We start from the raw sequence: 56,864 nt of genomic DNA, 5'->3' as shown, positions 1-56,864 counted from the left end.
CGCCGTCCTCCTCGTGGTGACTGATGGCTATCCTGCGCGCACGGTCTGACAGTTCCCTGGGCCTGACGTGCGAGTCCGCTGCCGCTCGCGTCACCCGCGCGGGGGAGGCCCGCTGGAGCCGCACCGCCGGGACGACGATGGAGGGGGCATGGGTTTCGCCGACTCGCTGCGTGCGCGGGAGCCACGCGCCTCGGCGCACTCGATCGTCCTGATCATGGGCGTCTCCACCGTCGTCCTGGCGCTGCTCACGACGTTCGGGCCGAACTCGGTCAGCAGCGCGACGCGGGCCGCCTCCTGGGCGGGGGTCGCCGCGCTCGCCGCGACGATCGTGCTGTGCGTCCTCGTCCCGGCCGAGCAGCTGGACCGCAGGGGCGCCTTCCCCCTCATCGGCGTGGGCGGCGTGCTGCTGACCTGCGTGCTGAACGTGCTGACCGTCGATCCCTCCGCCGGTGGCCAGGCGTTCCTCGCCTTCCCGGTGCTCTGGGCGGCGTCGCACCTGCGCTGGGCCGCTGTCGCCCTGGTGACGGGGGCGGCCGTGGTGGGCAACGCAGTCACCCAGCTGCTGCTCCAGCCCGTCGAGCCGGCCATGCACGACCAGCTCGTCATCGGGACCGTGCTCGTCGTGGCGTCGGTGATCCTGGTCCGGACCGCCTCGACGCAGGACCGCCTGGTCGCGGCGCTGCAGCAGCAGGCCGACGTCGACCCGCTCACCGGACTGGTCACCCGGCGGGTGCTGGACGACGCCCTGAGCGGAGCCCTCGAGCGGGACCCGACGGGCACCGGGACGGCGCTGGTGCTGCTGGACGTCGACTCGTTCAAGCAGATCAACGACGCGCACGGCCACCCCGTGGGGGACGACGCGCTGGTCCACCTCTCCGGCCTGGTCCGGCGCCAGGTGCGGGCCGGGGACGCCGTGGTCGGCCGCCTCGGCGGTGACGAGCTCGCGCTGCTGCTGCCCGGCTGTACCGCCGGGACCGCGGCCCGGCGCGCCCGGGAGCTGGTCGAGACGGTGCGGGCCTCGCCGTTGCCGCGCGCCGACGGCGACGCGCTGCCGCTGTCGATCAGCGTGGGGGTCGCCCACGCGCCGCTGCACGCCGCCTCCGTGCGCGAGCTCTACGCCGCCGCCGACGCGGCGCTGTACCAGGCCAAGCGGGCCGGCCGCGACCGCGTCGAGGTCGCCGTCAGTCCCGTCCCCGGACCAGCCGACGGGCTGCCGCGGCAACGGTCCGCCCCGTGAGCCGCCCCTCGGACAGGCCGAGGGCCACCACGTCGTCGAAGACCCGCTGATCGGCGCCGGCCGCGCGGACGGCGGCGTCCATCAGCCGCGGCCAGCGGGAGAGCTCGGAGGCGAGCCGGGTGGCGCGCAGGTGCGCGCCGAGCCGCCGCCGCAGCGCCTCCCGGTACCGGGCGCCCGCGCCGGCTCCCGCGGACCACGCCGCACCCGCCAGCGCGCCGGAGAGGACGGCGTAGAAGATGCCCTCCCCGGTCAGCGGGTTGACCAGCGACGCGGCGTCGCCGGCCAGCAGCACCCGGCCGTCGGGCAGCCGCGGCCGGCCGGTGGACAGCGGCAGCCGGTGCGCGCGCAGTCCCTCCGGTGCCACGCCCGGCAGCAGCCGGTGCAGCCCCTCGACCAGCGCCGCGCGGGTGGCGCCGCCGGACACCAGCTCGCCGTAACCGACGTTGGCCCGCCCGTCGCCGAGCGGGAAGGACCAGGCGTAGGCCGGCCACCGCTGCTCGGTGGTCACCAGCACCTGGGTGGCGTCCTGGCCGGGCAGCGCGGGCGCGTAGCCGCGGATGGCCACGGCCAGCCGGTCCGGGCGGTGGGACCCCAGCCCGAGCGCCCGGCGGACGACGGACTCCGCGCCGTCCGCCCCGACGAGCACGCCCGCCCGCACGGTGCCGTCGACGGTCACGCCGTCCGCGTCGGCCGCCAGGGTGCGCACGGTGGACCGGCGGAATGCCGCTCCGGCCGCCCGTGCCGCCGCCAGCAGCCGGGCGTCGAACACCTCCCGGGGGACGACGGACGACGGCCGGTGCGTGTCGCGCTCGACGACGGCCCCGCCCGGCGAGCGCAGCGAGAGCCGGGGGACCGGCGGGTACCCGGCGGTCACCGCGGCGGGGTCGACGCCCAGACCGGCCAGGACGTCGAGCGCCTCGGGGGCCACGCCGTCGCCGCACACCTTGTCGCGGGGGAAGTCGGCGCGGTCGAGCACCAGCACCGAGGCACCGCTGCGCCGGGCGGCCAGCGCCGCGGCCGACCCGGCCGGGCCGCCGCCCACGACGACGACGTCCCAGCGCTGCACCGGCCCGACGCTACGGCCCCCCGCGGGGGTCGACCCGGTCACGGCGGGGTCGGTGCCCACTTCCGGGCCGGGTGCTCGTAGCGTTCGACGAAGGCCAGCAGCTCCGGCACACCTGTGACCACGCCGAGCGCGTCCAGCCGGCGGCCGTCGAGGTAGCCGTCGTCCACCATGCGGCGGAGCTGGGCCAGCAGCGGCTGCCAGAAGCCGTCGACGTCCACCAGGACGGCCGGCTTGGCGTGCAGGCCGAGCATCCCCCAGGTCCAGGCCTCGAACAGCTCCTCCAGCGTGCCGGCCGCGCCGGGCAGGGCGACGAAGGCGTCGGCGAGCTCGGCCATGCGCGCCTTGCGCTCGTGCATGGAGACGACCACCTCCAGCTGCGGCAGCCCGGGGTGCGCGAGCTCGTCGTCCACCAGGTGCTGGGGGATGACGCCGACGACGTCGCCGCCGGCGGCCAGGGCGGCGTCGGCGACCACACCCATCAGCCCGGCGCGCCCGCCGCCGTAGACGATGCCGACGCCCGTGCGGGCGAGCCCGGCGGCGAACTCGGCAACGGCGGACCGGTGGGACGGCGGCCCGCTCTGGGACCCGGTGAAGACGGCGACGCGCACGACGCCGAGCCTGTCACGGCGGCGCCGGCACCCCGGACGGGGTTCACTGGGAGCGTGTTCTCTCCGACCGACGGCTGGGTGACCTGCGCGCTCGGCCACCGGCACTGGGGCCGGGTCGGTGCGGCCGGGCTGCTCGTGCACCGCGCCGGCGTCGACGGGCCGGAGCTGCTCCTGCAGCACCGGGCCGTCTGGTCGCACCACGGCGGCACGTGGGGGACGCCCGGCGGCGCGCTGCACGCCGGGGAGTCCCCGGAGCACGGCGCCCTCCGGGAGGTGCGCGAGGAGCTGGGTCTGCTGCCGGGCGACCTGGAGCTCGGTCCGTCCTCGGTCGACGACCACGGCGGCTGGTCGTACACGACCGTGCTGGCCCGCCCGCTGCGCGACATCGAGCCGCGCGACCTGGAGCTGGACGGCGAGAGCGACGGCGTGGCCTGGATCGCGCTCGGCGACCTGGTGTCGGTGCCGCTGCACCCGGGCTTCGAGGCGTCGCTGTACCGCCTGCACGACCTGCTCTCGGCCTGAACGAGGACCCCGTCCTCCCACGCCTCGCAGGCTCGGGGCGGTGCCCTGGACGGGGCCACCGCGCCGGCGGTCAGGCCGGGGTCACCGTCGCGGTGAGCGCGCGGTGGTCGCCGACCGGCAGCACGGTGGTCGCGCCGTCGCTCCCGCGCAGCCCGTCCCCGACGGCCAGCAGGTGGTCCAGCTGGGCCCGGGGAGCGGATGCCGGGTAGCTCGGCGCGCGCACGAGCGGGACCGCCCGCAGCAGCCGGGCCGGCAGCGTGCCGGGCAGGTTGAGGTCGCCGGCCAGCACCACCGGGCCGGGCATCCCGGCGATCCACCGGCGCAGCCGGAGCAGCTGCCGCACGGCGGTGTGCGGGGCGAACGACAGGTGCGTGGCGACGACGGTCAGCGAGCCCAGCCGGGCGGCCACGGCGGCCCGCGGTTCGTCGGGGAACCACCACCAGCGCACCCGACCGGTGCGCGGGTCGGGGCCCTGCACGGGCAGCCGAGCCCGGCCGGAGCCCAGGTCCAGCACCGACCACTCGAGCACCGGCAGCCGGCTGAGCAGCGCGATCCCGTAGAGCGGGCCGTCCGCCGGGGTGTGCGGGCCACGCAGCACCGGACCGGCCGGGGACCAGCTGCGGAAGGGGTCCGGGGTGCCGGTCACCGTGGCCGCGGCCCGCCAGTCCGCCGCGCCGAGCCCGGCGGCCAGGGCGGCGGCCTGGTCGACGCGCTGGGAGCGGGGCTGCCCGGCGTCGACCTCCTGCACGGCGAGCACGTCGACGTCCAGGCCGGCGACCGCCTTCTCCAGGCCCGCGGCGTCGAGGACCGGGCCGCCCGGGCTGCGGCCCGAGGCCACGTTCACGGTGCCGACTCGCACGGCGGGCTCCCCGGACACCCCGGCGACGCTACCCGCGGCAGGGTGCGGGGCCGGTGCCGTTCCCGTCGAGGTGCCGCTGCGTACAGAGGCACCTACCCCGTGCACGTCCCGTCCTCGACGCTGAGGGAGCCGGCCGGTGTCCTCCCGCCCGCGCCACCTCGCCGCCGGCACCCCCGGCTGCCGCCGCGACGCCGAGCCCGGTCGAGGTCGCTCCCGGCGGCGCACCGGCGGTGGGCGTGCCGGCGGCGGGCGACCCCGCACCCGGCGTCCCCGGGGCGGCCGACCCGGCGGCGTCAGGTGGGACCGTCCCCGTGGGCGACCGCCCGGCCGCCGTCCCGCCCGGTGGCGCGTCGGCCGGCGGCCCCGGCGAGCGGTGCCCCGGCGCCCCAGCCGCCGGCGCGGACGTGTGGTCGGGGCCTCCTGCCGTGACCGGCCGGGCCCGGGCTAGGTTCGGCCCATGACCGCGCGCGACGACGTCTCCGAGATCTTCGACAGCGCGGCGTGGCAGCCGGTCGAGGGCCTCGACCTCGCCGACATCACCTACCACCGGGCCGTGGACGCCGGGGTCGTGCGCATCGCCTTCGACCGGCCCGAGGTCCGCAACGCGTTCCGTCCGCAGACCGTCGACGAGCTGATCACCGCGCTCGAGCACGCCCGGCTGTCCACCGACGTGGGCTGCGTGCTCCTCACCGGCAACGGGCCGAGCCCCAAGGACGGCGGCTGGGCGTTCTGCTCCGGCGGCGACCAGCGCGTCCGCGGCAGGTACGGCTACGAGCACGACAAGGGCCGCTCGAGCGGCCGGCTGCACGTCCTCGAGGCGCAGCGGCTGATCCGGTTCATGCCCAAGGTCGTCATCTGCGTCGTCCCCGGGTGGGCCGCCGGCGGCGGGCACAGCCTGCACGTCGTCTCGGACCTGACGCTGGCCAGCGCCGAGCACGCCCGGTTCAAGCAGACCGACGCCGACGTCGGCAGCTTCGACGGCGGCTTCGGCTCAGCCTACCTCGCCCGGCAGGTCGGCCAGAAGTACGCCCGCGAGATCTTCTTCCTCGGCGACGAGTACTCCGCCGAGGACGCGCACCGCATGGGCATGGTCAACCGCGTCGTCCCGCACGCCGAGCTGGAGCGGACCGCGCTGGACTGGGGACGGCGGATCGTCGCCAAGAGCCCGACCGCGCAGCGGATGCTGAAGTACTCGTTCAACCTCATCGACGACGGGCTGGTCGGCCAGCAGCTGTTCGCCGGCGAGACGACGCGGCTGGCCTACATGGCCGAGGAGGCCGTCGAGGGGCGGGACGCGTTCCTCGAGAAGCGGGACCCGGACTTCAGCCGCTTCCCCTGGCATGTGTGAGCATCGCGCTGTGCGCCAACGGTTCCGCCGTCGCGGCCCCCTTCCGGGCCGGCCCCGTCCAGAGGCTCGCCGCGAGCCTGCGAGCGGTGAGGAGGGCGGGGTCCTTCTACGAGGGCTGGGGAGAAGGGGGTCCTTCTGGTGATCGTCGAGGTGGTGGGCGGCGCCGACGAGCGGCCCGAGGTGCGGGTGGTCGACGTCGACGACCTGACCGCGGTGTACCTGGCCCTCGGCGCGGTGACCGACGAGGAGGCCGACCAGGCGCTGCGGGACGCCGGCCTCGGCCGGCTGGAGGACGCGCAGACCGGCGTGCTGGAGGTCGCGGCGCTGCGGGCGACGGCCGAGTCGCAGGCGGGCGGCGGCGACTGGGCGCAGCGGTGGGACGGCGTGGTCGCGGAGGCGGCGGACGCGGGTCGCCTGGTGGACGACGGGGCCGGTCTGCAGGTCCGGGTCGAGAGCGCCGCGGGCGCCTGACGCGCAGGGCGACGGGGTCGGGGACCCGGGTCCTTTCCGGAACGTGGATCGCCGAAAAAGTCCGAAACTCTCCGGTGTCCTCGTTGTGACGGTTCCAATTGCGCGCCACCATGACCCCGTGAACCGGATCCCCCTGGTCCCGGCATGAGCGGCACCCCGGGGCGCCCGCTGAGCGCCGAGCTGTCCGAGCAGCTGCTCTCCGTCGCGGTCGACATCCTGGCCGACGAGGGCTGGGGCAAGCTCAACAGCGACCGCGTCGCTGCCCGCGCCCATGCCGGCAAGGCAGGCATCTACCGGCGCTGGCCCACCATGGCCGCGATGGCACGCTCGGCGGTGGGGCGCTTCACGCTCGTCCGGGTGCCGCCGGACCAGGGCTCGCTCCGCGACGACCTCGCCGCGCTCGTCGACCGGTGGCGCCGGCCCCTGGACCGCGAGGAGCGGGCGGCGGCCAGCCTGGTGGGCGCGGCCCGTCACGAGGAGGACCTGCGCGCCGGGCTGGAAGCCGCGCTGGTCCGCCCGCTCGCCGCGGCCGTGCAGGTCATCGGTGCCCGGGAGGCCGAGCGGGGGCAGGAGGTCCCCGCCGCGCGGCTGGCGCTGCTGTCCTCGGTGATCGAGGCGTTCTGGTGGCAGCGCTACACCTCCGCCCACGGCCCCATGAGCCGCGAGGAGGTGCAGCACGTGCTGGACGACGTGCTGCTGCCGGTGGTGGCCCCCGACGAGGAGCGGGCTCCCGTCTGAGGTCAGCCGGTGGGCCGCAGTCCCTTGCTCGCCGGTGGGGACATCGCCGTGCCCAGCCCGCTGAACACCTGGTCGGCGATCGAGCAGGCCCGGGTGACGCCCTGCTCGGTGTCACCGAGCAGGGCACCCGCCGGGCCGCTGAGCAGCTGGCGGTGCTGGACGATCAGCGTGCGGACGGCGGCCAGCCAGACCGCGGCGGTCACCGAGGCGGCCGTGTGGACGTCCTCCGGGACCGCAGGGGCGCCGCCCTCGGTCGCCCAGACCTCGTGGAGCGCGTCACCGAGCCGGGCGGTCGCCTCGTGGTGCAGCTCGCGTTCGCGGGCACGCAGTGAGGGGGAGGCCTCCAGCGTGGCGTCGAACAGCCGGCCCTCGGAGGTCGTGAGCTGCCGGACGTGCAGGGCGACCCGGTCGACGAGGTAGGCGTGCAGGGCGTCGAGGGGGGCGGTGCCCACCGGACGGGACCGCACCGCCTCGGCCGCGCCGTCCACCCACGGCGTGTGCCCGTCGAAGAAGAGGTCCTCCTTCGTCGGGAAGTGGTTGAAGACGGTCTGGACGGCGACGTCCGCCGCGGCGGCGATGTCCGCGATGGTGACAGCCTCGAAGCCGCGCTCGGCGAACAGCCGCTGCGCGGTCTCCCGGATCAGTGTCCGGGTCTGCGCCTTCTTCCGGGCGCGCCGGTCCATGACCTCACTCACGGTGTCAGATTAACTCCGCCTCGTACATGCCTCGGTGTGCTCCCCTCACGGGCCATTGTGCGCTCGGACCGCCCGGCCAGCACGGCTCCTCCCTCCGCTGTCACCCGGATGGGCAGATCGACCACCTCGAGGGCGGCGGGACGTCGGCCACGGGAGTGTGCCGGCGGACCGACGTGTCGTCGTCCGCGGCCCCGAGCCGCGTGACCGGCGGGACCGGTGCGGACGACACCATGCTCCCACGGCGTCCCGGGCCGGCGCGTCGCACGCGGCGCGCACGTCGGTCGCGCGGCCGACCTGCGGTTGCGCGCTCGGCGGGAGGGGCAGGACCCCGCCATGGGCGCACCGAGCACCGGCACCCCCGTCCGCGTCGGACTCGTCGGAGCCGGGGGTGTCGGAGCCCGCCACGCGCGGACGCTGGCCGGCCTCCCCGACGTGGAGCTGGTCGGCGTGACCGACGCCGCCCCCGGTGCCGCCGGTGCGCTCGCCGGCGAGCTGGGCGTGCCGGTCGTCGAGGACGTCGACCGGCTGCTCGCCCAGCGGCTGGACGGCGTCTGGCTGTGCGTGCCGCCCTTCGCCCACGGCGAGCTGGAGCTGGCCGCCGTCGGTGCGGGCGTCCCCTTCTTCGTGGAGAAGCCGCTGGCCACGGGGATCGCCGTCGCCGAGGAGGTGGCGCGGGCCGTGGCCGGGGCCGGGCTGCCCACCGCGACCGGCTACCACTGGCGTCACCTGGACACGGTCGCCGCCGCCCGCGCGGTCTGCGCCGCGCACCGGCCCCGGCTGGTCGCCGCGACCTGGTGGGACGGGGTGCCGCCGCCGGCCTGGTGGTCGCGGCGGGAGCGCTCCGGCGGGCAGGTGGTCGAGCAGCTCACCCACGTGCTGGACCTGGCCCGCCTGCTGGCCGGTGAGGTGGCCGAGGTCCGCGCCACGGCCGCGCCGTCCACCGCGGAGGGTCGCGACGTCGACGACGCGACCGCCGCGCTGCTCGCGTTCGAGTCCGGCGCCGTCGGCACGGTGACCGCCGCCTGCTCGCTGCCGGGCAAGCTGGCCGCGGGCCTCGGCGTGGTGTGCGACGGCGCGGCGGTCGAGCTCACCGAGACCTCGCTGACCGTCACCACCGCCGACGGCGCGCAGCGCAGCGAGCCGCGGGTCGACGGGCGCACCGCGGTCGACCGGGCGTTCGTCGACGTGCTGGCCGGCGGTGCGGCGGCGCAGGGACTGGTCGACTACGCCGAGGCGCTGCGCACCCACCGGGTCGCGGTGGCGATCGCCGAGTCGGCCCGCACCGGGGAGGCCGTCCGGCCCTGACTCAGCGCAGCGCACGTTGCCGGCCGCGGGACAGGAGCCGGCCGCGGGACCGGGTGGAGGCCCGCGCGCGCTCCAGCGTCGTGGCGTAGAGCCGCTCGTAGCCGTCGGCCATCACGGCCGGCGCGAAGCGGCGGCGGGCCTCGGCGGCGCAGGTCTCCGGGTCGATCTCGTCGAGCCGCCCCAGCGCCGCGGTGAACCCCGCCTCGTCGGTGGCGAGGAAGCCGGTGCGGCCGTCGTCCACCAGGGAGGGCAGGCAGCCGCGGGCCATGGCGACCACCGGCGTCCCGGCGGCCAGGGCCTCGCAGACGGCGGTGCCGCCGGGCTCCTCCCAGCGGATCGGGAACAGCGCCGCGCGGGAGGTCCGCAGCAGCTCCTCCTTCGCCGCACCGCCGACGCTGCCGATCCAGCGCGCGGCTCCGCCGTCGAGGTGCGGGTCGACGTGCCGGAGGAACCACGTCACGTCGGGGTGCGAGCGGGCCGGGTGACCGGACGTGGCGAGCGCCCTCTCCAGTGCCTCGCGGTCGGGCAGCCCGCCGACCGGGCCGGCGAGCACCAGGGGGACCCCGGCCGCCCGGCAGGCGCGCAGGGCGGTGTCGATGCCCTTGGGCTCGCACAGCCGGGCCAGCACCAGGACGGAGTCGGAGCGGTCCGTCCGCGGCACGGGGGGTGGGCCGTCGACCGGCACCGACAGCGGGACGACGCCGACCACCTGCTCGCGCAGCGCGGCCGGCGCCTGCGCCACCTGGGTGTCGGAGACGCCGGCGAACCAGACCCGGCCCCCGCCGTCGAAGGAGGCCCAGAAGTCGGCGTTGCGGCCGGTGTCCCAGTGCAGCGTGGCCAGCGTCGGCGGGGCGGCGTCCCCCAGGCCGGCGAGCAGCGCCGGGCCGACCACCTCGACGTGGCTGTGCACGAGGTCGAAGGGCTCACCGGCCAGCGCGTGCTCGGCGAGGGTCGCCAGCACCACCTGCTCGTGCGCGTGCGCGGTGCCGACCACCTGCGGGTACGGCCCGCCGAGCTGCTCGAACCGGCCGCTGGGGAAGGCGCTGACCAGCCCGTCGACCGGCAGCGTCGAGTCGCCGACCGAGGCCAGGACGACGGTGTGCCCCCGTGCGCGCAGCTCGGCGGTCAGCGTGGCGACGACGTTCTCCAGGCCGCCGTAGCCCGGCGGCGGCACCGGCAGCCACGGGCCGGCGTCCATGAGGATCTTCACGTCCGGCCCCACGGTCGGGCGTCGGCGGCGCGGACCGACCGCATCGGCGGGCGCTCGACCACCCCGACGTCCCAGCTGACCCCCTCGAGGCCGTCGGCGGTGCGCAGGAACTGCAGCAGCTCGCGCTCGGGCCGCCCCGTGTCGGGCCGGCGGGCCAGCGCGGTCTGCAGGATCTGTCCGGCCATCCGGCCGAGGGCCGCATCGGCCTGGTGGGTGTGCTGCCGGGTGCCGACGTCGACCTGGGCCAGCGCGTCCAGGCCGGCGAGGGCCACCAGGTCGACGAGCAGGCCGAGCTCGACGCCGTAGCCGGAGACGAACGGCACCTGCTCGAGCAGCTCGCGGCGGCCGGCGTACTCCCCGGACAGCGGCTGGACGAAGCCGGCCAGCTCGGGCCAGAAGGCGTTGAGCAGTGGCCGGGCGACGAGCTCGGTGACCCGGCCGCCGCCCGAGGGGACGATGCCGTCGGTGGTGGTCAGCGGCCGGTCGTAGAGGGCCTTGACGTAGCCGACGGTGGGGTCGGTGAGCAGCGGGCCGAGCAGGCCGACGACGAACTGCGGGTCGAAGGCGATGAGGTCGGAGTCGACGAAGACCAGCAGGTCGCCGCTGGTCGCGGCCAGTCCCTTCCACAGTGCCTCGCCCTTGCCCGGCCGGCTGCCGTGCCGGGGGAGCACCGTGTCGACGGAGACGACGCGGGCGCCGGCCGCCGACGCGATCTCCGCCGTCCGGTCGCGGGAGCCGCTGTCGACGACGACCACCTCGTCGACCAGGGGGCAGCGCTCGATCAGCTCCTGGCGGATCGTCGCCACGATGCTGCCGACGGTGCGCTCCTCGTCGAGGGCCGGGAGCACGACGCTCACGGTGGCGCCGTGGGTTCCCTTGGCGGTGACGAGGTCGGCCGCCTGCCACGTGTCGGCGGTGAAGGTGCGGTCATGGAGCCAGCGACGGACGTCAGGGCGCACGCGTCTCCTCCAGGCCGGGTGCCGACGTCGTCGTCGGCACGGAGGTCCCCCGCGGGCGACAGGATGCAGGAGAAACGGCAGTTCCGGGATGCCGTCCGCGTCCCGTCTCCGGTCCGCGGGTGTGCTCCTCCGGACGCTCACCCCCTGCCCCGCAGGGTGGGCAGCGGGTGATCCCCCAGGGGGTGGTGGAGCCGGCGTCAGCCGACGACGACGTCGCCCAGCGGCGCCCGGTACTCGGACACCGTCGCCAGAGGCGGCCGCTCGTCGACCGCCACCGCCGTGCTGTGCGGCACGAAGCCGGCGCCGTCGTGCCGGAACTGGGTGAGCAGCCCGCCGGCCTGTCCCCGCCCGGCCCGGGCGAGCACCGTCGACACGACCTGCCCCGCCATCCGGCCCAGCGCCTCCTGCCCCTGCGAGATGTGCCGGCGCACGCCGAGGTCCACCTGCGCCAGCCCGCCCAGCCCGACCAGTTGCAGCAGGTCGACCAGGAGCCCGACCTCCACGCCGTAGCCCGACACGAACGGCACCCGCTCCAGCGCCGACCGTCGTCCGGCGTACTCACCGCCCAGCGGCTGCACGAACCCGGTCAGCTCCGGCCACAGCGCGTTGAGCAGCGGCCGCGCGGTCAGCTCGGTGACCCGCCCGCCGCCGGCCGGGACACTGGCGCCCGCCACGTCGAGGGGGCGGGTGTAGCAGCCCTTGACGTACTCGACCTGCGGGTCGGTGAGCAGCGGCCCGAGCAGGCCGGGCACGAAGTGCCGGACGTCGCCGAGCAGGTCGGCGTCGAGGAAGACGACGAGGTCGCCGGTGGTGGCGGCCAGCCCCTTCCACAGCGCCTCGCCCTTGCCCGGGCGGCTGCCGTGGCCCGGCAGCACGTCCGCCGCGGCGACGACGTCGCCCCCGGCCGCGCGGGCCACCGCGGCGGTGGCATCGGTCGAGTCGGAGTCGACGACGAGCAGCTCGTCGACCAGCGGCACCCGCTGGACCCACTGCTCGTACAGGTCGGCGACGAGTCCGCCGACGGTCGCCTCCTCGTCCCGGGCGGGGAGGACGACGCTGACCCGGTGCTGCCCGCGGCGCTTGGCACGCAACAGCGCGTCGAGGTCGAGCGCATCGAGGGAGGGGGCCGAGCTGGTGCGGGACTCGAACCAGGCGCGCGCGTCGGGTCGCATCAGCCCACTCTCGGTGAGGTGATCACCGCGGCGCCACGAGGCGCGACGGAGTTCACGCGGACGTCACCGCCTGTGCGGCGGCCGGTCACACCGGCACGTCGGAGGAGCGCTGCGCCGTCGCGCTGAGTGCTCCGACGGCGCCGCCCCCGGTCGGTTCGGGGTGGCCCAGATCGGTGAGCCAACCGCGCAGGACCCGGTGCAGCGCCTCGGCGCCGACGACCTCGCCCGGCGCCCGGAACGAGCGCGGGTGCAGCAGGAAGGCGTGCTGTTGCGGGCCGCCGAGCCCGCCGTGCGAGCCGACGTGCGGCTCGAACGCCGAGGCCTCGTCGGTGGCCGGGTCGTAGCGGCTGTTGATGACGACGTCCGGGCAGTGCGGGAACGTGGAGCCGCGGGCCACCAGGCCGGCGGCGTGCGGGCCGTAGGGGAGCAGCGGGTCCTCGCCGACCACCTCGCCCGTCGCCAGGCGGTGCAGCCCGTCGCGGCCGAGCACCACCGGGCCGTGCTCCTCGGAGTGCACGAGCAGGAACCCGACGCCGTCGTGGTCGACCAGGCCGGGCAGCAGCGCCGGCCAGTGGCGCTCGATCTCCTCCAGCGACACCCGGCCGGGGATGTCGGCGAAGGACACCATCGCGGTGTGCCCGGAGACGGCGACGACCACCCCCGGTGCCACCCGCGGCACCCGGCCCTCGCGGTCGATGGGCAGCTCGTGCGCGTGCGGCACGCCCTCGGCACGCTCCACCCGCTCGCGCAGCCGGCGGGCGATCGGCCCGCCGCCCTCGGCCAGCGCCGCGCCGACCTGCCAGCCCTCGGTGAGCCGCCGGCTGTCCCGCGGACCGGTGAGGTGCCCGGCCGGCAGCTCGCCGCGCCCGCCGCAGAGCCGGCCGACCAGCTGCTCGACGGTCTCGCCGAACCGGGTGGCGAAGGACTCGCCCTGCGTCTGGCCGTGGTCGGAGAGGCAGACCAGGTGGTACTCGCGCGGCGCGAGCTGGGCGGCGCGGTGCAGCCGGCCGATCTGCTGGTCGATGCTGCGCAGCACGGCCAGGCTGTCGGCCCGCTCCAGCCCGCCGTGGTGGGCGGCCTCGTCGTAGCCGAGGAAGTCCGCGTAGGCGACCGGCCGGCCGGCGATCATGTCCTCCAGCAGCGCGAAGACCACGACGTCGCGGGAGATGACCGTCGTCCCCGGGCGGGCCAGCGGGTAGACGCCACCGCGCGACACCCGCGGCCGGACGTCGTCCCGGCGCTCGCGGGCGGCGGCGACGAGCTCGCGGTACACGTCGACGAGGGAGCCCGCGAGGGTGCGCAGCGCGTTGCCCGGGTTGGCGAAGTAGGCGTAGTAGCCGGTGCCGGCGCGCTGCCGCCGCTGCCGCGCCCGCCGGCTGGTCGCGGGGACGACGTGCGCCAGCGAGCTCATCGTGAGGCTGACGTGCTCGGCGTCCCCCGTGAACAGGTTGCCGTGGCTGGCCCCGCCGCCGGAGAGCAGCCCGCGGCCGTCGGAGTGCGCCCGCTCGATCTCGGCGGCGTCGGTCGGCGAGGAGACCCGGACGATCCGGTCGCGGTCCTTGTCGTACCAGCGGAAACCCGGGATGTCGGCGTTGGAGCCGTGCAGGATGCCGCAGACCGAGGCGCCGGTCTGCGAGCTCCAGTCGGTGTGCCAGGTGGTCAGCACGTGGCCGCCCGAGCGCAGCCAGGCGGCCAGGTTCGGCATCGAGCCGTCGCGGACGGCGCGGCGGGCGGTGTCGTACGACAGCGCGTCGATCTGCAGGAACAGCACGCCGGGCGGGCACGGTTCGCCCTCCGCCGCCCCCCGGGCCCGGCGGCGCGCGCGACGGAAGAACAGCTCGTCCTCGTCCAGGGCGAGCACGCTGCTGACCAGCCCCGACACCCCGGCCATGGCGACGCCCACGACGACCGCGGTGCGCAGGTCGGCGATGACGACGCCGGGCACGAGGAAGGACAGGCCGAGCACCGCGGCACCCAGCAGCAGGAAGCTGCCCAGGCCGAGGGTGAAGAAGACCAGCGGCAGGGCGACCCGCATGACCAGCGGCCACACGACGCCGGTGAGCAGGCCGAGCAGCAGCGCGATCAGCGGCGGCTGCCACCACGACGGCATGGTGAACGCGCCGAGCCAGCGGTCGAGGACGACGAGCGCGGCGGTGCTGGCCGCCCAGGTGAGGACGACGCGCGCCGGCGTGCGGCCCCGCTGCAGGACCCGCCCGGAGGGTGCGGTCATGCCGGGCCGCAGCTCGAGGGGTCGGGCTCGGGGTCGGGGGTGCGCCGGCGGTGCGAGCCGACCACGTTGAGCACCGCACCCACGAGGAGCACCAGCACGGTGGCCAGCAGGACGGCGACCAGCGGCGAGTCGAAGATGCCGCCGCTGACCACGCCGAGGGCGGCGTAGGCGACCGCCCAGAGGAACGCGGCGAGCAGCGACGCCGGCAGCAGCCGCCGCCACGGGTAGGCCAGCGCGCCGGCGGCCAGCAGCACCGGGATGCGGCCTGCGGGCAGCAGCCGGCCCACGACGACGATCTGCCAGCCGTGCCGGCGGAACTGCTCGCGGACCTCCTCGATGCGCTCGGCGTGCTGGCCGCGGGCGACCCAGCGGACCGCCGCGGGCCCGCCGAACCGGCAGATCGCGAAGGTGACCAGGTCGCCGGCCCAGGCGCCGAGCGTGGCCACCAGCACGACCAGCACGAGGTTGAGCTCGTGGGCGGTCACGGCGAAGGCCGCGCCCGCGCCGACCACCGCACCGGTGGGGACGACGGGCACCACTGAGCCGAGCAGCACGCCGCCGAAGAGGACGGGGTAGCCGATCGAGCCGTCGGTCCAGCCGGCCGCGAGCGCGCTCACGACGTCGTCCCGACGGGGTCCGGCAGCGGCACCGGGCGGCCCGGCTGGGTGACGACCACGGCGGTGTCGGGGCCGCGGGCGGCGACCGCGGCGGCGAAGTCGCGGGGCGGGTCGGTCAGCAGCCGGCGCATCCTCGGCAGGTGCGTGGTGCCGGAGAGCGCGAGGGTGCCCCAGTGCACGGGGACGGCGACCCGCGGCCGCAGCCGCGCCACCGCCTCGGCCGCGCCCGCCGGGTCGAGGTGGCCGGGCCCCAGGGTGAGGCCCCACCCCCACACCGGCAGCAGGGCGACGTCGACCCCGCGCTCACCGAGCAGGGTCATCGCATCGGTCAGGTCGGTGTCGCCCGCGACGTACAGGCGGTGTCCACCGCCCTCGACCAGGTGGCCGACCGCGGGGGTGTCCGGACCGTGCGTCAGTCGCGGACCCCAGCGGTGTCCGGCGTGCTCGGCCGGGACGGCGGTGACCCGCAGCGCGCCGTGGGTGATCGTCTCGCCGGGCAGCACCTCGACCACGTGCCGGAAGCCCCGCGCCCGCAGCCACCCCCCGGCACCCCGGGGGACGACGACCCGCACGTCCGGGCCGAGCAGCCGCAGCGAGGGCAGGTGCAGGTGGTCGCCGTGCAGGTGGCTGATGAGCACCAGGTCGACGTCGGCGTACGTCTCCGGCGCGGGGGCCGGCACCACGCGGCGCAGCGGCCCGACGCGCCCGGTGAGCAGGGGATCGGTCAGCACCGTGTGCCCGGCCGACTCGACGCGCACCGTCGAGTGGCCGAGGAAGTGCAGGTGCAGGCCGCCCACCGGTCCAGTATCGACCGCGCCTCCGACGATCCGGCACCGGTTCGACCCGTGAGGGGTGGCGCCTCCCGTCCACGCCTCCGACCACCCCGCCCGCCCGACGTCCGCCCCACTCCACGTTGATCATGGGGCTGTTCCGGGAGGCACGCGGCGACACGCCGTCCGGACCCGTGACGACCCCATGATCACGGCCGGGTAGGGGTCGGCCGGAACAGGCGGCGGCAGCGGCGAGGACGGCGTCCACAGCGGGGGACGGCGTCCACAGATGTCTGCCGCGGACGCCGAGCGGGCCGCGAGGCCCCGACGGTCGCCGGCATGAGCGACATCGACCTCGGCACGGCCTACACCTGGGACGACGCCCGGTCCCGAGGCGCGACCCGCGGGGAGATCGCCCAGGACGGCGTCCGCATCGGCCGCGGCCTCTACCTCTCCTCCGCCGTCGAGCCCGACCTCGCCACCCGGTGTCGCGCCTGGCGGCTGGTGCTCCCGGGCGACGCCGCCTTCGGCCTGGGGACGGCGGCCCGGCTGCACGGGGCGCCGGTCGCGGAAGCGCCCACGGTGCACGTCGTCGTCCCCTCACGGCGGCAGTTGCCCAGACGCACGGGGTTGACCGTCCACGAGCGGCTCCTCACCGAGGAGGACGTCGTCGTGGTCGGCGGGCTGCCGCTGACGTCGGGCCCGCAGACGTTCCTCGACCTCGCCGCTCAGCTGCTGGCCGCGGAGCTGGTGGCGGTCGGTGACGCGCTGCTGCGCTCCGGGGAGATGGACGCCGCGTCGTTGGCCCGGCGCCTCGAGCGGGCCGACCGCGTGCGGGGCGTCGTCCGTGCCCGTGCGTGCGCCCCGCGGCTGGACGGGCGGGCGGCGTCGCGGCCGGAGAGCCTCGTCCGCTACTGGCTGGCGACCAGCGACCTGCCCGACCCGCAGCTGCAGGTGCCGGTGCACGACCGGTGGGGTCGCGAGGTGACGCACGCCGACCTGGGCTACCCGGAGTGGAGGGTGGCGCTGGAGTACGAGGGGCGCCAGCACGCCGACCCCGACCAGTTCGGGCGGGACGTCGACCGCTACTCGCTGATGGCGGCCGACGGGTGGCTCGTCCTGCGCTTCGCCGCCCGCCACCTGGGCGGCCCGGTCGTCGTCGTGGACCGCACCCGGCGGGCGCTGCTCAACCGCGGCTGGCGTCCCTGACGCGTGGGCGCCACCGGCCGATCGCCTCGGCCCGCGACGCCTGCCCTCAAGTTGATCATGGGGTTGTTGCAGGAGACACGCGGCGACACGCCGTCCGGACCCGCGACAACCCCATGATCAACGCGGAACAGGGCGGAGCGAGAGACCGCGGAGGGGGAGCGGGGGGACGGCGGGAGGCGGGACAGGCGGACGGACGGCGGAGGGGCAGGTCGGACGGCGGAGGGGCAGGTCGGACGGCGGAACGGCAACGGCCGGTTGTCGTCGACGACCGCGGGTCCCGGAGCGCCGAGTGGGCGCAGGAGTGGCAGAGTTGCGCACGTGAAGACCTGGCTCGACGCGTGGCCGGTGTTCCGGCAGCTGACCGGGCCGGACCCCCTCGGACGCGGGGCGGCCGCACGCAGCAAGGCGACGGAGAACGTGGTGAGCCGCACGGCCACCGCCGACCGCGTCGTGCAGAGCGTGTGCCCGTACTGCGCGGTGGGGTGCGGCCAGCGGATCTACGTCAAGGACGAGCAGATCGTCCAGATCGAGGGCGACCCCGACTCGCCGATCAGCCGCGGCCGGCTGTGCCCCAAGGGCAGCGCCAGCAAGCAGCTGGTCACCAGCCCGACCCGCGTGACGACGGTGAAGTACCGCCGTCCGTTCGGGACGGAGTGGGAGGACCTCGACCTCGACACCGCGATGCACATGATCGCCGACCGCGTCCTCGAGGCCCGCCGCAAGGGCTGGCAGGATGAGAACGACGGCAAGCGCGTCAACCGCACCATGGGGATAGCGAGCCTCGGAGGGGCGACCCTCGACAACGAGGAGAACTACCTCATGAAGAAGCTCTACAGCGCCATGGGCGCGATCCAGATCGAGAACCAGGCGCGCATATAGCACTCCGCGACGGTGCCCGGTCTGGGTGCCTCGTTCGGTCGTGGCGGTGCCACGAACTTCCAGGAAGACCTCGCGAACTCCGACTGCATCGTCATCGAGGGTTCGAACATGGCCGAGTGCCACCCGGTGGGTTTCCAGTGGGTGGGTGAGGCCAAGGCGCGCGGCGCGAAGGTCGTGCACATCGACCCGCGGTTCACGCGCACCAGCGCGATCGCCGACCTGCACGTGCCGCTGCGGGTCGGCACGGACATCGCGTTCCTCGGCGGCCTGATCAAGTACGTGCTCGACAACGAGCTGTACTTCAAGGAGTACGTCGTCGCCTACACCAACGCCGCGGCGCTGGTGAGTGAGGACTTCGTCGACTCCGAGGACCTCGACGGCCTGTTCTCCGGCTTCGATCCCGAGCGCAACCAGTACGACGAGGCCAGCTGGCAGTACGAGCCGGAGGAGCCGCCGCACTCGGGTTCGGACCACCCGGCCGAGGCCGCGGAGCAGAAGGCGATCGAGCAGCACTCCGACGTCAGGAAGGCCGACCGCGCGCAGGCGGCCGGCAGCGGCGGTCCGCCGATCGCGTCGAAGCCCAAGCGCGACGAGACGCTGCAGCACCCGCGCTCGGTGTTCCAGATCCTCAAGCGGCACTTCGCCCGCTACACCCCGGAGATGGTGGCCGAGGTCTGCGGCATCGAGCCGGAGGTGTTCCTGCAGGTCGCCCGCTGGGTGACCGAGAACAGCGGCCGCGACCGGACGACGGCGTGGGTGTACTCGGTGGGCTGGACGCAGCACAGCGTCGGCGCGCAGTACATCCGCACCTGCTCGATCCTGCAGACGCTGCTGGGCAACATCGGCCGTCCCGGCGGCGGGATCCTGGCGCTGCGCGGGCACGCGAGCATCCAGGGCTCGACCGACGTCCCGACGCTGTTCAACATCCTCCCCGGCTACCTGCCGATGCCGCACGCCCTGCAGCACGGGAACCTCGAGGAGTACTGCGCCGACGCGGCCGGCAAGGCCGGCTTCTGGGGCAACAAGCGCGCCTACATGGTCAGCCTGCTCAAGGCCTGGTGGGGCGACGCGGCGACGCCGGAGAACGACTTCGCGTTCGACTACCTCCCGAAGATCGACGGCGACCACAGCTCCTACCGCACGATCGCCGACATGATCCAGGGCAAGGTCTCCGGCTACTTCCTGGTCGGCGAGAACCCGACGGTCGGGCACCCCAACGGGCGCATGAACCGCTTCGGGCTGGCCAACCTCGACTGGCTGGTCGTCCGCGACCTGCAGATGATCGAGTCGGCGACGTTCTGGAAGGAGTCCCCCGAGATCGAGACGGGGGAGCTGGCCCCGGACACGATCGGCACCGAGGTCTTCTTCATGCCCGCGGCGACGCACGCGGAGAAGGAGGGGACCTTCACCCAGACGCAGCGGCTGCTGCAGTGGCGGCACAAGGCGGTCGAGCCGCCGAACGACGCCCGGAGCGACCTGTGGTTCTACTTCCACCTCGGTCGCATCCTGCGCGAGCGGCTGGCCGACTCCACCGACCCCCGGGACCGCCCGCTGCTCGACCTCACCTGGGACTACCCGACGCACGGTCCCGAGGTGGAACCGAGCGCCGAGGCCGTCCTGCGGGAGATCAACGGCACCGGCCCGGACGGGCGTGCGGTGTCGGGCTACCTGGAGCTCGAGGACGACGGCTCGACGACGTGCGGCTGCTGGATCTACTCCGGCGTCTACGCCGACGAGGTCAACCAGTCCGCCCGCCGCCGGCCCGGCCGCGAGCAGGGGTCGGTGGCCTCCGAGTGGGGCTGGGCCTGGCCGTACAACCGGCGGATCCTCTACAACCGCGCCTCGGCCGACCCCGACGGCAAGCCGTGGAGCGAGCGCAAGGCCTACGTCTGGTGGGACGAGGAGGCCGGTCGCTGGACGGGTGTCGACAACCCGGACTTCGAGGCGACCAAGCGGCCGGACTACGTGCCGCCGGACGGGGCCAGGGCGCAGGACGCGATCGCCGGGACCGACCCGTTCGTCATGCAGGGCGACGGCAAGGCGTGGCTGTTCGCACCCGCGGGGTTGGTCGACGGCCCGCTGCCGACGCACTACGAGCCGGCCGAGTCCGTCGTCGAGAACGCCCTGTACAAGCAGCAGGCGAACCCGACGCTGGAGCACATCGAGGGACCGTGGAACCGGGAGAACCCGCCGCGCAGCGAGGTCTTCCCGTTCCAGGTGACCACCTACCGGCTGACCGAGCACCACACCGCCGGTGGGATGAGCCGCACGCTGCCCTACCTCTCCGAGCTGCAGCCGGAGTTCTTCGTCGAGGTCAGCCCGGAGCTCGCCGAGCTGCGCGGCCTGACCAACGGCGAGTACGCCACGCTGGTCAGCTCGCGGACGGCGATCGAGGCGAAGGTGCTGGTCACCGAGCGCATACGGCCGATCCGGCTGCGGGACGGCCAGGTCGTGCACCAGATCGGGATGCCCTACCACTGGTCCTACAGCGGCATCTCGACCGGCGACGGGGCCAACGACCTGCTCGGGATCGTGCTCGACCCGAACACGCACATCCAGGAGGACAAGGTCAGCACCGCCGACATCCGGCCGGGACGGCGTCCGCGCGGCCCGGAGCTCATCGAGTTCGTGGAGGGCTACCGCCGGCGCGCCGGGGTCGAGTCCGGGCGGGTCGGGGTCAACGGCCGCGACCCGGTCGAGGCGAACGCCGGCGAGGGGTCGACGCTGTGAGCCCGCGAGGGACCGGAGCTGTGAGCGGATCAGGAGAGAGGAGGCCGGCGTGACCTCGATCAGTTCGGCGAGCCCGGCCTTCACCGGGCGCGACCCCGACAACCGGCTGTTTGGGCCGCTGCCCGACGTGCAGGGCGAGGCCGGCTACGACGGCGACCACCCGGCGCGGGTGGGCTTCTTCACCGACACCTCGGTGTGCATCGGCTGCAAGGCCTGCGAGGTGGCGTGCAAGGAGTGGAACACCCTGCCGATGGACGACGCGCACGGCGTGCGTGACGTCATGGGGCTGTCCGGGATGTCCTACGACAACACGGGGCAGCTGGGCGCCAACTCCTGGCGGCACGTGGCGTTCATCGAGCAGACCCGAACCGTGGACCTGCCGATGCCGACGTTCGGCCGGCCCGGCGACGACCGCCAGGACAGCGGCCGCTCGGTCACCGACGGCCCGAACGACGAGAGCCTGGCGACGGCGCAGCAGAGCGTGCTCAACGCCGAGGCCCTGTCGGAGTTCGACCCGCAGACCGGGCAGTCGGGGACGGACAAGCAGATCCGCTGGCTGATGAGCTCGGACGTGTGCAAGCACTGCACGCACGCCGGGTGCCTGGACGTCTGCCCGACCGGCGCGCTGTTCCGCACCGAGTTCGGCACCGTCGTCGTCCAGGGCGACATCTGCAACGGCTGCGGCTACTGCGTGCCGTCCTGCCCGTACGGCGTCATCGAGCAGCGCAAGGGCGACGGCCGGGTCTTCAAGTGCACGATGTGCTACGACCGGCTGACCGACGGCCTGCAGCCGGCGTGCGCGACGGCGTGCCCGACGCAGTCCATCCAGTTCGGCAACCTCGACGAGCTGCAGGCCCGCGCCGACGCGCGGCTGGCCACGCTCAAGTCGCAGGGCGTCGAGACGGCCCGGCTCTACGGGCGGGACGAGCACGACGGCGTCGGCGGCGCGGGGGCGTTCTTCCTGCTGCTCGACGAGCCGGAGGTCTACGGCCTGCCGCCGGACCCGGTGGTGACCACGCGCGACCTGCCCGCGATGTGGAAGTCCGCCGGAGCGGCCGCGGCGATGATCGTCGGGGTGGCGCTGTCCGCCGTCCTCGGCTCGCGGAGGAAGTAGACGTGACCGACCGTGCGAGGTCACGCATGGGCAGAGCGACGTCTGGCACGGCTCCGACGAGCGCCGGCGAGGAGGAGCTGTGACCGAGGGCATCACCACGCCCGGCGCCGGCTGGCGTCGCGCGGACGGGCCGCCGGCGCAGCGGCGGCAGAAGCGGCGCCGCCGCGGCGGGGGCCGCCCCGGCGGCGAGGTGGCGATGGTCGAGGAGGCCGAGTTCACCTCGTACTACGGCCGGCCGATCATCAAGCCGCCGGTGTGGAAGACGCCGGACGTGCCGCTGTACCTCTTCCTCGGTGGCGCGGCCGGCTCGTCGTCGATCATGGCGGCGATGGTCGATCTCACCGACCGGCCGACGCTCACCCGCAACGCCCGGTACGTCTCCGGGGGCGCGGCGATCGCCTCGGTCGTGTTCCTCATCCACGACCTGGGCCGGCCCGAGCGGTTCCTGCACATGTTGCGGGTGGTCAAGCCGACGTCCCCGCTGTCGATCGGCTCGTACATCCTGGCGCCGTTCAGCGCGGCGGCCGGGGCGACGGCGGCGGTGGAGCTGCTGGGCTGGTTCCCGCGGCTCAAGCGCTTCGGCGGGGTGGTCGCGGCGCTGTTCGGCGGGCCGCTGGCGACCTACACCGGGGTGCTGTTCGCCAACACCGCCGTCCCCTCGTGGCACGCCGCGCACAAGGAGCTGCCGTTCGTCTTCGGCGCCTCCGGCATGGCTGCCGGCGGGGGCCTGACGATGGCGCTCAGCCCGGTCGAGGAGGCCGGCCCGTCGCGCACGATGGCGGTGGCCGGCGCGGCGATCGAGCTGGTCGCGATGCACCGGGTCGAGAACGAGCACGGCATCGTCAGCGAGCCGTACCACGAGGGCAAGGCCGGCCGGCTGCTGCGGGCGGCCAAGTCCTGCACCGCGGCCGGTGCGGCGCTCACCGTCATCGCCGGACGGCGGCGTGCGGGTGCGGTCGCCGCGGGCGCGCTGCTCGCGGCCGGGTCGCTGCTCACCCGCTTCGGCGTCTTCGAGGCGGGCATGGCCAGCGCCAAGGACCCCAAGTACACCGTCGTCCCGCAGCGCGAGCGGCTCGCCGCCCGCGAGGCCGGTCAGCAGGTCGCCTCGAACGGGCACGCCTCGACGATCACCCGCTGACGCGCCGACCCGGACGCCCGTCCGCCGCCTCCTCGCCGGGGGCAGCGGGCGGGCGCCGTCGTCGGCGGGCGCCGGGCCGGTCAGCCGGCGACGAGTTCGACCTCGACGTCCAGGGCGGCGTACGTGGACATCGCCCGGGCGTCGCGGGTGAGGAGCGGCGCGGCGGCCGCCCGTGCGGCGAGGCCGACCAGCGCGTCGTAGACGGCCCCACCGGCGATCCCGCGGGCAGCCAGGACCCGGGGGAGGGCGCTGAGCTCCTCCGGTGGGACGGTCAGCGGGGTGGTGAAGTCCGCCTCGAGCAGTCGGACGGCGTCGTGGGGAGCGACACGGGCATCTGCGGGCAGCCGGGTCAGGACGGAGTACGTCTCGGCTTGTGAGTGGGTGGTGAGCACGAGAGCACGGCCCGACGCGTGCCGGCGGACCGCGGAGTGCGCCGTGTGTGAGCGCAACAGGAGCGCGACGGCGGCGCTGGTGTCGAGGACGAGGGGCGTCACCGACGGCCGGCGTCGAGCAGGTCGAAGACCATCTCGTCGGTCACCTCGGTCGAGGACTCGGCGACCAGGCCGTCGCCCTCCGCGACGATGCGTGCGGTCCGCCCCGCCGGGACCAGCTGTAGGCCGTTCCCGTAGCGACTCAGATCGACAACCGTGCCGGGCGTCAGGCCGAGAGCATCGCGCAGGGGCTTGGGGACGACGAGACGGCCGAGGCCGTCGATGGTGGCCTTCACTGGTAGAACGCTACCAGTGGACTGCCAACGCTGACTCGACAGCTCGCACCCCCGTCCATCCTTCGTCGAGGGCACGCGGGAGCCGTCAGCGGGCGGCCGAAGGCGGCGGCAGCAGGCCGTCCTCGATCGCGCGCACGTACAGGTCGCGGCGGGTCGGGGCGGGCCGGCCGGCGTCGGCGTACTTGGCGCGGATCCGCCGCAGGTGCGTCTTCAGCGTCTCGGTGTCCATGCCGAGCGAGCGGGCGACCGCCGACTGGACGTCGTTGGTGGACACGTAGGCCAGCAGCACCTCGAGCTGCCGGGGTGCCAGGCGCGGCCGGACCGGCGTCGTCCCCGGCCGGTGGCCGGCGCGAACCCGCCGGAGCGTGCCGACGGGGTCGGTGCCGGGCTCCAGGACGACGACCTGGCAGCCGCGGTCGGCGAGCAGGGCGGTCTGCCCGGCGGTCGGGGCGCGGTCGCAGAGGCAGACGTCGGCGCGGGTCCCGAGGACGACCAGCGCCCCGGCGGAGTCGGCCCACGCCACCACCTCGAGACCGGGCACGCCCTCGAGCGCGGCGGCCAGCGCGGTGCGGTCCGGCGGGGCGGCGGCGACGACGGCAACGCGGAGCGTGGTGTCGTCGTCCCTCTGTGGCACCGGGCACCCCCTCCCACCTGCGGGTACGTTCCCATCCACAGCGGGACGCCGCAGGTCCGCCCCGCCCGGCCGACGGAGGGGACACGCGTGAGCCAGGCAGGACCGCCGCACCGCACGGTGTCCCTGCACGAGCTGCACGTCGTCGGCCCGCACGGACTGCCGGTCCGGCACCGCACGGTGCAGGTCGTGCGCGCCCTGCAGCCCGGGCTGGCCTCGTACACCTTCCGCTTGGACCGGCGCGAGGCGTCGGTGCGGGTGCTGCGCGGCGCGACGGCGGACGAACCGCGGCCCGACGGCGAGGGGTTCACGGCGGTGGAGCTGCGCTTCCCGCGGCCGCTGCGCCTGGGGGAGACCGCGTCGCTGGAGTACGAGACGGTCTTCGACTGGCAGTCGGTGCCGCCGCCGCAGCTGCGCCGGGCGGCGCGGCAGCCGGTGGAGCGGCTGGAGATGCGGGTGGCGTTCACCCCCGGGCGGCTGCCGGCCGAGCTGCACTGGGCCCTGTGGGACGGCTACGGCCCCGACGCCGGGCTGCGGGCGGCCGAGCGGGTGCCGCTGGACGACGAGTTCTCGGCGCACCGGTTCATGGACGAGATCGAGGGCGTCACGGTGGGCTTCACGTGGACGTGGCCGCCCGGTGAGGAGCCGCGCCTCGGCGGACGCTGAGCGGGTGCGTCCGGCGGGGGCGGTGACGGCGTCTTCGGCATGGCCGCCGGTGGGGGCTGACGATGGAGCTCAGCCCCGTCGAGGAGGCCGACCCGTCGCGCAAGACGGCGGCGTGCGGTGCGGTCGCCGCGAGCGCGCTGCTGGCGGCCGGGTCGATGCTCACCCGCTTCGGCATGTTCCAGGCGGCATGGCCGGCGCCGGGGGCCCGAAGCGGACCGTCCTCCCGCAGCGGGAGCAGGTCAGGGTACGTGAGGACGCCGGCTTGATCGTGCGCTGAGCGATCACTGCTGCAGCAGCCGCTGGATCTCCTCGTACGCCGGGGTCGGCTCGCCGCCGTCGAAGAGCAGGTCGTGGCCTTGCCGCAGGCTTCCGTTGCCGTCGACGTACCAGTCATAGCGGTCGTCGACGCCCCAGGTCGTGTAGGAAGCACACCCAGGGTGCCGGAAGCAGGCAGCGAACACGGCGGCGTACTGGTCGGCCTGGGCGTCGGTCCCCTCGGCGTCGGTCACGTCGTTCTCCGAGATGCGCACCTGCAGGCCGTGCTCCGCGAACAGGTCGATGCTCTGCGTCAGGTCGTCCGCTCCGATGGCGTCCCGGTCGATGTCGTAGACGTGCGCCTGGAGTCCGACCCCGGAGATGTGCCCGCCGCGGGCGTTGGTCTCCAGCGCCAGCTCGAGCAGCGCGTCCTGCCGTGGGCCCGGGACATCGGCGCCGTTCTCGTTGAGGAACTGTGCGACGTCCGGGTCGGCGGCGTACACGGCCTGCGACACGACGGCCGGGTAGTCGGGCCCGAAGACCCGGTACCAGACGTTGTCTTGCAGCTCGGTGCCCTGGTCGACGTCGAACGGCTCGTTCACGACGTCCAGTGAGTCCAGTCGGCCCTTGAAGTGGGTGACGACCGCGGAGACGTAGTCGAGCAGGGCGACTGCGCTCGATTGCCGTTCGGACTCCGTGTCGGTGGGCAGGTCCTGCATCCACCGGGGTAGGGCTTCACTGAACGTGATGGTGTGGCCGTGCACCGTCAGCCCGTGTCGTCGGGCGATGTCGATGAGGGCGTCGGCCTCCGCGAACGTGTAGACCCCCCGGCTGGGCGAGAGGAACTGCGGCTTCATCGCGTTCTCCGGCGTGACGGAGCCGAAGTTGGACAGGGCCGCCCGTGCATAGTCCGGGTCCGAGGTGAGCGGGCCGAGCGCCATCGCGGCGCCGACGCGGAACTCCGGACGTACTCGCGCGGTTAACGCCTGCAGGCCGTCGGGTGCGGGCGGGACGAGGAGGTCCCGGGTGTCGATGACGCGCAGGTCGCCGTCGCCCCCCCGGGCCGTCAGCGAGCGGACCGCGAAGGAGCCGCGTTCGCTCGAGAGGCCGAGCCACAGCTCGCCGGAGGTGAAGACGTCACCCCCCGCGACCGAGGCGACGGTCCTCCCGTCGCTGGCTACTCGCAGCTCCTCACCGGACCGGCTGACCGTCAGCGGCGCGGCTGGGTCGCTCAGCACCACGTGCTCGTCGTGAGCAGGGCGTGGCCGCGTGACGTCCTCCTGCGGGGAGCCGTCCCAGACGGTGATCCCCAGGTCGCTTCCTCGGAGCGTCAGGCGGACCGCGGCCGGCTCGATGCGGAACTCGTCCGCGACGACGGGCGGGCGGTCGTAGAGGGTCAGTGACGCGTCAGCCGTGGAGTCCACGATCGTGACAGTGATCGAGAAGTGCCCGTGGACCGCCAGACGGGTGCCGTACAACTGCAGCGGTGGATTCGGCTGCCCGCCGCTCCCGTCCTGCTCGACGATGCGCCGGTCGGTCGCGCCGACCACCAACCCGCCCGCCCCGACCGTGACCCCTGGCAGGTAGGCCCAGTCCTGTTGGAGCAGGTCCACGGTGAGCTCGGGCTGAGGGACGTGCTCGGGAGTGGAGCAGCCGACGAGAGCGAGCACCAGGCCGGACGCCAGCACGATCAGGTTCGATCCGCGCGAACGCCCGGCCATGCGCTCCTCCTGCACTCGCCGTGGAGCTACCTCTCCCACCACCGCACGTCGTCGAAGTGGGCGCGGAGCCCGGAGTTGCCACCCACGATGACCTGCAGGCCCGCCGTGGCGACGTCCGACGAGGTCGGCGAGTACGTCAGGGTGACGTCGAGGCTTCCGGCCGTCCGGGTGCCGAGCTTCCACTGCCCCGAGGTCCAGGCGCCCTCGGCGTCGTACTCGTCGATGTAGAAGGCCACCTCGCCGCGTGGCAAGCTCTGGACGTCGAGGCGTGAGGTGATCGTGTAGTCGTTGGAGGAGTTCACGGCGACCCGCGGGGAGAAGAGGTGACTGTCGACGGCCGATGTCTGCAGCCGCACCGAGTCGACCGGGTCGGCGGCGCTGCCGTGGTCGCCGGTGTCGGCGACGATGGTGGCGGGTGCGTTCGTCGTCCAACCGTCACTGATGCCGCGCTCGAAGCCGCCGTTGGCGAGTAGGTCGGTCGTCGCCGGGGGCGGGACCTCCTCACCGAGCGGGAACATCTGCGAGTTGCCGAGGTAGGCGGTGATGCCGGTGCCCGCCACGATGACCTGCAGACTCGCCCGGGCGACGGCCGACGAGCTCGGTGTGTACGTGAAGTTCACGCTCTCGACGAACGGCGACGTCTCCGCCATGCGGTACTGCCCCGAGATCCAGTCGCCGTCCACGTGGTACTCGTCGACGTAGAACGCGACTTCACCGCTGGTGAGGCTCTGGACGTCCAAGAAGTTCTTGAACATGTACGTCGTTCCTGGGCTCGTGTCGACCACCGGTGAGAAGAGGTGGGTGTGCGCCCTGTCGGGGTTCGAGACCAGCTTGACCGCCCCCGTGGGGTCCGGGTAGCTGCCGTTGCTGCCGGTGTCCGCGGTGATGTTCGCCGGGTCATCGGTCGTCCAGCCCTTCCCCATGCGGTTGGCGGACGTGAGGCTGGGCAGCTCGTTCATGCTGCTGGTGACGAGGCCCTGGCTGACGTTGACGTCGCGGATCTCGCCGGCAGCCTTCCTGGCCTGCACGTAGCCGGCCAGCTGGTCCAACTCAGCGGTGCTGAACTGGTAGGCCGTGGGATCCGGGCTCGGCGTCGGGGCGATGTCGTGGAACGTGAAGATGACCCAGGCGTTGGTGGCGATGGCCTGGTCGACGACCGCCTGCAGGGACGCGACCGTGTCGACGGTCTCCTGCACGTTCACGACCCTCAGCAGGAAGTCGTTGGGCGGCCACGCGTTCGTGCCCTCGTCGTGGAAGCCGCGCATCGACGTGTAGTACTTGGCGGCCGTCGAGACGACCACGTTGTCGTAGTCGCCGTACGGTGGCGCGAAGGCGGTGGCGTCGATGCCGTGGGCTGCCAGGGCGGCCTTGCTGTCGGCCATCTGCGCCTCGACCTCGGCGGCCGTCAAGGTGTTCGCCTGGCACCCCGGCGAACCTGACGCGGCGCTGCTGGCGAGGCAGGGATGGTCGACCGTGTGCGACCCGATCTCCCAACCGTAGGTGCTCCGGAGATCGGTGATCTGCTCCCATGTCATGTACGGCAGGCGCGGGTTGGCGCGGCAGTCGTTCGGCACGGCGGTGACCCCGACGCAGTCGGTGACGATGTAGCTGGTAGCGGTCAGTCCGTGAGCGTTGAGCGTGGGTGCGGCCTGCGTGTAGGTGCTCAGCAGTCCGTCGTCGAACGTGAACGAGACCAGGGCCGCGGGCGCGGCGTTCTGGACCTCGGCGCGTGCGACGGCAGGGCTCAGACTCGCGGTGAGGACGACGAGGGCGACGGTGAGGCTGACCAGCCGGACGGCGGCCCGGAGACCTCCCAGGGGTGCCCGCATGACGATCAAGAGCCTTTCCGGTGGGATGCGGACGGGGCGCTTGTCTGCGCCCACGGGTCAGGACTTGGTCACCTCCGAGAAGGCCTCCGACACCGGCTCGACGCGGATGCCGCTGTCTCTGATCAGGTCGAGGTGGGTCGTCAGAGCGTCCGCGAAGACGGTGCGCCGGTCACCATCGTCGGACGAGGCAGGGCCGATCTGGTGGTAGACGAGGATCAGCCAGCCGTGTGAGCGCTGGGTCTCGGCCAGTGCCTCCGAGAGGGCCTCCGGCGTCGTCTCCTTGTCCAGGTAGAGCACCTTCAGGTCATAGGGATCGAGGTTCTGCCGGGTGTTGATGCCGGTCTCCGTGCCGCGCAGGGTCTGTACGTACTTGCGTGCGTACCACTCGACCTGGGCGTCGCTCCTGCCGTGGGGGGTGGCCAGGTGCTCCGTGGGCAGGCCGGCCTGCGCGAGTGACTCCTGCCCTCTGCGCAGTTGTTCGTCGATGCGACGGGCACTGATGGCCGTGAGGTCGACGTGCTCGTAGCCGTGGAGGGCCACGTCGTGGCCCTCACGGTCCAGCGCTTCCAGCTCGGCTGCCGTCATGAAGTCAGGCGTCTCGATGGTCGCGGGGTTCACGTAGAAGGTGCCCGCGTAACCGTACTGCTCGAGGCGTGGCACGGCTCGGGAGTAGGCCGACTGCCAGCCGTCGTCGAAGGTGATGGAGACCAGTGGGCGATCCCAGTGGGGAGCGCCGGGCCGACTCACGTCCACGAGAGCTTGATCGCGCACCGCAGTGGACCCATCACCATGCGACACGATGGTCGTCATCAGCGTCGCAGCCTCGGCAGGTACCTGGACGTATTCCTCGATCTGGGTCCACTCTCCGGCCGGTAAGACGGTGTCGAGGTAGATGAACCGGTGCCCCCCGTCCGCGTCCTGGAACTCCGCCACCACGTCGACCGGCTGGTCCGATCGGTAAGTGGCGGTGAACCGGAGGTGCTGATCCGGCCGGACGGCGATGGGCTCGTACTGCCACTTGGCCTCACCGCTCCGGTAGTCGGTGATGCGGGTCTCGAGGAAAGGGCCCTCGTCGTCGCGCCCCTGCTGGAAGTCCACGATGGACTCGCCCGAACGGTACGGCGACCATTGCCTGGGCGAGGTGCCGTTCTGCACCGCCAGCTCGGCATTCGGAATCAGGTTCGGCGCCGTAGGAGGAGCCGGGTCGACGTGGACGTCGTGGGCCGGCACCAGATAGGCGCCGTCCACGTCGAACGTGCCTGCCGAGGCGAGCCTGAAGACGTACTGGACGGCGACCACGTCGTCGTCACTGCTGAACGCACCGCTCACCGTCGACCAGGGCAGCCGGTGCTCCGGGTGGTCCTCAAGCGCGACGAGCCGATCGCTGCCGTCCTGGTAGGAGTAGTGGGCGAGGAGGGTGAACGCTGGCGGGCCACCTGATGTGTAGGCCTTGAACAGGTAGCTCTGATCCGGCGAGACGGGAACGCGCGGACTCGTCAGCGTCACGTCCCCCGAGGCATACCGGGGCACCTCGACCCGCAGGGCGTGGTCCGTGATGGAGCCCTGCACCGTCCGGAGCGAGACGTCCGCGTCGCGGCTGTGTCCGACCCGCCAGCCGCCGGTTGCCTCGGTCCCGACCGTGGTCACGGCCGGGAACAGGTTGGCGCCCGGGGCCGCCTCGCTCACTTCGTCCAGCCCCTGCGTGTACCGCAGCCAACCCAGGGTCAGGAGGGTCGCCGCCAGGGGCACCACGACCAGCGGATGGCGGAACAGGCCCCTAGCCCGCATTCGCCGTCACCACGAGTTTGCCGGCCCGCTTCGGAGATGACCAAGTGCTCCCCACGTCCGTCCCCCGGGTGAGCGAGCGTGCTCTGACCATGCAGCGGATGATCGCTGTCAGTTGGATCAGGTCCATGATGTAGAAGACGAAGTACGCGGTGGGCGCATACACGGACAACCGCAGACATGCCCGCCGGGACAGGGTCTCGTCCATCCATATGGTCAGCAGCGTGTAGGCGGTGATCGTTGCGTACGCACCCACGACGAGGGCCGGGCTGTGCTGTGACAGCGATATGTACACCGCGTACGTCCACGCCAGCGGGGAAACCAGGAGCGTGAACTCGCTCAGTACCGCCATCGGCATGCGGTACATGGTCAGAGTGCGGCTGTACCGGTGACCTCGGTTGCCGATCAGGTGGCGGTACTTGACCAGGTTCTGCATGCTGCCGTACTTCCACCGGTAACGCTGGCGCGCGAGGGCGCGAAAGGTGAGGACGCCTTCCGTCATGGCCACGACGTCGGCGCCGTACACCAATCTGAACCGCCGGTTCCCGAGGCTGGTTATCTTGGTGCTCAGACCGATGTCCTCGGTCAGTGTGTCGGTGTCGTAGAAGCCCACCTTCCGAAGGACCCGCATGCGGTAGGTGGAGGCGACCCCACCCACCACGAATTCGCAGTTGGTCACCGAGTAGAGCTTCTTGGAGCGGTATCCGATCATGTGTTCGAACTTCTGCAGCACACCGATGACGGTCGGCTCGTCGATGATCTGGACATTGGCGGCTACGCCGGCCACCCAGGGGTCCTCGAAATAGGAGAGGGCGTTCGACACCGCATTCGGTGAGATGAGCGAATCGGCGTCCAGCGTCATGACGTACTCGCCGCGGGCGTGGTGGCGTAGTACCGCATTCAGGGCGGCGCCCTTGCCGACGTTCTTCTCCATCCGGTGGAGGCGGAGGTCCATCTCCGGGTGCAGGGCCCGGTAGTCCTGGACCAGTTGCTCGGTCCGGTCGGTCGAGGCGTCGTCCGCGACGATCACCTCGTACATCGGGTAGCTGCTCATGCGGATGGATTCGAGGGAGCGGGTAATCACCTGCTCCTCGTTGTGGGCCGCGATGACGATGCTGACCAGGCCCGGTACCTCTGCGGGCCAGGCCTGCGTCGATGTGGCCGTGGCTGCACACTCAGCCCATGCCCGAGGAGGTGTGAAACGATCGAGTAGGTGCTTCCGCCGGTGCTGCCAGATGTCGTAGAAGTTGGCTCCGACGAGGTAGAGCCCGAAGTGCACCACGTACATCAGGCTGACGCCGGCGAACAGGTAGAACTGAACGCTCGAGAGATCCACGTTCAGGCCCCGTCCGCATCAGTTCGATTGAGGGAGCCTGATCGGAGCTCCCGACGTCGGTACAGCACGTGGCAGGCGACGAAGCGCACGATGAGCGTGACCACCACCAGCGCCCAGAGTGTCAGACTCACCGAGGTCATGAACGAGAGCAGGCTCTGGAACATGGCAGCGTCGCGTCCGAATGTCTCGGCGGCGACGACGTCGAGCTGAGCTGCCGAGAAGTGCATGGGTGGGCCTCGCTATCCATGTGCTGTTGCCCGGGTCCGGGCTGTCGGGAGGTGACGCGGCATGGGCGCGCGACACTGCTGTTCGTCGGGTGAACCGGAGACGACCGCGTCGGCGGCAGTGCGGAATGGAGGTCCGATATTCAGCGGGTCGGATCGCCGCGCGGGGTGGTCCTGCCGAGGTGGCGAGTCGGAATGGGGGGCGGGGATGCCGAGCGACGAGACGATGGCGCTCGGTCGGTGAGATCTGACTCGGCTGTGAGCCCTGCGTCTGCCACGAGGATGGACGCGCTTTCGGGCCAGCACGTGCTGGCCCGGGCTGCGCAGGAATTGATCACCAGAATCCCCCGTGCTTGCTCGCTGACGGTCCGCGACTGGTGACGACGATCGTTGAGGACGTGAGGATTCGGCCAGAGGGTCTAAACCCTTACCTGCCGAAATTCGGCCTGTCGTGACTCAGCGTCTTTGGCGGTAACCGTCATGTACGGCGTGATCTTCGCGGTTTGATCATCGGTGACCGACTGCCCTGTTTCGCGGCGCGTCCGTGACGGAGCTGTGTGCCGGGCAGCCACTCGGACCTCGGGCGACGCTGGCTCGCCGGGATGCAAGCCGTGGCCTGCTGATGCGTCCGACCTTCCCGTCGTGCTGTTCGTCCGAGCGGCTGGGCCAGCTCGGTCAGGACAGTGGGATCCCGGCGGCGGCAGGAGGGCGGCGAGGCGCGTTGGTGATCGGGTGCAGCCCGGTGATCGCGCACGCGGCGGTGACCCTGGCAGCGGGATCAGGTGCGGATGGAGGCGTGTTCTGTCGTCGCCGTGCCGGCGCTGCTGGCCCTGGCTCGCATGTGTGTCGTCGGGTACGGCTGCGGGGGCGGGTCGGCCGGGCGACGCCAGCCTGCAGAGATGGTCGGCTGGATCACTGGCCGCCACTGCTCGCGGTCGTGCTCGGCTGCTGGCGTCCCGGCCCGGTAGCCGCAGCGCGCCGTGGCGGCTCAGCAGTGCGGCCGTGGCGGATGACCACCGGGCCGTGATCGAGAGGTCGGCGCTCCGCAGGGAGACGGTGACCCCGCGGGTGGTCGCGCAGGTGATCAGGCCATGCTCTGAAGCGACGAGGCCGGCGCAGGGGCGTGAGCGGGGTGGAGTCTCCGCTCGCCGCGCGGAAGGACCTGCGTCCGGCGGGGGCGGCGACGCTGAAGGAGGGGGCGTGGGGGTCTTCGTCTTCGCGGTGCCGGTGCTGCTGGTCGTCGTCCTGGGCTACGCGGTCGGGTACACGGTGTGGGAGGCGGCCGGGCTCGGCGGCAACCCGGAGCCGGCCGGCTGGCTGACCGGGCTGGCCCTGCTGGCGGTGGTGTCGTGGCTGCTGCTGTCGCGGCGGGCGCGGTTGCGGCGGGCGCGCCGGCGGGCGCGGGCGCGGGGGGACGACGCGGAGTCCGCCCGGCTGGCGGGGGAGCTGGCCCGGCGGCGCCGGGGGCGGGGCTGAGACGGGGCGTCCGCGTCGTCGGGGACGCCCGTCGGCTCAGCGGGTGCCGCGGTAGCGGATGACGGAGCCGGCGCCCTGCGAGCGGGCGGTGTGCAGGGACAGGGTGGCGCGGCGCATCGTCTCGGCGGCGGGAGTGCCCCCCTCGAGCGCGACGACGCCGGCGCAGGCGCCCAGGCCGGGGATGCCCAGCTCGGTGATGGTGGCGGCCAGGCGGGTGGCGGCGACCTCGGCGTCCTGGGCGGTGCCGCTGAGCAAGACGGCGAACTCGTTGGGACCCGAGCGGCCGAGCCAGTCGTCGCCGCGCAGCGAGCGCGCCACGACCGAGGTGGCGGCGGCGAGGCTGCTGGTGGCGGTCGGCCAGGTGTCGTCGCGCCGGAGCAGGCCCAGGACGATCAGCGCCCCGGGGACGGCGGACACGGCGGCCAGGCGCTCGGCGAGGTGCGCCGAGACCGAGTTGGGGCCGGGCAGCAGGCTGGTGGCGTCGTCCTCCGGCGGGAGGAGCGAGGAGATCGGGAGCGAGACCGAGAACGGGTTGTGCGCGATGGACATGACCCCCAGATCGGTGCCGATCCCGGTCCGCTGGAGAGGGGCCCACCCCGAGGGGTGGTACGGCGTCCGGGACGTGACCACCGGCGGCGGAGCCGTCGCCGGGCCCGGGCCTCCGTCCCGTGCGGACGCCACGGCCGGGTCCCAGGGCGACACACCGGGTCAGCACACGCTGGAGCGACCGCACCCGCCGCGGACCGGACCGTTCCGTGGCACCACCGGCGCCCCTAGCCTCCGTCGGCCAACGGGCGCGGACGGCGCGCCGAGGGGGTGGCAGCGTGCGGGGAACCGACCCGGACGGGATGGACGACGGTCGGCTGCGCGACATGCCGGTGCTGGTCACCGGGGGCACGGGCTTCCTCGGGGCGGCGCTGGTGCCGCGGCTGCTGCGCGCCGGGTGCCGCGTCGCCGTCGTCGGGCCCGATCCGGGGTGGCGGGAGCCGGTGCGGCGGGCGATCCGCGAGGGCGTCGTCGAGCTGGTCCAGGAGCCGGAGTGGTGGCGGCCCGAGGCGGCCCGGCGGATAGCCCGCCGCATGGCGGGGACCGAGCAGCTGGTGCACCTGGACGCGGTGCCCGTGCCGCCGGGAGAGCGGACGGCGACCGGCACCGCGCGGCACCACGTGGCGGTGGAGGTGGCGGGCACCCTCGAGCTGCTGGCGGCGCTCGGGGACGGGCTGGGGCACGTCGTCCTGGGCAGCTCGGTGGAGGTCTACGGGCGGGCGCCGGCGACCCCGCTGGACGAGTCGGTGCGGCCGACCCCGGAGGACGCCGTGGCGGCGGCGCGGCTGGCGCTGGAGGACCAGCTGCGGGTGGTCGCCGCGGCGGGGGGGCCGGAGGCCACGGTGCTGCGCTTCACGACGCTCTACGGGCCCGGGGAGACCATGCCGTGGGCGGTGCCGACGTTCATCCAGGCCGGCCTGGCCGGGCACCCGGCGACCATCACCGGCGACGGGCAGGAGCTGCGCGACTACCTGCACGTGGAGGACGCCGCGGACCTGGTGCTGCGCGCGGTGGCCCGGCCGCCCGCGCTGTCGCCGGCCGGCGAGCGGTTCCGGCTGGTCAACGCCGGCAGCGGGACGGCGGAGCGCACGGTGGCGTTGGCGCAGCGGGTGCGGCGGGCGGTGGCCGCGCAGCGCGGCGAGCTGCCCCCGCCGCCGCGCCACGTGGGCGCGCGCCGGGCGGGGGACGTGGTGTGCCGCACCGAGCGGGCGCGCGAGCTGTTCGGGTTCCGACCGAGGGTCGACCTGGACCGGGGGCTGGCCGAGGAGGTCGCCTGGTTCGCCCGGCTGGCGGACTCCTGGTCCGACCTGGAGTCCGCCGGCTGACCTGCGCTCAGCCGCCCCGGCGACCGGCGGACCGCAGCAGGCCTGCCACGGCGAGGAGTGCGGCCGCCCAGCCGAGGACGACGAAGAGGTCGCCGACGTGGACCCCGTGGGTCTGGCTCAGTCGCACGAGGACGGGCCCCTCGTTGACGTACTGCCCGGTCAGCAGGAGGACGGCGAAGCCCGACAGGACCGCCGCGACGACGAGGGCGGACAGCCAGCGGAGCACCGCTCGACGGTAGCCGCGAGGCACCGTGGTGCGACGTCGACCCGCTGCTGATTCTGTCGGCCCTGTTCTGGCCATCCAGGTCCTCCTGACCGGCCACGGGGACGGACGGCAGGGCGCCGCCGGGTTCTGGTTCGTCGTCGGCTGCCTCCTGCTGTCGGTCGTCCACGTCCGGCGCAGCCGCCTGGCGCGCGGAGTGTGGTCGCCGTCCTGGCGCTCGCCGGCGCGGTGGTCCACGGACCGGGGGCGTTCTCCGATGCGGATGCGGCGGTGCTGGCGCTGTCCCCTCTCGGCCAGGCTGCGCCGCTGTTGACGGACCCGGTCCGCCGCCTCGTGGGCGCCACCCGCTGACGGCACGTCGGGATCGTCGCCGGCACCGTGCCGGCGTCCCTGGAGGACGTCCGTGCGGTGAGTCCTCTCACGGTCGGCCTCGTCGCCCGTCGCGGCGGAGGGCGGCTGGGTACCTTGAGTGAGGAACGGATGCCGCAGCGTTGTGACAAGCGTCTCCGTCGTAGTCGGCCGGAGGCTCCCTCGGTCCTGACCAGTGCATCGGCGCACCCCCCGCTCGAGCCGCCGGCGTGGTGGGCCTGCGCTGCGGTCGTTCGCCCCTCCGAAAGGACTCCTCCGTGCTGTACCTCGTCCTCACCCTGGGGATCGGCCTCGGCCTGGTCTTCACGGCGGTCTTCACCGCGATCGCCGCCGTGTACCTGTCGGACCCGCATGCCGGGGTGGCGGCCGCCCGGGCGCGCGCCGCCCGCCGCCGGGTGTGGGCCGATCCGAACGAGGCCGCGCGGGCCGTCGGCAGCTGGGGCTGAGGACCCTCCGCACCCTGGGCGTCCGCTCAGGCCTCCGGCAGCAACCCGGCGTCGGCCTTGGCGGTGAGCGCGGTCCGGACGGCGGCATCGACCGTGGCGGAGAACGCGGGATCGATCTCGGCGCGGGCCACGATGACGTCGATCATCTCCGTCACCAGGTCGGCGTCCATGGTGAGCAGGAGGGTGCCCCCGGCCTCGAGGTAGCGGACCACCCGCTCGTCGACCGGGAAGTCCTGCACGGCCTGGGCGGCGCCGATGTCGTCGGAGATGACCACCCCGTCGAAGCCGAGCTGCTCGCGGAGCAGGTCGCCGACGACGACGGGGGAGAAGAGGGCCGGCACGCTCGGGTCGATCTGCGTGTACGTGGCCGACGACATCATCACGAACGGCTCGGCCTCCGAGCCGGCGAGCGTGCCGAAGGCGGCGACCTGGTCGTCGTCGCGGGTGGTGACGTCGTCGGTGGCGTCCCGGCTCTTGTCGGGGTTCTCCGGCACCCGGCCGAGGCCGGGGAAGTGCTTGAGCGTGGGAGTGACCCCGTGCGCGGCCAGGCCGTCGGCGACGGAGCCGGCTGCGCGGACGACGTCCTCTGCGGTACTGCCGTACTGGCGGTCCCAGGCGCCGATGGGCGCGTTGGCGTCCTCGGTGCCCGCGGGGACGACGTCGACGACCGGCGCCAGGTTGAGGTTGATGCCCGCGCTGCTCAACGCTGCGCCCATGCCGTCGGCGAGGGCAGCCAGCTCCTCGGCCGGCATGCGGCCCTGGTGGGCGGCCGACGGGAGGTCGGCGAAGCCCGGGCCGGAGAGCGTCTGGACGGCGCCGCCCTCCTGGTCGACGCCGACCCAGGGGCGCGGCCCCGGAGCCGCCTCCGCCCACCGCGCGGTCTGCGTGGCCAGCTCCTCGGCGGGGATGCTGCTGCGGCCCTGGAGGAAGACGCCACCCAGACCCTCTGCGGCGAACTCGTCGGCGGGGGAGAGGTCGGATAGCGCGACCCCGACGACGATGAGCTGGGCGACCTGCTCGCGGCGGTCCAGGTCGGCGAGGGCTGCGTCCACCTGGTCGACCTCTGGGCTCGGGGTGGGCGAGGGTGTGGCGCTGGAGGTGCCGGGCGCCGTTCCGGTGCCGGTGGTCGGCTCAGTGCAGGCGGTGGCCAGCACGCAGAGGAGGGTGCCGACGACGGCCCGGAGGCGGGAAGAGCGCATCGCGACCCATTCTCCGTCGGGGCCGCGGTCGGCGGCGTGGGGTCGATGCCGGGGCGAGGGACGTGCGACCTGCCGGTGTGTCGCCGACCTTCTACGCTCAGCCCACCTCGTCTTCCCCACGGGGCGTCCTGTCGTCGATACCTGTTGTGGAGCGTGGATGCCGCCGGTCGAGCTGACGTGGGGAGCGGCGACCGCCGTGGGGCAGCGGGAGGACAACCAGGACAGGTACCTGGCTGCTCCGCCGGTGTTCGCGGTCGCCGACGGCATGGGGGGACACGTCGGTGGCGCTGCCGCTGCGGAGGCGGTCGTCGAGGCTTTGCGCTGGTTGACGGGGTCCGAGACGACGACCGTCGAGGCGATCCGGCTCGCGCTGCAGCGGGCCGACGGCGAGATCCGGGCGTTCGAGGGGCCTGACAAGGCCGGCGCCGGGACGACGGTCGCCGGCGTCGCGCTGGTGGACGAGGGCGAGGGGCCGCAGTGGGCGGTGTTCCACGTCGGTGACTCGCGCGTGTACCGCTGGCACGAGGGACAGTTGGAGCTCGTCACCAGGGACCACTCGGTGGTGCAGGAGCTCATCGACGCCGGGTACATCTCTGACCAGAGCGCTGCCACGCACCCTCAACGACACATCATCACCCGGGCGCTGGGTGTCGGTCCCCGACCTGAGACCGACGTCGTCCTGCTGCCCGTCGTCCCCGGTGAGCGCCTCCTCGCCTGCTCCGACGGGTTGACGGGTGAGCTGAACGACGACCGGATCGCAGCTCTCATGTCGATCGACGGCGCACCGGAAGAGGCCGCGACGTCGCTCGTGGACAACGCCGACACGAACGGAGCGCGCGACAACGCCACCGTTGTCGTGGTCTACGCAACAGGGTCGTGATCGAGGTCGGCGTCCTGGGCCGACTCCGGCGTGAATTCGCGGGACAGGAAGCCAGTCGGGTCGCCGCCCAGGTCGACGAGCGCGGCGGCGGAGTGCGGGTCGATCGGCCGGTTCGCGACCGCGCTCAGACCGGCACTCTCGTCTAAACCACGTCGGCCTCGGGGCTGTGCGCCAGCTTCTCCCGTGCCTACGTCCTGGCGAGCCGCTCGGCGACCGGCGAACGGCACACGTTGCCGGTGCAGACGAAGAGGATGCGCACGGCTCGACGCTAGGGCGGCTCGGTTCGCGGCAGAAGCAATCTCCGAGGGACCTCACCCGCGCTGGTGAGATGCATGCGGAACGTCTGACGCAGTCATCTTGAGCGGCCCACTATGCGATACCTCGGCGACATCCCTGGCATGTCGGGGATCTGCGGCACCCGTCATCTTCCCGCCATACGACGACGGCGGGTGGCGCTGCAATGGCTGGCACTCGCGTGGAAGCCTTCACCTCTGCACGGCATCGTCCGGCGAGGCGAGCAGGGAGCGCGCAGACACCCAGGTCCCAGGCGAGGATGGATCATCACCGCGGCGGTCCCGGATCGTCTGCGGCGGCTGCGTCTCCGAGGAGGGGATGGGCGGTCACGGCGACCTCAGTGAGGTACCGCGTGACCGGATGGTCCGGGCCGAGCACCCGGCGGCTGCGCTGCAGGGTGTCCTGGCCCAGGGCGCGGGCCGGCTCCGCCTCGCCCAGCCGAACCAGGGCGTCAGTCAGGGCGGCGGCCGCCCCCAGGGTGACGGGGTCATCTGGGCCGCGCACCCGGCGGCAGCGCGGCAGCGTGTCCTCGCCGAGCACGCGCGCCGGCTCCGCCTCGCCCAGCAGGACCAGGGCGAGGGTCAGACCGGTGGCCGCCGTCAGGGTGGTCACGTGGTCGGGGCCGAGCACCCGACGGCTGCGCTGCAGAGTGTCCTGCCCCAAGGCGCGGGCCGGCTCCGCCTCACCCGCCGAGATCAGGGCAAGGGTCAGGGCGGTCGCCGCCGTCAGGCTGGTGGTGTGATTCGGGCCGAGCACCCGGCGGCACCGCTGCAGGGTGTCTTCGCCCAGGGCGCGGGTCGGCTCCGCCTCGCCCAACCCGACCAGGGCGCCGGTCAGGATGGCCGCCGACCGCAGGGTGGTTGGGTGGTCGGGGCTGAGCAGCCGACGGCTGCGCTGCAGGGTGTCTTCGCCCAGGGCGCGGGCCGGCTCCACCTTGCCCAGCGCGCTCAGGGCGTCGGTCAGGGTGGCGGCCGTCCACAGCGTGGTGGGGTGGTCAGGGCCGAACACTCGGCGGCACCGCTGCAGGGTGTCCTCGCCCAGGACGTGGGCCGCCTGGGGCTCGCTTAACCGCATCAGGTCGAGGGTGAGCCTGCTTGCGGCGGTGAGGGTGTCGGGGTGGTCGGAGCCGACGACCTCGCGCCAGCGGTGGAGCAGCTGTGCGCTGACGGCCCGGCTGCCGGAGCTGTCGCCTCTGGCCTGCAGGTAGCGGATGGTGGCCAGGACCAGGTGCCGACCGTCGGAGGAGGAGTCCCCGAGAGGGGCGGTGGCGAGTACGTGCGGAGCGAGCTGGGCGTAGCTCGGCCATGTGGCCGGGTCTTCTGGGTCGCCGGTGCAGGCGGCGGTCAGCAGCGCGATCACCTGCTCGGCGGTGGCCTGCTGCCGGTTCAACGGTAGCCGGTGGCGGATCACCGCCTGCACCAGCCGGTGCACCTGGAAGCTGTCGGGGGAGCGGCGGGCCAAGGAGTAGCCGACCAGCGCGCCAAGAGTGTCGGCCAGGGCGTCGGGATCGGCGGCGATGCTGCGCAGCGGCTCGTCGAGCAGCTCCGGGTGGCCGGTGAAGGCTGTCAAGGGAATGGGCTCGCGGGCGAGGAAGGCGGCCAGCTCCAGCAGCTGCACCGCGGCCGGGTCCTCGCAGCTGAGGCGCTCCACGGACAGCGCCCAGGCGGTGTCGAGCCGCCCGGCATAGCCGACCACCTCGCCACGGGCCAGCAAGCCGGCCCGGCGGGTGCGAAACCGGCGCAGATAGTCCGCCGGCGGCAGGGCGGTCTGCTCCAGGTAGCCGGCGGCCTGCGCGGCGGCCAGCGGCAGATCACCCAACTCGGCGGCGAGCTTGTCGGCCAGCTCCTCACCCAGGCCTGTGATCCGGGCCCGCAGCAGGGCGATCGTCTCCCCCCGGGGCAGCACGTCGACTTCCAGCCGCCCGCCCAGTGCACCCCAGCCGGGATTGCGGGAGGTAATCAGCAGATGTCCTGGCCCGCCGGGCCGATAGTCGGCGACGTCGGTCGGCCGCTCGGCGTTGTCGAAGACCAGCAGCCAGCGGTCCCGACCGCGCAGCTCGCCCAGCAGCCGCTCGACGGTGTCGGCCACCGTGCGCCCGGCGGCCAGGCCCAGCCGAGCGGCGAGCCGCGCGACCTGGTCGGGGATCAGCACCGACTGCTCGGCGTCGATCCACCACACCAAGTCGTAGTCGGCGGCGAAGCGATGCGCGTACTCGATCGCCAACTGGGTCTTGCCCACCCCGCCCAACCCGTACAGCGCCTGGACCGCCAGCGTGCCCTCCCCGGCGTGCAGCCGCCGGCGTAGCTCGGCGAGCATGCCGTCCCGGCCGGTGAACCGGGGATTGCGCGGAGGCACCTTCCACACCGCCGGCAGCGCACCGGCGAACCCCGGCTTCCCCGACGGCGCCGGTCCGGCCCTCGGAAACGGCGGCGCTGCTGTGGGCCGCCCACCGGCCAGCCGGGCCCGCAGCCGCGCCGCCGCCGCGGCCTCGTCCAGCCCCGTCAGATCGACATGGATGAGCGGCGCGTACAACGGCGGCAGGGTGACCGGCTCGACCAGGACTGGCACGATCCGCCCCTGCGCGGCTGCGGATTGTGCGAACGCCGCGCGCAGCTCGACGCCCGCGAACGCGGAGGCAAAATAGGCCTCGGTGCACACGGCCAGCAGCTGGTCCGCGCGCTCCAGCGCGTGCTGCATGCGGGCCACGAAGTCCTCACCCGGCGCCCAGTCCCACACGTCCAGCTCGACGCTGTACCCGGCCTCCTGGAGCTGCCAGGCCAGCCATTCGGCCCAGGCGGTGTCCCGACCGGCGTGACTGATGAAGAATTCAACCCCCCGACCGCTCACGCACCACGCCTACACCCCTCACCCGCCGTGTGGGATACCTGGCGTCACCCGGAGCCGGCACCCGTTGGTCGGGCTCGCGGAGCCCCAGGTCTGCGCTGTCGGCGCGGCAAGGTATCGACATTCCCTGTCAAGTGGCCGACGGTCGTCTGTCGGAGTAGTTGAGCGGCTCATTGAGGGACAAGGGCCGAGACGTCAGGTCCAGGTGGTCCAGGCTCCCTGTCGGCCTCGCCAAATGACCTTCGACGATATGGGCAGGTAGGTAGCCGGGACGGGTGGTTGGCCATGCGGAGCATGCACTATTCGAAACGTCATGCGCATCCTCCCCAAAGGTCGAGAGGTGTCATCCTGTGTGCCGCCGCGGCACCTGGCTGGCCGTCCTGAACGCCATGTGCGCCGCCATGAGCGGCGTTCTGCTCCGCCGCGGGCGAGGGAGATCGCTCCCCGAGAACCAGGGTCTCAAGCCGTGCCAGTCTCTCCGCGAGTGCGACCTCGTCCCCTTCGGAGGTGTTCCGGGTCAGGAGGTTCGCGGGGAACTCCAGCCGCCGCGACGTGGGTGCGACCTCCCACAAGGCCTGCTCGCGGAAGTTGCTTATCATCTCCCAGGCGAGATGCGGGTTGATGGTGAGGTGCTGCCTGGCGCGAGCCAGGTAATCAAGGCTCATGCGCTCGGTTCCCGGCGCCTCCTCTGCCTTCCAGAGTCGGGCGAGACCCGCATCGCTGGTGATGTCGAAAAACTCGAGCAGGGTCCGGCAGAAGTAGGCGAACGCCAAGTACTCCCCAGTCAATCGCTGCAGGGCCCGAAGAGCCTCCACGTCTGAATTGGACATCCCGAGTGGGGAGAGGTGGACCCTCGAGATCTGGTTCAGCCAGTCGGGGCGCTGCAGACATTTGGTAGGGTCTTGCTGGGCGATGCCCGGTGAGCAGCGATCGAGGCGGTACAGTGCGGTGATCACCTCGGTGACCTGGGGTTCCAACGGTATTGGCCTGATAGCCGCCCGGGTTCCGAGGTACTTTGACTCCAGGTCCCGGTGCACGACACCGCTCGCCACGGATGGGAACTGGCGCCTTCCGGTGAACAGCGAGTGCTCCACCATGTGGTCGAGGGTGCGGATGAGATCGCGGGCGAGTCCGCCCGAGAGGCAGTGGGCCAAGGCGATGAACGGTGGAGCGGCGTCTTGCCCAGCCCGCCGCCTGATCAGTTCCTTCGACTCGGCATATGTGAAGTAGGACACCCGGACGACCTCGTCGAAAGCGCTGTCGAAGACGTCTCGGAAGGGTAGGCCCCGACGCTCAAAACTCGCGATGGCGTCCTCTGACATCGACACCAGGAATCGCGTGCTCTTGGCCGAGAAGAGCCCCTTGATGTCATGCAAGAAAGCGCGGGCCTTGTCCTCGGACTCCAGCTGGTCGAGCTCGTCGATCCCAATGATGGCGCCGTCCTGCCTGGCGAGTAGGTCCTCGATCCGGCGGATGATCTCCGGGGTGGTCCAGGCAACCTCCACCTCAGTCGTAGTAGCGGTGGCGGTGTTGTCGACACCTACGGGTACGTAGGTCGAAGCGCCCAACCTGACCGCGGATGTCCATCCCGTGGCCACAGTGCGCTGATACTCGAACCGTCGCAGGCCCTCTCGGGCCAGCTTCAGGAGCTCCTTCCGCTCGTGGCTCGACCGACTCCCGCCGTCCTGCATCTTGGCGTACTGCGAGACGTCATCGCTCGTGACCGCGGTCGGTGCTGAGGACAAGGCTGAGCGCCAGCTGCTGTCCTCCGCCAGCATCGTGCTGCCGAGGGCGACCAACACGCTTCCGGCGATGAGTCGAGCGTCCGGATCGAAGAGGGGAGTTGGCAGGAGGAGTCCGCAGCCGAACAGGGCGGCACAAAATGCAGCGCCGTCGAGGCCGCGGTTCAGGACATCGCTGGCGCGTCGATGAAGCAACTCGAAGCGGGCCAGGACAACTGCGATCCCCGTGGCCAGCAGGACGAAAGCGACGCTGCGTCGCACCGTCAACCAGGGAAGCGCTGGCAGCGTGCCGAGGATGAGTGTCGTGCCGACGAAGAAGGTGTACGCCACGACGGCGTACCAACGTCGTCCGTGGTGAGCGCGGCTCCGAGATCTCTGGGTCGCATGCGACCGCTGCGCCGCGGGAAGGCGGTCCACCACCTTCCCGATGAGGGGCCGACGTAGCGTGGCAATTCCACAGGAGATGCTGGTGGCCAATGCCGCCACCGCCACCGGGATTGCACGCGCCGTGTCGGTGACGCCGAACTGGGCGACGAACTGCAGTACCAGCACAAGTCCCACCATGCCGGCCAGCGCCGGAAGGGCGATGAACCGAAGGACCTCCATGATGCTGTGACGGGAAGGGGACAGGGAGTCGCTGTCGTCATCGACTGTCGTGAACCTCTCCCCTGCAGCGCTCAGCACCTCCTTGCACACGAGGGAGAACAACGACAGCAGGAACTCTCGTGGGTCGTAGTGGGCGGGGGCGTCCACCTTCACCCTCAAGAGGTCCGGTGTGGACCCCGAGCACTCGAGCTTCAGAATGGTGCTCTTGCCACTCCCTCGTGGTCCGGCCAAGCCGACGCTACCTTGCCGCAGGCGCTGCAGTGTGCGTTGCAAGCGCTCTCGTGAGGCGTTCTCTTCGTGCAGCGTCTCGACGTCCGGATCGCCGCGAAGCACCGCATTGTTCGGAATCGACAGGTCCTCGCGGTACGCGGCGCGAGTCTCCTGCTTCCGACAATCGGCCATCCAGGTCCTCAGTAGGGGGAGCATCCGCCGCCTCGCGAGGCCGACTTCGAGTCGTCTGACCTCCTCCTCGCGGCGACGCAGCAATTCACGCGAGTCCGGGTCGGCCTCTTGAGCCTCCTTGACCCGGGAGGCACGCCGGCCCCGGGTTCCGCGACCGACCGTCGGCTCCCCTTCGGTAATGGCCTCGGTCGCAGCCTCGACACCCCCAGACGTCACCAGCAGCGGGTCCTCCAAAGCCACCTCGCATACGAGGAGTTCGCGAATCGTCTCGAGGGCACGGTCGACGCGGTCTACCGGCTCTACGTACGCCTTCATGGAGTCCCACAGCTGCTCTCTGCGGTCATCCAGGAGCTTCTTCAGGTCCTGAGTGCTGCACCCTGCGTCGTGCTGTTGGCGCAGGACATCCGGGTCCTGGAGGACCCACTCCATGGCGCATTCGAAGAGCTGGTCCTTCTCGGCCTGTCTCATCCTCCGCCTCACGTGTCTCTGCATGTACCACCACCGCATGGTCGGCACTGACGCTCTGCCTTCAGGTGAGCGCGCCCGTGCATCCATGCGTCGGGGAAGTACCAGGTGTTCCCCACGGGCACCGCACCGGCGATCGGTGGAAGCGATGCCGTCCTCGGGCCGACGGCTGTGACTGACTCGCCACACAGGACTGCAGTCCAGCCATGACCTTCCCAACTTGACCTGCCAGGCGACGGGAGCACGGTTGTCATGACCCTTGCTTCCTCGACCGACAAGCATGTGGACGGGGTCGTCACGGCGCCGTTACCGCGGCATCACCGATCCGGGGATAGTCCAGGCGGAAGACGGGGCATCGCTCGTAGAACGTATGAGGGGCAGTTGTAGAGGGGGGTCTTCGCGCTCTGTCCTGTCATGAGGGTTCGGCGGAAGCTGGACGACTGCCAGCAACGGCCGTGCTCACACAGGTGGGCAAGAGTCGGCGATGTCCTGGAGGCCGCCCTCAGGGTCACCCAGCGACGTCGGCACGGGCCAGGTTCGGACGTTGTCTGGAGTTGATGGTCGCCCGGGTGATCTCAGGCCAGGTGCCCTTCGATGAGCGCCGCGCCGCGCTCCGCTCCGCCGGCATCGTGGATGGCCCGCCGCATGCGCTCGAGGTTGGCCCGGACCTGCTCATCCGTGGTGACCCGTGCGACGGCTTGCCGTAGGGCGTCCGGGGTCAGCGTGTCGCTGGCAAGGCGTTCCCCGAGACCCAGCTCGGCCACGCGGTCGGCGTTGGCGACCTGTTCGGGCATCTGCGGGAGGCACACGAGGGGGACGCCGTAGTAGAGGGCCTCCATCGTGGAGTTCATCCCGGCATGCGAGATGAACGCCCGCGCATGGCGCAGCACCGCGGGTTGCGGGAAGCGCGGCCGGACGTCGATCCCGGGTGGGATGGGCGCGATCGCGGCTCGGTCCAGGTCCCCGATGGTCATCGCCACCTGCCAGGGGCCGTCGCCGAAGGCCTCGATGCAGGTGCGGTAGAACGCGGGGTTGTCGGTGAAGATCGTGCCCAGCGAGATGTACAGCACGAGAGCATGCGGGTCCGGGGGGAACCATGGCTCCTGCTGCTCACGGCGACCGAGCAACGGGCCCAGGAAGTAGAAGCGGTCGTCGAACGAGTCGCCGGCCGGCTGGAACTCGCGGGGGATGAAGACGAGGTTCACCGCTTCGGGAACGTCCATCGTCCCAGCGACGTCCAGGTCGACCCCGTACTCGGCGGAGAAGCGTGCACAGTCCTCGGCCAGGGCCGCCATCTGCGGGTGGTCCGGGTCGAGCCCCTCGGTGAGCCGGTCGTCGAGCGAGTACCTGTCGTTCTCCGCCAGGTTGGGGATCAGCCGCACGGCGGGGATGCCCCGGTGGTGCGCCGCCAGACGGGCCGGCCAGTTGGTCACGTCGTAGCAGACCGCGTCCGGTCGAGCGGTACGGCAGTACTCGAGGAGCACCGGGTAGGTCGCGCGCATCGCGGCGAAGTAGTGCCGGAACCAGAAGGCGATCAGCTCCGGACCGACCTGCGCCGGGGGGCGGAACGGCGCCATCGGTGGCAGCTGCACCCACTGCGCACCCGCGCCGGCCACGGCGTCGGCGAAGTCGGCGGCGGTGGCGTAGGCGACCCGATGGCCTCGCTGCACGAGCTCCTCGACCAGCGGCAGCGTGGGGGTGACGTGCCCGTGCCCGGCGAGCGCCACGAACAGCACGTGTCGTGCCCTGCGCACGGGGATCCTCCCGACCGGGCTGTCTACGTGCGGTCGTCGTCCTCGATCGAACCCATCCGGTCGGCCTCCGCGTCGGCTCGGCCCACCGGGACGCCGCCGTCGGTCTCTCGGCCGGGGTCGACGTCCAGCTGAAACCCCTCGCCGACGTTGCTCGGTCGCTCGTCGTCACCGGCTCCGCTGTGCCGGGCGTCTGCTTCCGCGTCGGCGGCGCCGACCGGCATGCCGCCGACGGTCGAGCTGCTGCTCGTCTCGTTGTCGGGCGGGCCGCTCGCGGCGCTGGGTCGAGTCGTCATGGTGGCCTCCGGCCTCGCCGTCGTCTCATGACCCGGCATACCCGTCGGCGCGGTGGAGCACAAGCCGTGCCCGGCCCGTCGGCCGGAGGGTCGCCCGGCTCAGCGCGGGACGTCGGGCAGCGCCTGGGTGCTGAACACCTCGGCGTTCTGCGACAGCGAGTCGGTCTGCAGGTAGCCCCACATGCGCTCGCCCGCGACGTCGTCGAGGTACACGACGCTCGCCGCCCCCTCGGTGCCCGTGCCCAGCACCGGCGCGGTGAAGAAGTCGACGGTGTCCGGGGTGAGCCCGCGCAGCGAGTACGCCAGCGACAGCATCTCGGTGTTGCCCAACTGCTCGTCGACCGCGACCGCGCTCGTCACGGCCAGCAGCGCGGCGTCCAACCGGCCCGGGTCGGTGAAGGTGTCGGAGCTGAACAGCTTGCCGAACATCGCCTGCAGGTACTGCTGCTGCCTGCGCACCCGGTCGAAGTCGCCGCCGGGCAGGCCGTAGCGCTGTCCGAGGTACCAGCGCGCCTGGTCACCGTCGAGGTGGTTGACGCCGGCGGGGAAGGTGTACGGCCCGTTGCTGGTGGTCTCCGCGACGACGACGTCCACCCCGCCCAGGTCGTCGGTGACCTGGACGAGCCCCTCGAAGTCGATGGCGACGTAGTGGTCGATCCGGACGTCGGTCAGCTGCTCGACGGTCTGGATCAGCAGCGTCGGCCCACCATAGGCGTAGGCCGCGTTCACCTTGTCCATGCCGTGACCGGGGATGTCGACCCACGAGTCGCGCGGGACCGAGATGAGCTGCGCGTGCTGCCGGTCGGCCGAGAACCGGGCGATCATGATCGCGTCGGAGCGGCCGCCGGCGGCGATGCCCTCCTCGGCGGTGGCGCGGGTGTCCGACCCGACGAGCAGGAAGGTCACCGGCTCCTCGCCGGCCTGCTGCGCCGGCGTCGCCGGCGCGGGGCGGGCTCCTTCGTCGAGGCTCGCGAAGACGTCGGAGACGCGGTCGATGTTGCCGGCGTAGCGGTCGGTGAGGAACCAGAAGGCCCCGCCGACGACCAGCGCGAGCACCAGGCCCAGTGCGGCGATGCTGATGAGCACCCGGCGCAGCCCGCGGCGCCGCGGCGCCGTCTCGGCATCAGCCTCCGGTGCCGTGGTCTCGACACTGCTCACGTGAGCCCCCGTCCACCAGACGACCCGACCGAATGTACGGACGGCGCAGGGGCCCGTCAGGCGGCTGCTACCCCTGGGGGTGAGGTCACGTCCTGGCTGAACGCGCCTGTGTGGCGGTGACGGGTGCGTCGGGCCCGGGCGTCTCGAGCTCCCGGTGATCGGCGCTGCGGATGCTCCGGCCCAGCAGGACGGCGACGGGGACGGCGAGCAGCACCCAGACCACCACGGCAGTCCACACCCACCCCACGCGTGCCTCCTCGTCCGTGCGCTACCTCGATGCGCAGTAGAGCGCAGGTGGACGGACGTGCGGGACCCCCAGAGCGCGGGGCTGTGGGGCCCGTGACGGACCGGTACCTCCTGCTTTCAATGGGTGAGCGGCTCAGGCAGACTGCTGCACGTGTTCACGCTTCCGGTGGTCCGTCGCGCCCGATCGGGTGACGGGGCGACGACGTCCTCCAGCGGACGCGCCCACTGGCACCGGTTCCGCTGGACCGGCGACGACGCCTTCAGCGGCTCGAGCCTCTACACCTGCCGCTGCGGCGTCGTCCGTCCGGCTCCCTGACCGCGCGCTCGCCGGGCGCCGTGCCACCCGTCGTGGTGCACTTCAGTTCTTGAGTGGTTGAGGGGGCTCGAGAGGGAAGGCACGACGGTCATGCGGATCTCGGTCATCGGCTGCGGGTATCTCGGCGCCGTCCACGCGGCGTCGATGGCCGAGCTGGGCCACGAGGTGGTCGGCATCGACGTCGACCAGCGGAAGGTCGCTGCCCTGTGCGAGGGCCGGGCCCCGTTCTACGAGCCGGACTTCGGCGAGCTGCTCCAGCACTCCCTCGCGTCGGGCCGGCTGAGCTTCAGCGCCGACGTCCACGACGCCGCCGGCGCGCAGGTGCACTTCGTCTGCGTCGGGACCCCGCAGAAGCACGGCGAGTACGCCGCCGACCTGCGCTTCGTCCAGGCGGCCGCGGAGTCCCTGCTGCAGGTGCTCGAGCCCGGCGAGCTGGTCGTGGGCAAGTCGACCGTCCCGGTCGGCACGGCCGCGGAGCTCGCCCGCATGTTCGGCGAGAAGGTGCCGGGCTCCCTACTGGCCTGGAATCCCGAGTTCCTGCGCGAGGGCTTCGCCGTCCGCGACACGCTGCACCCCGACCGGCTGGTCTACGGCGTCCCCGACGGTCCGGACGCCGAGACGATCACCGCCACCCTCGACGAGGTCTACGCGCCCATCGTGGCCACCGGCACCCCCAAGGTCGTCACCGACTACGCCACGGCAGAGATGGTGAAGACGGCGGCCAACTCGTTCCTCGCCACGAAGATCAGCTTTATCAACGCGATGGCCGAGCTGTGCGAGGCCACGGGTGCCGACGTCAAGCAGCTCGCGGACGCGATCGGGTTCGACGACCGGATCGGCCGCAAGTTCCTCAACGCCGGGTTGGGCTTCGGCGGCGGTTGTCTGCCCAAGGACATCCGGGCGTTCATGGCCCGCGCCGGCGAGCTGGGGGCCGACCAGGCGCTGACGTTCCTGCGCGAGGTCGACAACATCAACATGCGGCGCCGGATCCGCATGGTCGAGCTCGCCCGCGAGGTCTGCGACGGCTCGCTGCTCGGCAAGCACATCGCCGTCCTCGGGGCCGCCTTCAAGCCCGACAGCGACGACATCCGCGACAGCCCGGCCCTCAACGTGGCCGCCCAGCTGCAGCTGCAGGGCGCCGTCGTCACCGTCACCGACCCCGCCGCGATCGAGAACTCCCGCCGTCAGTGGCCGCAGCTGGACTACGCCGCCACCCCCGAGGAGGCCGCCGAGCGCGCCGACGCCGTCCTGGTGCTCACCGAGTGGCGGCAGTACCGCGAGCTGGACCCGGTCGCCTTCGGGAAGGTGGTCGCGCAGAAGCGGGTGCTCGACGGGCGCAACGCCCTCGACCGCGAGGCCTGGACCGCCGCCGGCTGGACCTACCGCGCCCTGGGCCGCCGCGCCGGCTGACGGCGACCGCGCGGAACGTCCGCCCACCGACGACGGGCGCCCGCGCGGCTCATAGCGGGTGTCGACCTGGCCCGGGTCGGCGCCGCACACGTCGCACGGCCCCTCTGCCGTGAGGGGCGCACCGCAGCCGGGGCAGCAGGACCGGGGCGGGGCGTCGGCGGCACGATGGGCAGGCGCGACGTCGGCCAGCGCCAACCGCTGCGTCGACGCCAGACCGGGGGCACGGCCTCAGCGCCCCACCAGAGACGGCCGACCCCGGGTCACGGAGAGGCTGCCCAGCGGGCCCGCGACTCCGGCGCCTCCCAGCCGTCCATGGAGCAGGCCGTCTCGCGGGACACCTTGCCGTCCCAGAACTCGAGGATGTCGACGCCGTACTTCCACGGCTCGCCGTCGTAGCGGAGCGCCAGTTCCACGACCCAGAGGTCACCGCCGCGCACCCGACGGATCTCGACGTCGACCCCGGCCGGATGGCCCCGCCGCCACTCACGGAAGTCGGCGACGCCCTCGAACCGCTCGCCGGACTGGGGAACTCCAGGACGGCGTCCTCGCGGTAGACCTCGTACGCGGTGTCCGCACCGGTCCGGCTGCGGTCGACGTAGTGCTGCAGCGCTGCGCGGACGGCGTTCTCGTCCATGGCCTCGCCCATCGGTCGGCGCGGTGCGACGGGGAGAACGGTGCCCCGAGCGGCGGCGAGCGGAACCGGGTCCCGCCGCCATGGGGAGCGGCCGCACGGTCCGACACCCGCGCGTCGGGCGGCTCGGCGGGGCTGTCCGCCGAGCTCAGCGGCCGCCGCAGGACACGTTGCTCAGCCCGCCGCTCGCGTCGCCGGCCTCGTTGTCGCAGCTCACCGTCGTGGTGGTGCGGATCGCCCGCGGCCCGGCCACGTTGATCGCCAGCTCCGGGACGCCGCTGACCACGTTGCCGGAGAAGACGGTGTCGCGGCCCCAGCCGTCGACCACCTCGTGCACCTGGAACCCGTCGGCCGACGTCGAGGTGCCGGTGTTGCCCTCGATCCTCCAGCCGTTGCCCTTCACGTCCACCCAGGAGTCGGCCTCGACCATCGCCGCGCCGTCGAAGGTGTTGCCGCGCAGCACCCCGTCGCTGGTGCCCTCCTTGATGTCCACGGCCTCGGCGGTGGTGCCGGCGATGTCGTTGCCCTCGATGAGGTTGCGGTCGCTGCGGTCGGGTGCGCAGTCGGTGAGCTGGCACCAGTTGCCCTCCGCGCTGCCCACGTAGACGCCCTCGCCGAACTTGGGCTTGCGCAGCCCGGTGTCGCGGATGGTGTTGCGCACCACGGCGTTGTCGCTGCTGTTGGTGCGCAGGTGGATCGCCTCGTCGCCCATCGAGGTGACCAGCAGCCCCTCGAGGCGGATGCCGGAGCCGGCGTCGACCATCACGCCCTTCTGCCCGCCGGTCACCGTCAGCCCGCTGACCTGCCAGTGCGTCGCGCCGGAGAGGTGCAGGGTGTAGTCGCCGTCGACGTCGCCGCCGTCGAGCACCGCGCCCCGCCCGCCGCACAGCCGGATCGGCGCCTCGGCGCCGGCCTGGGCCGAGGCCACGAAGTTGCCCTCGTAGCGACCGTCGGCCAGCCGGATCACCTCACCCGGCCGGGCGGCGTCCAGCGCCGCCTGCAGGTCGCGCGCCGTCGACACCTCCACCACCCGGCCGCCGTCGCACCCCTCGACGGGCGTGGTGGGCACCGGCACGGGGGAGGGGGCGGCGGACGACGGCGCGGCCGCCGACGTCGAGGGGGCGGACGGCGACGGCTCCGCCTCGGCCCCGTCGGAGCCGCCCGAGGTGCAGGCGGTGAGCAGGACCAGGCAGACGGCCGCGAGCAGGCCGGACGGTCGTCGCATGCGCCCACCGTAGGGAGCCCCGGATGTCGGCCGGGTGACGCAGGGGCGGCTCACGCGTGGTTCCCCGCGGGCCGGCCGACGTCCACCCGCAGCGGCGCCGGGCGCTCGCGGCGCAGGTCGTCGCGGTAGGGCGCGGTGCCCGGGGCCACCCGGTGCCCCCGCGCCCGCAGCGTCAGCCCCAGCGGGACGCCGAGGACGACGACCCACAGCAGCAGCATCGGGTGGTTGGGGATGAACGTCGACCAGTACGTCCAGTTGTCGCGGTCGGTCTCCCAGCCCTCGACGTCGTTGCCGGCCAGGGCCACGGTCACCTCCTCGGGCACCCGGAAGGTGTCCAGGCCGCTGGGCCCGCGCCCGCCGAGGGTGTTGTCCTCGACCACCGAGCCGCCCGCCGCGCCGACCACCGAGATGCCGTGCGCGGTCGCCGCCGAGACCGTGTTGTCCCGCACCGCGGCTTCGGCGTCGCGCACGCGGATCGCCGTCCCGCTGCCGGTCACCTCGTTGCCCTCCAGCGTCGCCGTCCCGCCGTCCACCGTGATGCCGAACCGGTGTGCCCCGGTGACGACCGCGTCGCGCACGCTCGTCGGCGCGGCCGTGCCCACCAGCACGATGCCGTCGCGGTTGTCGGCGACGTGCGTGCCGCGGATCTCGACGTCGTCGCCGTCGACCACCCGGACGCCGGCGCGGCCGTTGCCGATCAGCTCGCCCTGGTCGATCGTCACGTCGCCGTAGGCCTCCAGCGACGCGCCGCCGGCCGACATGCCCTCGGCCAGTGGGCTGCCGCTGAAGAAGATGCCGTAGGCACCGTTGCGCGCCGCGGTCACCTCGGTGAACGACACCGACTCCGAGGCCTGGTCGGCCGAGAAGCCGTGCCGGCCGTTGCCGCGCGCCGAGGAGCCCTCGATCGTCGTCCCGGCCGTGCTGCGGTGCAGCGACAGCCCGTCGACGGTGTTGCCGACGAACGCCGTCCGCACGAACTCCAGGCCCTCGCCCTGCGAGGCGAAGGCGCCGTAGTGGTTGTCCCGGAAGACGCTGTCGACGACGCGCCCGGTCGCCTCGGTGCTCGACGAGCCGGTCCAGGCGACCCCGCTGGTGCGCCCGGCCCAGAAGCCCAGGTGCGCGACCCTGGTGTCCACGACGGACATGTCGCCGCTGACCTCGCGGACGTAGGCCCGGCCGTCGGCGACCTCCTCGTCCGGCGCCCCGGCGGCCGGGTCCCAGCTGGTGACCTTCAGCTTCCTGTCCGCCCCCCCGGCCAGCACCAGGTCTGCCTTCCACGACACCAGCGAGACGAAGCCCCGCTGCTCGCTGCGCAGCCGCAGCGTGGTGCCCGGCGCCTCGATGACCAGCCGGGCGCCCGGGGCGACGAGGACGTGCCGGGTCAGCAGCACCGCACCGTCCGGCTGCACCTCGGCCGCGCCGAGCGCCACCAGGTCGGCCAGGCCGTAGGACAGCCCCATCGGCGTCAGCACGAGGGTGTCCGCGCCGTCGAGCGTGATCGTGTACGGCCCGGAGCCCGGTCGCACCGAGGCGACGAGGGTGAGCAGCCGCTGGTCCTCCTCGGCCAGGATGTCGCTCTGCCGCTCGGCGGCGGTGCGGTCCAGCGCCGTGCCGATGGCGGCGGGCAGGGCCGCCGGACCGACCGGCTGAGCCTCCCGGTCGGCCAGCGGCCCGGTGAGCAGCGGGACGGTGAGCGCGGCGGCGACGAGCACGAACGCGACGACCAGGCGGCGGCCGGTGACCAGCCGTCGGCGGGGGGCGCTCACGCGGTCGCCGCCGCGGGGACGAGGCTCGCCTCGTCCTGGCCCTCGCCGCCGGTGAGGTCGGCCCGCCGGGTCAGCCAGCCCTGCTTGTTCATCGTGACCAGCGCGTAGGTCTTGATCGGCAGCGCCACCATCGCGATCACCACGGCGACCAGCGGCAGGATCAGCAGGTCGGAGGGGCGGCGGCGCAGGTGGCTGACGCTGCGGATCGCCCGGCCGATGAGCACCCAGGCCAGCGACAGCCCCAGTGCCTGCCAACCGCGGTCGGAGAAGCCGGAGGCGACCACGTAGTAGACGGCGGCGAACATCGTCACCGGCGTGAACAGGATCTGCAGCACCGTCACCTGGCTGACCAGCGGGACCCGCCAGAGCCAGCCCTTCCAGGCCGCGGTCAGGTAGCAGCGGTAGGAGTTGCGGCTCCACCGCACCCGCTGCTTGCAGAAGGCGCGGAAGGTGCTCGGGAACATCGACAGGGCCCGGGCGGTGTCCTGGTAGACGGTCGTGTAGCCGCTGGCGAGCACCAGCCAGGTCAGCCGGCCGTCGTCCCCGGCGATGCAGCGCCGGCCGAGGAAGAACTCGTGCTCCAGGTGCTCGAGCACCGGCAGGACGGCGCTGCGCCGGTAGACCGCCGTCCGGCCCGAGACGCACACCACGGCCCCGGCCCGGGAGGTGGCCGGCACGTAGTCCAGGTAGCGCAGGTCGATGATCCAGTCGGCCACCCGCCGCCAGATGCTCGACGTCGGCAGGTAGACGTTCTGCCGCGTGCTCACCGCGCCGACCACCGGGTCGGCGAACGGCATCTGCACGGCCTCGAGCAGCCCCGGCTGCCAGCTGGTGTCCGAGTCGCAGAGGACGAGGACCTCGCCGGTCGCCGCGCGGATCCCCACCCCCAGCGCCGAGCGCTTGCCCTCGTGCGCGAAGGAGATGACCGTCAGCCGCGGGTCGTCGCGGGCGGTCAGCCGGGCGAAGGCCTCGGTGTCCTCCACGTCCAGGACGACGATGACCTCGGTCGGGTCCTGTGCCAGCCAGGTGTCCAGGCAGCGCTCCAGGACATCGGGGTCCTCGCGGAACGACGGGACGACGACCGACGTCGTCGTCCGGAAGTCGTTGACCGTCGGCCGGTAGCGCGCGGACAGCAGCTTGCGGATCAGCCAGATGGACCAGGACAGCGCGCCCACGACCCCGATGGGCAGCAGCAGATGCCAGTCGCGGGCGATTGCGGACATCAGGTCGGACACAGTGGTGCACCCCCGTGCAGGAAGCCGGCGCCGACCATTCCGAGAATGGCGCGGCGGCGCTTTTGTCTTGTTTTCGGGCAGGGCTCGTCGACCGGCGCGCCCTTCCGGCGCGATCACTCTGCGCAGCGCCCGCACGGTGTGCGGGCCGGACGGCGGACCGGTGGGGACGGTCGGTCGGACGCGGACTCGGGGAAGGGGCCACGTCGTCGTGGACGCTGACGCTCACGTCATCGGGAGCACGGACCGAGCCGGCGCGGCGCGGTCCCCCAGGTCAGCGAGGCGACGACAAGATCAACCTCGCTGAGGGTGACTATGGGTCACGTGATGGCCTGACTGCACGCCGAGGAAGGTTAACAGTGGGTGAACTGACCCGACTCGTTGGTAGGAACACGATCCGTAGTCGGCACCACGCAGGGTTAACGCATTCGTGTGACACCTCGTTGGCGTGGTGAAACCGGGTCGGTCTAGCGTCCGCCCAGCGCGCCGCAGTCCGTGGCGCGATTCCAGGCACGCCATTCCTCGGGGGTTCCCCATGAAGATCTCGGTCGTCGGTTGCGGTTATCTCGGCGCCGTCCACGCGGCGTCGATGGCCGAACTCGGTCACGAGGTGGTCGGCATCGACGTCGACGAGCGCAAGGTCGCGGCGCTCAACGAGGCCCGGGCGCCGTTCTTCGAGCCAGGCTTCGAGGAGCTGCTCGCGCGGACGCTGGCCACCGGCCGGCTGCGGTTCAGCACCGACGTGGCCGACGCGGCCGGCTCGCGCGTGCACTTCCTCTGCGTCGGCACCCCGCAGCGCCGGGGCGAGTACGCCGCGGACCTGCGCTTCGTCCAGGAGGCCGCCGAGGCGCTGCTCGGCGTCCTCGAGCCCGGCGACCTCGTCGTCGGCAAGTCGACCGTCCCGGTGGGGACGGCGGGGCGCCTGGCGGAGCTGGTGGGGGAGAAGGTCCCCGGCGCGATGCTGGCGTGGAACCCGGAGTTCCTGCGCGAGGGCTTCGCGGTCGAGGACACGCTGCACCCCGACCGGCTGGTCTACGGCCTACCGGCGGGCGAGGACGGGCAGACCGCGCGCCGCCTGCTCGACGAGGTGTACGCGACGATCGTCGCCCGCGGGACGCCGCAGGTGGTGGCCGACTTCGCCACGGCGGAGATGGTGAAGACCGCGGCCAACAGCTTCCTGGCGACGAAGATCAGCTTCATCAACGCGATGGCCGAGCTGTGCGAGGCCACCGGTGCCGACGTCAAGCAGCTCGCGGACGCCATCGGCTACGACGACCGGATCGGCCGCAAGTTCCTCAACGCCGGCCTCGGCTTCGGCGGCGGTTGCCTGCCCAAGGACATCCGGGCGTTCATGGCCCGCGCCGGCGAGCTGGGCGCGGACCAGGCGCTGACGTTCCTGCGCGAGGTCGACAACATCAACATGCGCCGCCGCATCCGGATGGTGGAGCTGGCGCGTGAGGTCTGCGACGAGTCGCTGCTCGGCAAGCGGGTGGCGGTGCTGGGCGCGGCGTTCAAGCCCGACAGCGACGACATCCGCGACAGCCCGGCTCTCAACGTGGCCGCCCAGCTGCAGCTGCAGGGCGCGGTCGTGCGGGTCACCGACCCCGCGGCGGTGGAGAACTCGCGGCGGGTCTGGCCGCAGCTGGACTACGCCGCCACCCCCGAGGAGGCGGCCGAGCGCGCCGACGCCGTCCTGGTGCTCACCGAGTGGCGGCAGTACCGCGAGCTGGACCCGGTCGCCTTCGGGGAGGTGGTCGCGCAGAAGCGGGTGCTCGACGGGCGCAACGCGCTCGACCGCGAGGCCTGGACCGCCGCCGGCTGGACCTACCGCGCCCTGGGCCGCCGCGCCGGCTGACGGCGACCGGCAGGGCCGTGGGGGGGGGGGGGGGGGGGGGGGGGGGGGGGGGGGGGGGGGGGGGGGGGGGGGGGGGCGGGGGGGGCGGGGGGGCGGCGGGGGCGTCGGGG

Annotated in this window: 49 protein-coding genes and 1 pseudogene; 19 read left to right on the top strand and 31 right to left on the bottom strand. The window is 73.1% G+C overall.

Going from position 1 to position 56,864, the window contains the following annotated elements:
* The first annotated feature begins 148 nt into the window (after positions 1-148).
* On the top strand, positions 149-1,237 hold the full coding sequence (locus tag ACI79G_RS19340; protein WP_456882724.1) for a GGDEF domain-containing protein: 1,089 nt from the start codon (positions 149-151) through the stop codon (positions 1,235-1,237).
* On the opposite strand, the gene ACI79G_RS19335 is transcribed toward ACI79G_RS19340, so the two are convergent.
* Together ACI79G_RS19335 and ACI79G_RS19330 are read right to left on the bottom strand one after the other, a co-directional pair.
* Positions 1,182-2,303 carry an NAD(P)/FAD-dependent oxidoreductase gene (locus ACI79G_RS19335; protein WP_456882723.1) on the bottom strand — a complete coding sequence of 374 codons (1,122 nt, stop codon included), beginning with the start codon at positions 2,301-2,303 and terminating at the stop codon, positions 1,182-1,184. The two genes, ACI79G_RS19340 and ACI79G_RS19335, sit on opposite strands and share 56 nt — an antisense overlap.
* Before the next feature lie 38 nt (positions 2,304-2,341).
* Positions 2,342-2,911: an LOG family protein gene (locus ACI79G_RS19330; protein WP_456882722.1), complete on the bottom strand. Its 570-nt coding sequence runs from the start codon at positions 2,909-2,911 to the stop codon at positions 2,342-2,344.
* Positions 2,912-2,965: 54 nt separating this feature from the next.
* On the opposite strand from ACI79G_RS19330, the gene ACI79G_RS19325 reads away from it, so the two are divergent.
* Positions 2,966-3,433, top strand: a complete 468-nt coding sequence (locus tag ACI79G_RS19325) for an NUDIX domain-containing protein (protein ID WP_456882721.1) — start codon at positions 2,966-2,968, stop codon at positions 3,431-3,433.
* Positions 3,434-3,503: 70 nt separating this feature from the next.
* Here the strand turns inward: ACI79G_RS19325 and ACI79G_RS19320 are convergent, their stop codons facing one another.
* Positions 3,504-4,292: an endonuclease/exonuclease/phosphatase family protein gene (locus tag ACI79G_RS19320; RefSeq protein ID WP_456882720.1), complete on the bottom strand. Its 789-nt coding sequence runs from the start codon at positions 4,290-4,292 to the stop codon at positions 3,504-3,506.
* 457 nt (positions 4,293-4,749) lie between these two features.
* On the opposite strand from ACI79G_RS19320, the gene ACI79G_RS19315 reads away from it, so the two are divergent.
* The 3 genes from ACI79G_RS19315 to ACI79G_RS19305 all read left to right on the top strand — a co-directional run bounded on the left by ACI79G_RS19315 (position 4,750) and on the right by ACI79G_RS19305 (position 6,849).
* Entirely contained in the window at positions 4,750-5,640 is an 891-nt protein-coding gene (locus ACI79G_RS19315; RefSeq protein WP_456882719.1) for a 1,4-dihydroxy-2-naphthoyl-CoA synthase, read from the top strand.
* A 138-nt stretch (positions 5,641-5,778) separates the two neighbouring features.
* Positions 5,779-6,111 carry a hypothetical protein gene (locus tag ACI79G_RS19310; protein ID WP_456882718.1) on the top strand — a complete coding sequence of 111 codons (333 nt, stop codon included), beginning with the start codon at positions 5,779-5,781 and terminating at the stop codon, positions 6,109-6,111.
* A 144-nt stretch (positions 6,112-6,255) separates the two neighbouring features.
* A complete protein-coding gene (locus tag ACI79G_RS19305) occupies positions 6,256-6,849 on the top strand; it encodes a TetR-like C-terminal domain-containing protein (RefSeq protein ID WP_456882717.1) in 594 nt (197 codons plus the stop codon).
* 2 nt (positions 6,850-6,851) lie between these two features.
* Here the strand turns inward: ACI79G_RS19305 and ACI79G_RS19300 are convergent, their stop codons facing one another.
* Positions 6,852-7,544, bottom strand: a complete 693-nt coding sequence (locus ACI79G_RS19300) for a TetR/AcrR family transcriptional regulator (protein ID WP_456882716.1) — start codon at positions 7,542-7,544, stop codon at positions 6,852-6,854.
* A gap of 333 nt (positions 7,545-7,877) precedes the next feature.
* Here ACI79G_RS19300 and ACI79G_RS19295 point away from each other — a divergent pair, with 333 nt between their 5' ends.
* Positions 7,878-8,849 (top strand): Gfo/Idh/MocA family protein, encoded by a 972-nt coding sequence (locus tag ACI79G_RS19295; protein WP_456882715.1) that lies wholly within the window; start codon positions 7,878-7,880, stop codon positions 8,847-8,849.
* Between the two features lies 1 nt (position 8,850).
* Here the strand turns inward: ACI79G_RS19295 and ACI79G_RS19290 are convergent, their stop codons facing one another.
* From ACI79G_RS19290 to ACI79G_RS19265, 6 genes are all read right to left on the bottom strand, one after another.
* Positions 8,851-10,059: a glycosyltransferase gene (locus tag ACI79G_RS19290; protein WP_456882714.1), complete on the bottom strand. Its 1,209-nt coding sequence runs from the start codon at positions 10,057-10,059 to the stop codon at positions 8,851-8,853.
* A complete protein-coding gene (locus ACI79G_RS19285; RefSeq protein ID WP_456882713.1) occupies positions 10,056-11,018 on the bottom strand; it encodes a glucosyl-3-phosphoglycerate synthase in 963 nt (320 codons plus the stop codon). Before ACI79G_RS19285 ends, ACI79G_RS19290 begins: the two co-directional genes overlap by 4 nt.
* A gap of 197 nt (positions 11,019-11,215) precedes the next feature.
* On the bottom strand, positions 11,216-12,190 hold the full coding sequence (locus ACI79G_RS19280; protein ID WP_456882712.1) for a glucosyl-3-phosphoglycerate synthase: 975 nt from the start codon (positions 12,188-12,190) through the stop codon (positions 11,216-11,218).
* Positions 12,191-12,275: 85 nt separating this feature from the next.
* On the bottom strand, positions 12,276-14,420 hold the full coding sequence (locus ACI79G_RS19275; RefSeq protein ID WP_456882711.1) for a phage holin family protein: 2,145 nt from the start codon (positions 14,418-14,420) through the stop codon (positions 12,276-12,278).
* The gene (locus ACI79G_RS19270) at positions 14,417-15,037 is read right to left on the bottom strand and encodes a DedA family protein (RefSeq protein WP_456882710.1); all 621 of its coding nucleotides are present in this window, start codon (positions 15,035-15,037) and stop codon (positions 14,417-14,419) included. Before ACI79G_RS19270 ends, ACI79G_RS19275 begins: the two co-directional genes overlap by 4 nt.
* On the bottom strand, positions 15,034-15,834 hold the full coding sequence (locus ACI79G_RS19265) for an MBL fold metallo-hydrolase (RefSeq protein ID WP_456882709.1): 801 nt from the start codon (positions 15,832-15,834) through the stop codon (positions 15,034-15,036). Before ACI79G_RS19265 ends, ACI79G_RS19270 begins: the two co-directional genes overlap by 4 nt.
* A gap of 312 nt (positions 15,835-16,146) precedes the next feature.
* Between ACI79G_RS19265 and ACI79G_RS19260 the strand changes: the two genes are divergently transcribed.
* The 4 genes and pseudogenes from ACI79G_RS19260 (at position 16,147) to nrfD (ending at position 22,877) form a co-directional block, all read left to right on the top strand.
* Complete coding sequence (locus ACI79G_RS19260) at positions 16,147-17,016, top strand: hypothetical protein (protein WP_456882708.1); 870 nt, start codon at positions 16,147-16,149, stop codon at positions 17,014-17,016.
* Between the two features lie 318 nt (positions 17,017-17,334).
* A pseudogene (gene fdh, locus ACI79G_RS19255) lies at positions 17,335-20,625 on the top strand (formate dehydrogenase).
* 49 nt (positions 20,626-20,674) lie between these two features.
* On the top strand, positions 20,675-21,739 hold the full coding sequence (locus ACI79G_RS19250) for a 4Fe-4S dicluster domain-containing protein (RefSeq protein WP_091223201.1): 1,065 nt from the start codon (positions 20,675-20,677) through the stop codon (positions 21,737-21,739).
* Positions 21,740-21,818: 79 nt separating this feature from the next.
* The gene (nrfD, locus tag ACI79G_RS19245; protein WP_456882707.1) at positions 21,819-22,877 is read left to right on the top strand and encodes an NrfD/PsrC family molybdoenzyme membrane anchor subunit; all 1,059 of its coding nucleotides are present in this window, start codon (positions 21,819-21,821) and stop codon (positions 22,875-22,877) included.
* A gap of 80 nt (positions 22,878-22,957) precedes the next feature.
* Here nrfD and ACI79G_RS19240 read toward each other — a convergent pair whose 3' ends face one another.
* The 3 genes from ACI79G_RS19240 to ACI79G_RS19230 all read right to left on the bottom strand — a co-directional run bounded on the left by ACI79G_RS19240 (position 22,958) and on the right by ACI79G_RS19230 (position 24,238).
* Complete coding sequence (locus tag ACI79G_RS19240) at positions 22,958-23,371, bottom strand: PIN domain-containing protein (protein ID WP_456882706.1); 414 nt, start codon at positions 23,369-23,371, stop codon at positions 22,958-22,960.
* Entirely contained in the window at positions 23,368-23,604 is a 237-nt protein-coding gene (locus ACI79G_RS19235) for an AbrB/MazE/SpoVT family DNA-binding domain-containing protein (RefSeq protein WP_456882705.1), read from the bottom strand. Before ACI79G_RS19235 ends, ACI79G_RS19240 begins: the two co-directional genes overlap by 4 nt.
* An 85-nt stretch (positions 23,605-23,689) precedes the next feature.
* Entirely contained in the window at positions 23,690-24,238 is a 549-nt protein-coding gene (locus ACI79G_RS19230) for a response regulator transcription factor (protein WP_456882704.1), read from the bottom strand.
* 87 nt (positions 24,239-24,325) lie between these two features.
* On the opposite strand from ACI79G_RS19230, the gene ACI79G_RS19225 reads away from it, so the two are divergent.
* On the top strand, positions 24,326-24,901 hold the full coding sequence (locus ACI79G_RS19225) for a hypothetical protein (protein WP_456882703.1): 576 nt from the start codon (positions 24,326-24,328) through the stop codon (positions 24,899-24,901).
* A 281-nt stretch (positions 24,902-25,182) separates the two neighbouring features.
* On the opposite strand, the gene ACI79G_RS19220 is transcribed toward ACI79G_RS19225, so the two are convergent.
* From ACI79G_RS19220 to ACI79G_RS19200, 5 genes are read right to left on the bottom strand one after another with little or no spacing between them, the layout of a single operon-like run.
* Positions 25,183-26,877, bottom strand: a complete 1,695-nt coding sequence (locus ACI79G_RS19220) for an endo-1,4-beta-xylanase (RefSeq protein ID WP_456882702.1) — start codon at positions 26,875-26,877, stop codon at positions 25,183-25,185.
* A 26-nt stretch (positions 26,878-26,903) separates the two neighbouring features.
* On the bottom strand, positions 26,904-28,706 hold the full coding sequence (locus tag ACI79G_RS19215; RefSeq protein ID WP_456882701.1) for a polysaccharide deacetylase family protein: 1,803 nt from the start codon (positions 28,704-28,706) through the stop codon (positions 26,904-26,906).
* Between the two features lie 57 nt (positions 28,707-28,763).
* Positions 28,764-30,458, bottom strand: coding sequence for a polysaccharide deacetylase family protein (locus ACI79G_RS19210; RefSeq protein WP_456882700.1), 1,695 nt, complete (start codon positions 30,456-30,458; stop codon positions 28,764-28,766).
* A gap of 25 nt (positions 30,459-30,483) precedes the next feature.
* A complete protein-coding gene (locus ACI79G_RS19205; protein ID WP_456882699.1) occupies positions 30,484-31,827 on the bottom strand; it encodes a glycosyltransferase family 2 protein in 1,344 nt (447 codons plus the stop codon).
* A 2-nt stretch (positions 31,828-31,829) separates the two neighbouring features.
* Positions 31,830-32,054: a hypothetical protein gene (locus ACI79G_RS19200; protein WP_456882698.1), complete on the bottom strand. Its 225-nt coding sequence runs from the start codon at positions 32,052-32,054 to the stop codon at positions 31,830-31,832.
* Between the two features lie 1,197 nt (positions 32,055-33,251).
* Here ACI79G_RS19200 and ACI79G_RS19195 point away from each other — a divergent pair.
* A complete protein-coding gene (locus tag ACI79G_RS19195; protein ID WP_456882697.1) occupies positions 33,252-33,527 on the top strand; it encodes a hypothetical protein in 276 nt (91 codons plus the stop codon).
* Positions 33,528-33,563: 36 nt separating this feature from the next.
* Here the strand turns inward: ACI79G_RS19195 and ACI79G_RS19190 are convergent, their stop codons facing one another.
* Positions 33,564-34,076, bottom strand: a complete 513-nt coding sequence (locus ACI79G_RS19190) for a hypothetical protein (RefSeq protein ID WP_456882696.1) — start codon at positions 34,074-34,076, stop codon at positions 33,564-33,566.
* A gap of 275 nt (positions 34,077-34,351) precedes the next feature.
* Between ACI79G_RS19190 and ACI79G_RS19185 the strand changes: the two genes are divergently transcribed.
* Positions 34,352-35,398, top strand: a complete 1,047-nt coding sequence (locus ACI79G_RS19185; protein ID WP_456882695.1) for an NAD-dependent epimerase/dehydratase family protein — start codon at positions 34,352-34,354, stop codon at positions 35,396-35,398.
* A gap of 7 nt (positions 35,399-35,405) precedes the next feature.
* Here the strand turns inward: ACI79G_RS19185 and ACI79G_RS19180 are convergent, their stop codons facing one another.
* Entirely contained in the window at positions 35,406-35,624 is a 219-nt protein-coding gene (locus ACI79G_RS19180) for a hypothetical protein (protein ID WP_456882694.1), read from the bottom strand.
* A 195-nt stretch (positions 35,625-35,819) separates the two neighbouring features.
* Here ACI79G_RS19180 and ACI79G_RS19175 point away from each other — a divergent pair, with 195 nt between their 5' ends.
* Together ACI79G_RS19175 and ACI79G_RS19170 are read left to right on the top strand one after the other, a co-directional pair.
* Complete coding sequence (locus ACI79G_RS19175) at positions 35,820-35,972, top strand: hypothetical protein (protein WP_456882693.1); 153 nt, start codon at positions 35,820-35,822, stop codon at positions 35,970-35,972.
* Positions 35,973-36,247: 275 nt separating this feature from the next.
* Complete coding sequence (locus tag ACI79G_RS19170; RefSeq protein WP_456882692.1) at positions 36,248-36,436, top strand: hypothetical protein; 189 nt, start codon at positions 36,248-36,250, stop codon at positions 36,434-36,436.
* 26 nt (positions 36,437-36,462) lie between these two features.
* Here the strand turns inward: ACI79G_RS19170 and ACI79G_RS19165 are convergent, their stop codons facing one another.
* Positions 36,463-37,635, bottom strand: a complete 1,173-nt coding sequence (locus ACI79G_RS19165) for a glycoside hydrolase family 3 N-terminal domain-containing protein (RefSeq protein ID WP_456882691.1) — start codon at positions 37,633-37,635, stop codon at positions 36,463-36,465.
* Positions 37,636-37,792: 157 nt separating this feature from the next.
* Between ACI79G_RS19165 and ACI79G_RS19160 the strand changes: the two genes are divergently transcribed.
* A complete protein-coding gene (locus ACI79G_RS19160) occupies positions 37,793-38,515 on the top strand; it encodes a PP2C family protein-serine/threonine phosphatase (RefSeq protein WP_456882690.1) in 723 nt (240 codons plus the stop codon).
* A gap of 187 nt (positions 38,516-38,702) precedes the next feature.
* Here the strand turns inward: ACI79G_RS19160 and ACI79G_RS19155 are convergent, their stop codons facing one another.
* The 6 genes from ACI79G_RS19155 to ACI79G_RS19130 all read right to left on the bottom strand — a co-directional run bounded on the left by ACI79G_RS19155 (position 38,703) and on the right by ACI79G_RS19130 (position 48,073).
* Entirely contained in the window at positions 38,703-38,774 is a 72-nt protein-coding gene (locus ACI79G_RS19155; RefSeq protein WP_456882748.1) for an arsenate reductase/protein-tyrosine-phosphatase family protein, read from the bottom strand.
* A 302-nt stretch (positions 38,775-39,076) separates the two neighbouring features.
* Positions 39,077-41,656, bottom strand: coding sequence for an FxSxx-COOH system tetratricopeptide repeat protein (gene fxsT / locus ACI79G_RS19150; RefSeq protein WP_456882689.1), 2,580 nt, complete (start codon positions 41,654-41,656; stop codon positions 39,077-39,079).
* A gap of 308 nt (positions 41,657-41,964) precedes the next feature.
* Positions 41,965-44,871: a hypothetical protein gene (locus ACI79G_RS19145; RefSeq protein WP_456882688.1), complete on the bottom strand. Its 2,907-nt coding sequence runs from the start codon at positions 44,869-44,871 to the stop codon at positions 41,965-41,967.
* Positions 44,872-45,443: 572 nt separating this feature from the next.
* Positions 45,444-46,622 (bottom strand): macrolide family glycosyltransferase, encoded by a 1,179-nt coding sequence (locus tag ACI79G_RS19140; protein ID WP_456882687.1) that lies wholly within the window; start codon positions 46,620-46,622, stop codon positions 45,444-45,446.
* Between the two features lie 23 nt (positions 46,623-46,645).
* The gene (locus ACI79G_RS19135) at positions 46,646-46,915 is read right to left on the bottom strand and encodes a hypothetical protein (protein ID WP_456882686.1); all 270 of its coding nucleotides are present in this window, start codon (positions 46,913-46,915) and stop codon (positions 46,646-46,648) included.
* Between the two features lie 99 nt (positions 46,916-47,014).
* Positions 47,015-48,073, bottom strand: coding sequence for an LCP family protein (locus tag ACI79G_RS19130; protein ID WP_456882685.1), 1,059 nt, complete (start codon positions 48,071-48,073; stop codon positions 47,015-47,017).
* 397 nt (positions 48,074-48,470) lie between these two features.
* Here ACI79G_RS19130 and ACI79G_RS19125 point away from each other — a divergent pair, with 397 nt between their 5' ends.
* Entirely contained in the window at positions 48,471-48,635 is a 165-nt protein-coding gene (locus tag ACI79G_RS19125) for a hypothetical protein (RefSeq protein WP_456882684.1), read from the top strand.
* Between the two features lie 90 nt (positions 48,636-48,725).
* A complete protein-coding gene (locus ACI79G_RS19120) occupies positions 48,726-50,045 on the top strand; it encodes a UDP-glucose dehydrogenase family protein (RefSeq protein WP_456882683.1) in 1,320 nt (439 codons plus the stop codon).
* A gap of 260 nt (positions 50,046-50,305) precedes the next feature.
* Here ACI79G_RS19120 and ACI79G_RS19115 read toward each other — a convergent pair whose 3' ends face one another.
* The 4 genes from ACI79G_RS19115 to ACI79G_RS19100 all read right to left on the bottom strand — a co-directional run bounded on the left by ACI79G_RS19115 (position 50,306) and on the right by ACI79G_RS19100 (position 54,890).
* Positions 50,306-50,458: a hypothetical protein gene (locus tag ACI79G_RS19115; RefSeq protein WP_456882682.1), complete on the bottom strand. Its 153-nt coding sequence runs from the start codon at positions 50,456-50,458 to the stop codon at positions 50,306-50,308.
* 366 nt (positions 50,459-50,824) lie between these two features.
* On the bottom strand, positions 50,825-51,901 hold the full coding sequence (locus ACI79G_RS19110) for a right-handed parallel beta-helix repeat-containing protein (RefSeq protein WP_456882681.1): 1,077 nt from the start codon (positions 51,899-51,901) through the stop codon (positions 50,825-50,827).
* A 50-nt stretch (positions 51,902-51,951) separates the two neighbouring features.
* Positions 51,952-53,667 carry a right-handed parallel beta-helix repeat-containing protein gene (locus ACI79G_RS19105; RefSeq protein WP_456882680.1) on the bottom strand — a complete coding sequence of 572 codons (1,716 nt, stop codon included), beginning with the start codon at positions 53,665-53,667 and terminating at the stop codon, positions 51,952-51,954.
* Positions 53,664-54,890: a glycosyltransferase gene (locus ACI79G_RS19100; protein WP_456882679.1), complete on the bottom strand. Its 1,227-nt coding sequence runs from the start codon at positions 54,888-54,890 to the stop codon at positions 53,664-53,666. Before ACI79G_RS19100 ends, ACI79G_RS19105 begins: the two co-directional genes overlap by 4 nt.
* A 544-nt stretch (positions 54,891-55,434) precedes the next feature.
* On the opposite strand from ACI79G_RS19100, the gene ACI79G_RS19095 reads away from it, so the two are divergent.
* Positions 55,435-56,754 (top strand): UDP-glucose dehydrogenase family protein, encoded by a 1,320-nt coding sequence (locus tag ACI79G_RS19095; RefSeq protein WP_456882678.1) that lies wholly within the window; start codon positions 55,435-55,437, stop codon positions 56,752-56,754.
* Positions 56,755-56,864 lie beyond the last annotated feature (110 nt).

It is taken from the genome of Geodermatophilus sp. SYSU D00779 (genome assembly GCF_054050595.1).
This window is presented reverse-complemented; position numbering and strand designations above follow the sequence as displayed.

What these genes read in the sequence shown, in the direction of transcription:
- ACI79G_RS19340 (WP_456882724.1), top strand. Translation starts at nt 149, where the DNA reads ATGGGTTTCGCCGACTCGCTGCGTGCGCGGGAGCCACGCGCCTCGGCG.
- ACI79G_RS19315 (WP_456882719.1), top strand. Translation starts at nt 4,750, where the DNA reads ATGACCGCGCGCGACGACGTCTCCGAGATCTTCGACAGCGCGGCGTGG.
- ACI79G_RS19305 (WP_456882717.1), top strand. Translation starts at nt 6,256, where the DNA reads ATGAGCGGCACCCCGGGGCGCCCGCTGAGCGCCGAGCTGTCCGAGCAG.
- ACI79G_RS19295 (WP_456882715.1), top strand. Translation starts at nt 7,878, where the DNA reads ATGGGCGCACCGAGCACCGGCACCCCCGTCCGCGTCGGACTCGTCGGA.
- ACI79G_RS19280 (WP_456882712.1), bottom strand. Translation starts at nt 12,190, where the DNA reads ATGCGACCCGACGCGCGCGCCTGGTTCGAGTCCCGCACCAGCTCGGCC.
- ACI79G_RS19275 (WP_456882711.1), bottom strand. Translation starts at nt 14,420, where the DNA reads ATGACCGCACCCTCCGGGCGGGTCCTGCAGCGGGGCCGCACGCCGGCG.
- ACI79G_RS19260 (WP_456882708.1), top strand. Translation starts at nt 16,147, where the DNA reads ATGAGCGACATCGACCTCGGCACGGCCTACACCTGGGACGACGCCCGG.
- ACI79G_RS19220 (WP_456882702.1), bottom strand. Translation starts at nt 26,877, where the DNA reads ATGGCCGGGCGTTCGCGCGGATCGAACCTGATCGTGCTGGCGTCCGGC.
- ACI79G_RS19215 (WP_456882701.1), bottom strand. Translation starts at nt 28,706, where the DNA reads ATGCGGGCACCCCTGGGAGGTCTCCGGGCCGCCGTCCGGCTGGTCAGC.
- ACI79G_RS19200 (WP_456882698.1), bottom strand. Translation starts at nt 32,054, where the DNA reads ATGCACTTCTCGGCAGCTCAGCTCGACGTCGTCGCCGCCGAGACATTC.
- ACI79G_RS19190 (WP_456882696.1), bottom strand. Translation starts at nt 34,076, where the DNA reads ATGTCCATCGCGCACAACCCGTTCTCGGTCTCGCTCCCGATCTCCTCG.
- ACI79G_RS19165 (WP_456882691.1), bottom strand. Translation starts at nt 37,635, where the DNA reads ATGCGCTCTTCCCGCCTCCGGGCCGTCGTCGGCACCCTCCTCTGCGTG.
- ACI79G_RS19160 (WP_456882690.1), top strand. Translation starts at nt 37,793, where the DNA reads ATGCCGCCGGTCGAGCTGACGTGGGGAGCGGCGACCGCCGTGGGGCAG.
- ACI79G_RS19145 (WP_456882688.1), bottom strand. Translation starts at nt 44,871, where the DNA reads ATGAGACAGGCCGAGAAGGACCAGCTCTTCGAATGCGCCATGGAGTGG.
- ACI79G_RS19135 (WP_456882686.1), bottom strand. Translation starts at nt 46,915, where the DNA reads ATGACGACTCGACCCAGCGCCGCGAGCGGCCCGCCCGACAACGAGACG.
- ACI79G_RS19120 (WP_456882683.1), top strand. Translation starts at nt 48,726, where the DNA reads ATGCGGATCTCGGTCATCGGCTGCGGGTATCTCGGCGCCGTCCACGCG.
- ACI79G_RS19110 (WP_456882681.1), bottom strand. Translation starts at nt 51,901, where the DNA reads ATGCGACGACCGTCCGGCCTGCTCGCGGCCGTCTGCCTGGTCCTGCTC.
- ACI79G_RS19100 (WP_456882679.1), bottom strand. Translation starts at nt 54,890, where the DNA reads ATGTCCGCAATCGCCCGCGACTGGCATCTGCTGCTGCCCATCGGGGTC.
- ACI79G_RS19095 (WP_456882678.1), top strand. Translation starts at nt 55,435, where the DNA reads ATGAAGATCTCGGTCGTCGGTTGCGGTTATCTCGGCGCCGTCCACGCG.